Origin of the sequence: Bacillus sp. UMB0893, from assembly GCF_002858905.1 — a bacterium.
Classification (GTDB): domain Bacteria; phylum Bacillota; class Bacilli; order Bacillales; family Bacillaceae; genus Bacillus_P.
The window spans coordinates 631094-688342 of record NZ_PKLB01000001.1; the positions used below are offsets into that span (position 1 = coordinate 631094).

The window sequence follows — 57249 nt, forward strand, 5'->3', positions numbered from 1 at the left end:
TGATAGGAGTGAGACAAGTTATGTCTAAAACAAATAAAAACAAAGCAGATCAAAAAAACAAAAAAGGTTTCGATTCAAGTAAAATTGACTCCGAATTCAGCGGAGAAATTGGGAGCGCAGCCGCAAATCTTGCACATAAAGAAAAAGCGAAAAAAGAAAAAGAAGCAAAGAACTTTGGAGAATATAAAGATTAATGAGGGGCCGGGGATAACCCGGCTTTTTTCATTTTTTTAGGCTCTGTTAAATAAAAATGGCGAAACCTGTATCCAAGTATAAACGTCAATTGAAATGAGGGGGGAAATGTTTGAACAGGTTAGCATTTATTCCAATACTGCTGCTTTTAGCAATAGCTTTGACTAGCTGTAATTTATTTGATTCTAATAATGCTTTGCCGGTTGAGATGGTAGCATTTAATAGCCTTACGGATGAAGAAAAGGATGTAATTCCTGTAAGCCCTAAAGATTCAAACGTAAAGATAGTGGCTGTGAATGGTGAAATAAAATCTTTAATTGATAACAACTATGATGAAGAAGAAGTTTACTCCGTAACATTTAATCATACCGAAACTAATTCTTCTGGAAATCTTGTAGTTTTTATGGCTTTGGATAAAAAAACAGTTGTTGGCAAGAGTTTTAACGGTAAATAAATATTCTTCAACTTTAGGCTTCCAGAAAGAAGACGAAAATTGGGAAACCATTGGAGTGCAAGGGTTTCCCAATTATCAACATCAGCATTCAAAACAGCCTTTTTTTACATAACACTACGTTCTAATCAATTTGAAGAAATTAACTTTTTATGTAAAAAAAGAAGGTTTAAAGAGGAATTTTGCATGAACAAATCGAAGATTGATAAATGGAGCTGGAAATAGATCATTTATTAGAGAATTGATCTAGCCTTTTATTGAGAAAAAGGGAACATATAAGGGGGGCAGTGCATGAAGCAGGAGACTGAAAGCGAATATCAGGTATTGCAGCATGCTGATCTATTCGCCGTTTTGAACGAGAACGGCAGGTTTCAATTTATATCGTTAAACAGTAAAGATCATTTAGGCTTTTCATGTTCAGAAATGATTGGAACTTCCCTGAAAGACTATGTGCATAAAGATGATTTATTTCTAGTTGAGGGCTACTTTTATAATGACCATCATCTGTATCCATGCACGTTTCGTTTCCAGCATAAGAATGGCACATTTATATGGCTTGAAGCAACAAGTGATTTTATTAAACCCACCTCACTATCAACCGAAACCCAGATCATTATCAAAATAAAACGAATTGAGCCTTACGAACAGGAACATGATTCTAAACCTGTTCAACGAAATAACCCTATCTTAATAGATGAATCTGATGAAATCAATCGACATGCGGGTGAATTACTGTCACAAATGCCCTGTCCATTATTCATTTCCCAAAAAGGACAAATGTGCTATGTGAACCAAGCTTTGATTGATTTGCTTGGCGGCAAATCAAAAGAAGATTTGCTTGGGAAAGAAGTGTTCGACATTATCGATCAGGATTATCATGATATTGTGAAAAACCGCATTCAAAGAATGCAGAAAGGCTCATATGTTGGCTTAATTGAGCAAACTTGGAGAAGGCTGGATGGGACGCCTATTGAAGTTGAGATAAAGGCTTCTCCGATTACATATCAAAATAAGCCAGCAGAACTGGTTGCCTTAATCGACATTTCCTCCAGAAAAAAATTTCAAAAAATCCTGCAAAAAAGCAGAGAGCGTTACCAGCTGCTTATCCAAAATTCTATCGATACAATTGCAGTCATTCACCGTGATAAATGGGTTTTTATGAATGAATCAGGGGTTAGGCTGTTTGATGCAGATAATTTTCCTGATATGCTCGGAAAAAATATATTCAGTTCCCTTGACATTGAATACCACAGTCAAGTAAAAGAAAAGCTTGAAAAAATCGTTCAGCTGAAGTCAGATGCTGAAGTGACACAACAATCATGGCGTACGTTCAAAGACAAAACCATTTACACAGAAATGGTGAGTATTCCAACTACTTACTTCGGTGAGCCTGCAGTTCAAGTCATCTTACGAGATATTTCGGACCGGAAAAAAGCCGAAGAATTAATGCTCCGTTCTGAAAAACTTTCTGTTGCAGGGCAGCTAGCAGCAGGAATTGCCCATGAAATTCGAAATCCTCTTACTGCCATTAAAGGATTTTTGCAGCTAATGTATTCTGAATCGAATGGAAATGCAAACTATTATGAAATTGTTTTTACAGAATTAAATAGAATCGAGCTGATTTTGAGTGAATTGCTTATGCTTGCAAAACCTCAGGAAACTGTTTTTAAGACAACGAATTTATACACCTTAATTCAAGAAGTGGGTACTTTGCTTGAAACACAGGCAAATATGAACAATGTTTTGATTGAGCAGCATCATCAGGAAAGTAAAATTGAGCTAAATTGTGACCAAAATCAAATCAAACAGGTATTTATTAATCTGATGAAAAATGCAATTGATGCGATGCCGATAGGAGGGAAAGTGACTCTATCCTCATATAAAGAGGATCATTCAATCTTTGTCACCGTAAAAGACGAAGGAGAAGGCATTCCTCCCGAAGCCCTCAAGAAAATTGGAGAACCCTTTTTTACTACAAAAGAAAAGGGCACAGGTCTTGGGTTAATGATTACATATAAAATTATTGAAAATCATAATGGAACATTGTCCATTGAGAGTGAACCTGGAAAAGGCACGACATTTACTATAAAATTTCCTGCTTATAATGAACATAAAAAATAACCAGCAAATACTAAGTTCTCACTGGTTATTTTTATTTTGTTCAAAATTTAATCATTCGAGTATCATTATCCACGCTCTAATAAGTAGTTATATGTTTTTCCATTCTATTTAGCCCTTCCTCAAGCTGCTTAAAGCTGCATGCATAGGATATTCTGACATATCCTTCGCCGTACGATGAAAAGGCGCTTCCCGGGACGACAGCTACGCCACCATCTTTTGCCAGGGAATAGGCAAAGTCAAAGGAAGAAATATTTAATTTCTTGATGCTTGGGAAAATATAAAATGAACCATCAGGCTTTACTGTTGGAAGACCCATTTTTGTTAATCTTTCATAAACATAATTCATGCGCTTTTCGTACTCTGTTTTCATAGGAAATGCGTCATTGATTCCTTCGTTCAATGCAGCGAGTGCCGCTTTTTGAGAAATAGATGAAGCACAGGATACATTGTATTGGTGTACTTTTAATAAATGCTTCGCAATTTGCGCAGGAGCAAACAAAAGACCGATTCTAAATCCTGTCATACTATGTGATTTCGATAGTCCATTTATAACGATCGTTTGATCGCGCAAGTGTTTTGCAATCGATTCATGCTTGCCGTTAAAAACAAGCTCGCTGTAAATTTCATCTGATAATACAAAGAGATCTCGCCCTCTAATGAGATCTGCGATTTTTTTTATCTCTTCCGCATCTAATGTAACACCAGTAGGATTAGATGGATACGGAAGAATGATACAGCGTGTCTTTTCAGTGATGTGCTGCTTTATAAGATCTGCTGTTAAACGAAAATCATGTTCTGATGTATTAATATGAACAGGTACTGCACCGCACAGGGAAATAATAGGCTCATACCCTGGATAAACAGGACCAGGCAATATGACTTCACTGCCCACATCTAAAATGGCACGAAACGAAATATCAATGGCCTGACTGGCCCCTGTTGTAACGATAATTTCACTTTCGGGGTGATAGTCCAGTTCATACTTCTTTTTTAAAAAGTGAGCAGCGGCTTTCCGCAGTTCAAGGTATCCGGCATTATGCGTATACGTCGTGAAATTTTCTTGAATGGCTTCAATTGCCGCATTCTTCACATGAGCGGGCGTCAAAAAGTCAGGCTGCCCAATTGTCAGTGAAATCGTGTCATCGAATGCTGCAACCATGTTAAAGAATTGACGAATTCCTGAGATTTCAATATTTTTTACGTTCTTATTAATAAGATGTTCCATCATTGTTCATCCTTTATTCTTATATGTAATCATGCATTATCATTATTGTACCATCTTACAAGGACTGATATCATCCTTTCTTATCCGTTTGAGAACATAGAAAGCAGGGTAAAGAAGAAAAATAATCTCATATACATAAGAAAGATGTGACATAATGATTCGTACACTCGCAGTTCAATCATCTGGTGAAGTGATTTATGATTTACCATTAAAAGAATTAAAGAAACCTGATATTAAATGGTACTGGGTTGATTTTCAAGATCCGACAGCTGAAGAAACGAAACTCTTAGGCAAGTTTTTCAGATTTCATCCTTTAGCTATAGAAGATTGTGTGGAATTTGGCCAAAGACCGAAAATAGATGCCTATGATTCCTATTTATTTGTTGTCCTGCACTCTATTCAGCAAAAGACACTTGATGCTGAGGAAGTTGATCTTTTTGTTGCAAAGAATTATGTTGTGACATTTCATAAAAAAGCCATTCGTGATTTAAATAACTTATGGTTTAAATTGAAAAAGGATTCAGTTTTGCAAGAAGGAGGACCATCTTTGCTGATGTATCAGCTGATGGATCAGCTCGTCGATGAGTATTTTTCACCTGTTTACAAGCTTGAGGACTTATTAAATGAAATTGAAGAAAACACAAAAGATTTAACGATCAGTGAACTGATGGAAGGTGTATTTGATATTCGTTCAGATTTGTACAAACTAAGAAGAACAATCATACCGATGAGGGATTTATTATACCGGATGATCAGCTCGAGCAGTTTAAAAGCATACATTAAAGATGAAATTTATTTTCAGGATATTTATGATCATCTCTTAAAACTCGTAGAAATGGTAGATGCGAATCGCGAGCTTACGGCAGATATTCGGGACAGCTACTTATCCATCAGTTCTGATCGCATGAACAGGGTCATGATGACTCTTACTGTTATTTCATCTATTTTTCTTCCCCTTACATTTATTGCAGGGCTTTATGGCATGAACTTTCAATACATGCCTGAACTGACTGGCAAGTATAATTATTTTGTCGTAGTCGGAATTATGATTTTGATAGCAGCTGGGATGATTTATTTCTTTGGGGAAATGGGATGGTTCAGATATCACAAGGGAACAAAACTATAATACAGCGGTCATATTTGAACCTCTTTATTCGAATTCTATTGATGATGAATTCCAAAATGCGGGGTGTTCTAAGTGGAAATTAATGAGGATTTGCTGACAGATCAAGAAATTCAGATCATTAAAAAATTAAAATATGAGATGTTTTTCGCTATTTCCTATGAACATCTTTCTTTTTATAAAAATGAAATTAATTCGATTATGAAACAAGCTGCAAGGAGAAATTCTTTTCTGCTTAAGTCAAAAGAAAGAATGAGCTGCCTATAGGCAGCTATTTTTTTTGGACAAAAATGGCAAGGGAAAGAGTATAATTGAAACAAAGAATAATTAGGTGGGATGAGATTGAAACGAATCGCGGTAATTGGACAGTCAGGTCAAATACCTGAAGAAATTCAATTAATATGTGAAGAAGTAGGACTCGAAATTGCATCACGAAATGCTGTTTTGCTTACAGGCGGGGGAAGCGGAGTTATGGAGGCTGTTTCAAAAGGTGCAAAACAGGCCGGCGGATTGGTGATTGGTATTCTTGCAGGTGATGAGACTCACGTTGCTAATGACTATTTGGATGTTCCGATCACAACAGGCATGTCATTTGACTACCGCAGCTTAATCCTGATTCATTCATCAGATGCCATCATCATGATACGCGGAGGCAATGGAACTTTGGGAGAGCTATCTGCGGCGTACATGAATAAAAAGCCGGTAGTCGTTATAGAAACTTCTGGAGGATGGGCTGCCAAAATAAAAGAAGTGGCATTTGAAGGAGCTTATCTCGATGAAAGACGGACAGTTGAAATTCATTATGCGAATACAGCAAAAATGGCTGTTGACAGAGCGTTTTTAAGAATAGAACATCCACTGGATGAATCTAAAAACTCAGGCTTAATAGGGGATTAATTAAAAAGAATCAAACCTCCGATAAGGTTTGATACTTTTTATTAAAGACACTTTTCGTAAAGTTTGTTGCTTTTAGAAAAAATGGTTAAAACCTTTAGTGGCTTTAGCGGAAGGCAAGTGGCTGCAGCGGAAATCCACGGGTTATATTTATCACCGCCCAACTCCTCGGTCAGAACAAATCCGCAGGAAAAGTCAAACCCGGACTTTTCTGCCGGATTCTTATCTGTCTGTCGGAGCTAACCGGACGGTTCCGCTTTTCGGTATTGTCTAGCTCCACCGCCCAACTCCTCGGCCAGAACAAATCCGCAGGAAAAGTCAAACCCGGACTTTTCTGCCGGATTCTTAACTGTCTGTCGGAGCTAACCGGGCGGTTCCGCTTTTCTTGGTCCTTTAGGAAATTAAAAAAGTTATAATAGGTTGTGGATAATGAAATAAGGTTATCTACGTCCAGCTCCGGCGCCTAGCTCACTGTGAAAAAGACAATTGCCCAAAGAAGGCAAAAAGCGCCTTCTTTGGGCAATTCCTATTTTCTTCGCGAGCTGAACAAGGCGCCTGCGCTTTTGCTCTCAACGACAAGAGAATGACGCGATCCGCCGGGTGTCGATGCCGAAGTAGTCCCATCTGAATTGACGTGGTCTCCATCTGTAGCCTGCTACAGAGGTCCTGCCAACAAATGTGGGGAAAAACCAAAAACTATTTCCGTTGTTTAACCAAATATACGTATATCGGAACAAACAGCCGCTAATGGCTCCCGGATCTACTGCATAAAGGGATGCTTGCTGCGGAATTTGACTTGGCGGGGGCACGGTAGGTACCTGCCCCTGTCCTTGTCCGCCTCCGAAACCTGGCGGCGGTCCACTTGGAGGTCCGAATCCTCCGCCAGGTCCACTTCCAGAACCAGGAAATCCTTGACGATAATATGGATACATATTCACATTCACTCTCCTCATTAGCCTACATCAACACAATATGCATCATTTGTAAGGAGAGTGAATAAAAGAAATGCAGTGATTGGAGAAAATGATCATAATCATCGATTAGCCTGATGAAAGGAGCGGTAAGCGATCATAAAATCGAAAGCAATGAAATCTCTGATTGACTTCATGCACAGTTTCGATGAAAAGATCAATAATCGCATTCAAGTCGTTTGGTTCGAATAATCTAATTTTCATCTGCACCACCGATCGTTTTTAATTTTTCTGCCCGGGCGTCAGCGATTAAGTCCTTTAGCCATTTTTGTTCAGCTTCTCCGTGAAGAATGGTTGCCTTTGATTAAATGAAAAACAGCTTTTATAGTAGCCTAATATACTGGAAAGTTCGTTTACTCTTTTTCCTGACAGCAATACTCTTTTTTCAAGAATGTCTGCTGCTTCTTGAGGATTTCCGTGCAATGCAAAGGCAACGCCTGTAAAGAGGGGATGATATAGGTTTGATTCACTGGATAGCTCATCCAGGATCAGCTTATGAAACTGTTTCTTTCCAGACTCAGTGATTCGATAAATTATTTTATCTGGTCTGTTAGAATCCTTAATTACATCAGCTATTTCGATGTAATCGTTCTTGTGAAGCTGTTCAACAGCGCATAATAAAGCGAGCCTTTTTCAGCTTTATAAAATGATCCATATGTCTTTGTTCCATCGTTTGTTTCATTTCGTATGGATGTGCATCCCGTTCCATTAAAAGACCGAGAATGACTAATTTCATGGACATTGTTTACTTCACTTTGAAGCAAGCTGTTTCATAATCCAAACAGGCTTACTAAATTATATAGTCTAGTTTGACCATTTATAATGAATTATATTTGGGTTACTGAATGAATAAGAAGGGAATCTAATAAAAAGAATCACTTATATTGATAGTTCTTTTCATTTTTTAGCGAATCCTGTAAAATGGAGTTTTTGCAAACTATTTTCCTTGATGGAGGAAACAATGTGTTATCTATAATAAAACCGTTGCTTGTTAATATTACAATCCTGTTTTCCTTAACCTTTAATGCCAATCTTTTCTTCCCTTTTAATTCGAAGCAAAAAGCTTCGGTGAAACAAAGGGTCATATACGGATTGATCAGTGCTTTCGGTGCATTGCTATGCATGGCTTATCCAATTGAAACGCTTGGTGAAACATATTTTGATTTAAGGATGGTTTTTGTCCTTATCGTAACGTTATACTCGGGATGGTTATCAGGCGGAATTGTTATTATTGTAACATGTCTGGCCAGATATTTGATTGGGGGAGCTTTTTTTCCAGTTGGGATTGTCATTACATTGGGAGCTTATTTAATCGGCTTGCTTTTCAGAAGGTACTTTATTCAATCGGAAGTAAGATATCTAAGCGGGTCTATTGTTGTTGGCGCTTATTTCCTAATTTATATTTTAATTATCTATACGAACATCAATTTCCTTGAATTTAATTTTTACTTAGTTTACTTTCTGGCATTTTATTTATCCTACTTATCGATGATATTTATTATTGAGAGTTTAATTAAAACAAATAAGCAATTCGATGAAATGCTGTATGTAGATAAATTAAGGACAATTGGACAAATGGCTGCTTCCATTGCTCATGAAATCAGAAATCCGATTACAACTGTACGGGGGTTCATCCAATACATTCAGCAGGATACGAAAGATGAGAATCTGAAAAAATTTGCACCGCTCATTTTAGATGAATTGGATCGGACTAATAAAATTATTACCGACTATTTAAAACTGAACAAGCCGTACAATCACGAATTGACCAAAATTGATATCGATCAAGTTCTCAAAGACAGCATTGAATTACTAAAGCCGCTTGGGTTTTATTCAAATGTAACACTGCTTTATCATAGCGAGGATAAAAGTGCTGTTTACGGTGACATTCAGCTATTAAAGCAATCTCTAATGAATGTAATCAAAAACGGCATTGAATCAATGGAACACGGTGGAGAAATTCATATTTCCAAAAAAACGAATTATTTGAATGGCACAGTAGTAATTGAGATCGTTGATTCTGGCAAGGGAATGACAGAGGAGGAACTGGAAAACCTGGGACTCCCATTCTATACAACTAAATCAAAAGGAACAGGACTTGGTTCAATGATTACGAATCGTCTTATTCGTGAAATGGATGGAACAGTTGCATATAAGAGTAAAATTGGAAAAGGAACTTCAGTCATGATCACTCTTCATTTGGTTCAATAAGGATTTCTGTCAAGCTTTTGATATTCAATCAAGACAAAGAAAACCGCTCAGCACTTGCGAGCGGTTTTCTTTTTTATATCTTATGAGTAATGAAATTCGCGAGGAACAAGAGTGCAATAATGTAAAGAGGAATTGCAACTTCCTTAGAGCGCTTCATTACTAATTTTAAAAGGGGATAAGCGATAAATCCAAATGCCATACCATCAACGATGCTGTATGTCAGCGGTATAAGCGCGATGATCAGAAATGCCGGAAAGCTCTCCGTGAAATCCTTCAAATCAATGTTCTGGATATTTTGAATCATTAAACCGCCTATTAATATCAAAATCGGTGCGATCGCACTGTCTGGTATCATTTTAATATAAGGCAAAAAGAACAAAGAGCTTAAAAAAAGCAAGCCGGTTGTAATTGCTGTTAAGCCAGTTCTTCCTCCTGCAGAAATGCCGGCTGCCGTTTCGACTGTGCTGACAGTAGGGCTGGTGCCAAATAATCCTGCGGTAATCGCAGAAATCGCATTTGCACGAAGTGAACCTTTATACCTGTCAGGTCTTTGAATCATGTTAACGTGTCCATGAACAAGTCCGATATTTTCAAAAACAATAACCATTGTCAATGAAAACGTAGCTGTCCAAAAGGCAAGATCCGCTATTTTTTCGAACGACATTGCACCTAATACATCAAAATATACATCAAGTGAAAAGCCAGAAGATCCTCCTGCAGAGCTGTTAATCAAACCAAAGCCTGCAGAAATGGCCGTACCAAGCAAAATGCTGATCAGAAAATTGCCGGGAATGTTTCGAGCAAACAGCGTAATGGTAATGAGCAAAGTTATCAGTGTAACGATTACGTGCGGGTCTGTAAAGTCACCCAGTTTAACAAATGTCGTTTCGCTGGAAGTCACAATGCCGCCTTTTTGAAGACCGATAAACGTTAAAAAGATACCGATTCCTACTGTTATGGCTTCTTTTAATGAATTCGGTATGGATGCACTGATAATGCCCGACAGCTTTGTAAATGCAACGATGGCAAAAAGAATGCCAGAAACAAAAACACCAGCTAGCCCTTCTTGCCAAGAAAGCCCCATAGATCCGCAAATTGTATACGTAAATAGTGCATTAACACCCATTCCAGGAACCAGGATGATTGGAGTGTTACCGATAAAGCCCATCAAGATACATCCTGCAAACGAAGTTAACACGGTAGCGATTATTCCAGCTTCAATCGGAATTCCCGCATCAGCTAAAATGGCTCCATTTACGACAACAATGTACACGATTGTAAAAAAGGAAACGATACCTGCAAGCAGTTCTTTTTTGACGGTAGTGTCATGCTGCTCAAGCTGAAAGTACTTATGCAATTTTTAAAACCTTCCTTAGTAAAGTAACCCTCGACCCAACCCGTACAATCGGCATCAGCCGATTCACATATAGCATTATATCAAGTCAGAACACTTTATGCATTATCTTTATTTGTTCTTTTTTTGCAGGGCAGAATGAATGGCACATATGTTAAATATTTGTAAATAAGAAAGGAGTTTAGCCTTAGGTAAAGAATTTTTATAGGAACACAAATTAAAAGGTATGGGGGAACTCGTATGGCTCAATTAGAACAGCGTCCTGATGCGATTAAAAAGCAGCAAAGAGCATGGCATCTTTATTTTTCCCTGCCCATCCTATCTTGGGCTTTATACGATTTTGCAAATACGATCTTTTCATCTAACATAACAACCATCTTTTTTCCTTTTTATTTGCAGGAAGTAATCGGCGAAAACGAACGGTTAGATCAAATTGCCAGTACATTTATATCCTATGCTAATGCTGCAGCAAGTTTTTTATTAGTTTTGTTTTCACCTCTGTTTGGCGTCATGATTGACAGAACTGGCAGAAAAAAACGATTCATTATTCCATTTACACTGATTACTGTTAGTTGCACTATTTTAATGGGTATCTTCGCCATGACGAGTTTTTCTCAAACCTTTTTTGGACTCCCATTAGCATTAGTATTCGTCATTTTGCTATTTATCATTGCCAAGTTTTTTTACCATTCCAGTTTGATTTTTTATGATTCAATGATTTCTGACTTAGGTACGAAAAAAGAAATTCCCTTAATTTCAGGTTATGGAGTAGCGGTTGGATACATTGGAACACTTGTTGGATTAACGGTTTATCCATTTATTGGAGAATCAGGATACCATCATGCTTTTATTCCGACTGCACTGATGTTTCTTGTTTTTTCAATTCCATTGTTTCTATTTAGCAAAGAGCAGCCGGCAGCACTAAACAAGGTCCAGGAAAAAACGTCGTTTTTCAGCGGTTACAAAGAAATTTATCAGACTTTTAAAGAAATGCGGGCGTACCGTGCCGCCTTTTTGTTCATGATGGCTTATTTCTTTTTAAATGATGCGATTGCAACTGCAATCACGATGATGGCTATTTATTCTAAAGCAATCGTGGGATTTACATCCGGAGAATTTATCCTTCTTTATTTAGTGTCTACAGTAGCAAGTATTGCCGGTTCTTTCGCTTTCGGATATATTACCAAGTCAATAGGAACGAAAAGGAGCATCACTCTGGTTGGAATCGTTCTGCTCGTTGCACTTGCTTTTGCAACATTTGCGGTTAATCCATTTATGTTCTGGATTGCTGGAAGTCTGTTTGGTGTATCTCTTGGTTCGATGTGGGTTACTTCCCGGACATTTATTGTAGAGCTTACACCTCCAGATAAACGGGGCCAGTTCTTTGGTTTGTTCGCTTTTTCAGGAAAAGTGTCATCTATTATAGGTCCGCTTTTGTACGGAACAATTACGCTTGTTTTAGCTGATTACGGTGATTTGGCAAGCAGAATTGCGATTGGGTCGTTAATGATCCTGGCACTCATCGGGTTAATCGTTCATACTTTTGTACCGGCGGAAGATAGAAAGTAGCTTCTCTTGTTCTCTCATTCATCATATATAAGAGAGAACAATGAAGGGTGTGATTTGTTATGGCAAGAAAACGGTGGGGAGTGGATTCTGCAGCGCCGGCAGATGCAGCCCTTCTAAAATGTGTAGAAACCAGCTATGGTTTTCCATCATATTGGGGAAGATACCTTACAGAAACTCAAGGAAGCGTACTAACTTAAAAAGAAATCCAATTTTTACAATCAAAGGAAATAAAAATTCTGCCTATATATAACGTTTTTTTGCAGGCAATAAGCTATGAAAATGGACGGACAGCCGCGAGAAATGCAGCGTTTCATGCCAGAAAGCTTTCCATTCCTAATGGAGTAGCCATTTTTGCTAATATTGGAAACTTTTTTGAAGCAGATGCAGGCTGGATTACTGGCTGGGTGGAATCATTAATTCCCAGCGGATATCGTGCAGGTATTTATAATGATCCGGAAAAGGGGCCGTTTCCAGAAGCATATTGCCAAGCGGTTAAACAAAATAAAGAGATCGCTGTGCAAAGCATTCTCTGGAGTGCAAAACCTGAAACAGGGATCAGCACCGCAAGAAAAGCACCTGCTTATCGGCCGGCACATCCAAATTGCAAATCCAATGTATGGATCTGGAAATATGGAAGAGATGCGAAGAAATGCAGCATTAATACAAATCTTTGTGATGAACGTTTATTAGCTTATTTATTTTAGCATGTAAGCTTAGGATGATTCTAAGCTTTTTAAATTGCCTTTTACTTTATAAAAAACGAGACAAACCGATAATAACAGTATACATGTGTTATTTTGAGGAGGAAGCTTACAATGCAGCAAACAGACATCTTATTAGAAAGCGGTACGAACGAAATAGAGATCGTCGAATTTTTAGTTGCGGGACTAAAATTCGGCATTAATGTGATAAAAGTAAAAGAGATTATTCAGCTTCAAAATGTAACAAAAGTACCCCATGCTCACCCAAATGTAGAAGGGATTACAGAGCTGCGAGGAGAAGTTCTCCCGGTTGTAGATGTAGCTCAGGCATTGGGACTTGAACAAAGTCAAAATCCAAAAGCTGATAAATTTATCGTAACAGAGTTTAATAAACAGAAAATTATTTTTCATGTTCATAGTGTGACGCAGATTCACCGAATTTCTTGGAGCTTAATTGAAAAACCTTCAAGTCTATACCAAGGTTTGGAGAGTCACATAACCGGTGTTGTTAAATGGAAGGGTGAGATGATTCTATTGCCTGACTTTGAAAGAATAATGGTTGAATTGAATCCTGAATCCGGCATTCACATTGATCAAGTGAAAAAAATGGGAAACCGTGAACGTTCCACAAAGAAACTTGTCATTGCAGAAGATTCTCCTTTACTTCGAGGGCTTCTCCATGATACCTTGCAAGAAGCAGGCTTTGTAAATCTCGAGTTCTTTGAAAACGGGAAAGATGCCTTAGACTATCTCAATTCCTTGACATCTCAAGGCAAAGAAATTGAAAAAGAGGTACAGCTTGTCATCACAGACATTGAAATGCCTCAAATGGACGGCCATCATTTAACAAAACGAATCAAAGAAAACAGTAAGCTTGGAGGTTTACCCGTTATTATCTTCTCATCCCTTATTACGAATGATTTAAAACATAAAGGACAAAAAGTAGGGGCGGACGCTCAAGTAAGCAAACCTGAAATCACGGAACTTGTTAAGTTGATCGATCAATATATTCTATAAATTGCAGGTGTAATAACATGTCTCTAATTGACCATGCGAAACGTTTTGCGGAATCTGCACATGAAGGTCAGGTACGAAGGCTATCTGGGGCTCCTTACTTCACACATGTTGAAAATACTGCTCTCATCCTCTTTAAAGCAGGATTCAGGGATGAGGTTGTGTCAGCAGGGTACTTGCATGATACCGTTGAAGATACAGAAACAAGCATACATCAAATTCTTTCTCTATTTGGAGATGAGGTTGCTTCACTTGTCAAGTTCAACACGGAGGACAAATCCTTATCATGGGAGGAGCGCAAGCAGAAAACGATTCTGTCAGCTGTTGATGCGACAATTGAAGAAAAAGCCATTATAGCAGCAGACAAACTGGATAACATTAAAAGTCTTCATAAGGAATACTTGAAGCATGGAGATGACATTTGGAGAATGTTCAACAGAGGAAAAGAGCAGCAAGAGTGGTATAATAGGACACTTTCTGTGAACCTTTTTAAAAATCTTAAATCAGAAGAAGTACCAAGTTATTTTTTTGTCTACAAGCGAATGGTCCAGGAATTATTTTCGAAATAAAAAGGCTCTTTTCGTAGTCTTTGTAACATTAGCCAATCATTAATAATCTTGGATTTTTTACAGTATTTTGGCGTCCAATAAATCCTGTATCGACCGAGAACTTGGTTTGTGTGCAATAATCCGCAATGCAACAATCAATGCGAACACAGCCAAATAAAAAGAAAAGAGCCTTTTGGCTCTTTTCTTTTTATTCATAATGAAAGATGTTAATAGCTTTCACCCAATTTTTTAAAAACAGGTTTTTTATATGTAGGAGAAGGTTTTTTAGGAGCTGAACCATTGGCTGCTGTGTCTTTTAGTCCAACATATTGCTGCAGCAATGCTTTTGATTTTGCTAATGACAAATGTATTTTTGGATTGCGATATGTTTGATTCAGTGAACCGAGATGTGGGAGATTTTCGAAGTCATCTTTAGTGGGAGGCATATGAAAATAATATTCTCCTGCAGAGACAAGTACATCTGATTGCTGTTTGCTGTTTTTAGGATTATTCGAAAAATGAAGTCCTACTTTTTTAGCTTTTCCCTCTGTTAACAGTTTGTGCAGTGCACGTTTTTTTAACGTATACAAAAACTTTGGATCTGGTGCTGTTTTAGCATGACGATTGACTATGTAAATCGCCTTTGCAATATTTTCAGTTGTAGGTTTTAAAGGCTGGGTTCGATTATGATCGTCCATTCTTTCTCTCCTTTGCATTATAATTTGTGCTTATTATAAATTATACTTTTTCGTCTGTAAAATGCAACTAGAACAAAAAGCATGCCGCATAAGTACGGATAGTAATTGCTTTTGCATTCACTCTATTGAAGAAAAAAGAAAGCTGAACCATACTGCATTAAGCCTTATCCATATTTCGTCTCATCTTGATCGTCATTCTTCATTACGTTTAGAAATAAATCGGCAAATACTGGATCCCATTGAGTTCCTTTTCCTTCTTCAATTATGTCCAATGCTTTTTTGACAGGCATTCCTGTTCTGTAGGGTCGGTCTGATGTCATAGCATCTATGCATCTGCAACTGCCATAATTCTTCCGAATAAGGGAATATCCTCACCTTTCAGCCCCTCAGGGTAACCATGCCCATCAAAGCGTTCATGGTGATATTTCACACCAGGGATCAGAGGTTCCATCATTTCTTTAGGCTGAACATTCGATAGGATATCAGCACCTATAACGGGGTGCTTTTTAATTTCTTCAAACTCAGCATGGGTTAGTCGTTCCTCTTTCAGCAAGATGCTGTCTCTGATTCCAATTTTTCCAATATCATGAAGAAGTGCGGACTTACGGAGGGTATCAAGGCTATCAGCGTATAAGCCTGCTGCTCTTCCAATCATAATCGAATATTCTGCTACACGGACTGAATGCCCAGCAGTATAATGGTCTCTTGCATCCAGTGTGACAGCAAGCGTTGTATAAAGACTTTCTAATAACTGATTATTGATTTGATCTCTTTCACGCAGACCGCGGATCATTTTGTTAAAGCCTGCAATTAATTTAGAAAATTCATCAGAATATACATCATTTCTGTATTGTAGCCGCCCTTGTTCAACCTCCAGCATGCCTTCCTGCAGCTTTTCAATCGGCCCAGATATGTTTTTAAACAATAAAAATGCTCCTAAAACTGCGAAAAGAACGGATACTATTAATATTAATAAGGCCCATCTCCAGTATTCAGATAATAAGGGTATTGAATTTTCCTGAAAACGAATTTGTGTAGCCAAGGTGAATAAAAGAAGAGGAAACACCCCGATATAGATGGCGCTATAAAGAACTTTCTGCTGGATTGATATATGGATTTTTGCCTCTGCCGTTAAATCAGCTCCATGGAACATAAGCGCTTTGTTTCGAAGTTTAATCAATATTGGATTGACCGCTCCTGACGTTAAGAAAAACTCGATGATGCCGTGCATGCCTGCGATTAATATGGCTCCTAATGTCGCGATGAAAGTGTAGTAAAGCGGCAAATTAACAAATCCGCCTGAGATAAAAAGATAAGTCAGCATAATTGCAGGTACGGAAAGGCCAAACAGGTGAGGGCCGAAAATTCGGTACACTGTCAGTATCGGAAAACGGTGAATTTGCCTGAAAGCTTTCTCAATAGCATCCATGGAAATATCACCATCTTTAAAAACCCGTTTAATTGGGTAAATCTGTTTTCTGAAAACAAGCCATTCACAAATACCCATACAAACGATTGAGAAGCTTAAAATAATGAGCAAAATCAATATTTCAGCGATTGTAATGGTCAGTGTGGAAAACATGAATAAAGCTCCGATGCCAAATACAGCGATGAAAGAGCCAATGCAATAATTGAACACCAGTTTTTTTAAGAAATTTTTATATATTTATCGAATACACAACCTTTAGACTCGCTTTTTTTGGAAACTTTCTATTTTTATCGGCTGAAACTTCAAATTTTTAATAAAAAAATACAAAAAAAGACAGCATGGCTGCTGTCAGAGTTAAAAAGACGCTTCTGCTTTTCTATTTACAGCGCTGATTTAACTTGTCCTTTTTGATTTGCAGTATGGCGATTCCGGTTCTGCTGAGCGTATTCAAGTTCCTTGCTGAGTTTTGGGAGTGTAAGAGCATAAAACAAAAACACAAGAAGAATAACGGTTGCCATTCCGTAGTACAAATACTCGACCTTGCTGATTACTTTTGGGAAAAGAACTGCGATCATTCCGAGTGTCAATGATTGTGCAAACATCATCATCGGATCAATCCAGCCGCTGACTCTTCCCATGAGCTTTGGATGGACAATTTTCGGCATCCATCCGCCGATTGCAATGTTGATTGGTCCAATGCATGTCCCAATAATAAAGACAGTTGTTAAAAAGATCCACATTTGATCTGTAAAACCTAATATAAAAATAAGTATGCTGCTTAATAGAATCGGATAAATCATCAGCTGATGCGGTTTGAATTTTGATGAGATCAAAGTTCCAATTCCGCTTCCGACCAGAAGGCCGATACCAAGAGAAATGGCGAAGAATGAAGCGTATTTCTCATAGTGATCAGGCGACAGCTCATACTTCATTGTAAACATTGGCAAAATAGCAAATGCTCCGTTTACGAAACCAAAAACAAAAAAACCAAAAACCAGTGATGCTAATAGCTTGTTTTTGACGATATAGAGAATGCCATCTTTGAAGTCCCTGTATGAGGCTTCAAAACTGAAATCTTTCCATTTGATTCTTCCGTTTGGGAGTCTGGCCTCCATTGGAATTTTGCATTTGCGAATCAAAATGGCAGAGATAATAAAACTGAAAAAGTCAACAGCTACAGCACCCTGAAGTCCAATTGTCTTATAAGCCAATGCTCCAAGTCCTACACCAAAAACCATAAAAATACTGAATAGCATTTGATTTAGGCCTGCCGCTTGAGCATATTGCTCTTTATTTAAGATACCCTGCACAAGACTGGCCTCTGCCGGATAGAAGAATTTCGTAACAGCGCTCCGCAGGAACAACAAGAAAAAGACAAGCGGAATAGAGTTTAAAAATAAAGAGCCGAAAAGCAGAACAGTAAGAATGGCTCTGACCCAATCGCAATTCTCTGCAACTTTCTTTCTATCAAATCTGTCAGCTACAACCCCGACTAAAAAGAATACAAACAATGTCGGCAATGAATACATAAGCTCTGCCATTGTTGCAAAAGACGGCTGATGGCTGAATCGATCAAGCAAATAAAAAGCAAAAGCCATATTTCCAATCGTCGTGCCCATTTGAGAAGCGAGTGCAGCAAAAAAGAGCTTCACAAAGTTTTTGTTTTTAAAGATTTTCATAAGCAGCTCCTTATTCTGCAGGATATCGATTACAGTAGTTATTATAATAGAAAATCCAACTATTTAATATGAAGTCTTTGTAAAAAAATTACTTGTTCATTAGACTGGACGAATGAATACGCGTGTTCCATTCGGTACAATCGAGCCAAGCTCAAGTACATCACGATTTTGCATTCTTATACATCCTTTTGATACAGCTTTTCCGATTGAACTTGGGTCGTTTGTCCCATGAATGCCATAATGGATTTTTGATAAACTCAGCCATAGGACACCGAAAGGACCGCCAGGATTTGGCTGTCTGTTCACAATCACAAAATTGCCTATTGGTGTTGAGGTCACTATTTTCCCGACTGCAATTGGATAAACTTTCATTACTTGTCCGTTGTTCAGCAGAGTTAATTTTCTTTGCCTAACGGAAATATTAATTGTATATGGGATTGATGCTGGATCGGGCAGTCCCGGAATCACAATGGATTGTCCCGGGAAAATTAGGTTAGGATTTGTAATCTGGTTTGCTTTTGCAAGAACTGCTGTACTAGTCCGATAATCAAGCGCAATGCTGTTTAGAGTCTCTCCGGGCCTGACAATATGAATCATGCTATCACCGCTTTTAAATTGATATTTAAAATTTGTCTTACAGCTTATGATGAGACAGATTGTCTGTTGCAAAAGCGTGAATAAGCATCATCCCACTATGAGGGCTGTGGTATAATTTTTTTGTGAAATCAAGGGAGTGGACACAATTGATTAAAGAAAAATATGCAATTATCGATATCGGTTCAAATACAATGAGACTCGTGATTTACCAGCGGGATAAAAGTCAGCGGCTAAAAGAAATTGAGAATGTGAAAGTTTCAGCCAGGCTCCGCAATTATCTTAATGATGACTCTTTCTTAAATGACGAAGGAATAAAGGTTTTAGTTTCAGCTCTTCATAGTTTTCAGGAAGTTACCAGGCATCATGACCTGAAAAAAGTGAAATGTGTGGCAACGGCAACAATCAGACAAGCAGAAAACAAAGAGTTCATACTTCAGACAGTTGAAGCAAAAACAGATTTTTCAATTCGTATTCTATCTGAATATGAGGAAGCATATTATGGTTTTTTAGCAGTTGTGAACTCAACTCAAATAGAAAGCGGAATTACAATTGATATTGGCGGCGGCAGCACAGAAATTACATACTTTGAAAACAGAAAATTAATTCATTATCACAGTTTTCCATTTGGTGCTCTTTCACTTAAAAAACAGTTTGTCAAAAACGAAATACCTGCAGAAAAGGAAATAAATCAGTTAAAGGAATTCCTTGATGCGAAATTCCGTTCGCTTCCGTGGATTGTAAACAGGAATCTTCCAATTGTAGCAATAGGCGGAAGTGCCAGAAACATTGTGCAAATTCATCAGGCAATGCAGGAATATCCGCTTGCAGGTGTGCACCAATACGAAATGAATCATCAAAATTTGACAGATGTACAGCAATTCTTATCTTCTTTAACTCTTCATGAACTGCAAAGAGTTGAAGGATTATCCAAGGATCGTGCAGATATCATCATCCCCACTGCCCAGGTTTTTCATACTTTGTATGAAATTGTTGATGCAGATAACTTCATCCTTAGCAGAAAAGGCCTTAGAGATGGTGTGTTTTATGAGGATTTAACAAGGGGAACAGGACTGGCGATCTTTCCTAATGTAATCGAAGAAAGCTTTCATGAATTGCTGAGCGATTATGATATCGATTTAAATCATGTCATTCATGTTACTAAGCTTGCGCTGAAAATATATCGTGATCTTGCTGAAGAGGGACTGCTCTCCTATTCGAAGGAAGATATATTGCTGCTTAGAAGGGGAGCTTTTGTTTTCAATCTTGGGCAGTACATTGACTCAGAATCAAGCAGCCAGCATACATTTTATTTAATAGCAAATCGTACAATTGATGGACTCCTTCATAAAGAACGTTTGCAGCTTGCACTGATCGCTTCATTTAAAAGCAAATCTTCTTATAAGCAGTACGCGGATCCATATAAACACTGGTTTTCAAAAGTAGAACAGCGAAACATGATGATGCTTGGGGCTATAATAAAGCTCGCATATAGTTTAAATGCCACGAAAAGAGAAATAATTAAATCAGTTGACATAAGAACAGAAAATGATTTTGTGAAATGTGATGTGGTTTGCGAGGGAAATTGGAAACCAGAGGAATATCAGGCAGAAAAGCAAAAGAAGAACCTTGAAAAGATCTTGAAGAAGAACATCATTTTTAAATTTTATGAAAAAGAAGAGTGAATTTCTCTTCTTTTTTCAAGTAGCAGAAAAGGATAGATATTTTCGCAATTATGTTTAGCTCCTTTGTATGAACTTTTCTAGTATTCATTTACATAAACATCACATAAAATTTACAATAAATTTACATCCGCGTCTATAACAAGTGCTATCATAACAGATGAATCAAAATGACTAATTTAAAGGGTGACTTTTACATGAGCAAAGTAAACATCGGCCAACCAATGCTTGGGAACCCTCTATATTACAATAACCGGGAATTAAGCTGGCTTGCTTTTAATAAAAGAGTATTGGAAGAAGCCATTGATGAGCGAAATCCGCTGCTTGAACGACTGAAATTTCTTGCTATTTTCAGTTCGAATTTGGATGAGTTTTTTATGGTTAGAGTCGCAGGACTTAAAGATCAGGTGAAAGCAGGCTTCAATAAGCCTGAAAATAAAGCTGGGCTGACACCTAAACAGCAGCTTTCACAGATTGCAGATTTGAATCATGAGCTTGTAGACCTGCAATCTCATACGTTCAATGAGCTGATCATGCCTGCACTAAAAAAAGAAGGTATTCAATTTTTAAACGTTGATGATTTATCTTCTCTTCAAAAAAAAATAGTTGAAAAATACTTCGATGAACATATTTTTCCTGTATTAACCCCTATGGCAGTGGATGCATACCGGCCTTTTCCGATGCTTCTCAATAAAAGCCTCAATCTTGTAATAAAATTAGAAGATGTAAAAGAATCGATTGAATATCGGACAAAAACAGCTATTGTGCAGGTCCCAGCTGTACTAGAACGTTTCATTTCGATTTCCGAAAGTATTCAAGGGAATGAATATGTACTTTTAGAAGATATTATCGGACATTATATTTATAAGCTGTTTCATGGATATGACGTTGTGTCTGTCACGCCTTTTCGAATTACGCGCAATGCTGACATGACCATTCATGAAGAAGGCGCCAGGGATTTACTGAAGGAAATTGAAAAGGAACTTAAAAAGAGAAAATGGGGAGCAGCAGTCCGTCTTGAAGTCCGGAAAGATTTTTATGACTCTCAAATCATGACATATCTGCTGGAAGAACTGGAAATTCATGAAGGTGATGTTTATGAAATTGACGGCCCGCTCGATTTGACCTTTTTGTTTGGATTTTATAAAGAATTCACTGCAAGCTTTGAACATCTTACATATGAAACATTCATACCTCAGCCTCCAAAGGATCTTTCTTCTGAAGATGATATTTTTGAAGTTGCCGGGCAGCAGGATCTATTTTTGCATCATCCATATGAATCATTTGAACCAGTCATCGATTTTGTTCTGGATGCAGCAGATGATCCTGATGTGTTGGCTATCAAGCAAACACTTTACAGGGTCAGCGGGGGTTCTCCGATTATCGAAGCCCTTAAACGTGCAGCAGAAAAAGGCAAGCAAGTCACAGTCCTAGTGGAACTGAAAGCCCGATTTGATGAAGAAAATAATGTTCAGTGGGCGAAAGAACTTGAAAAAGCGGGCTGTCATGTTATATATGGGATGACATACTTAAAAACACACAGCAAAATCACACTCGTGGTCAGACGCAAAAACAATCGCATTGAGCGGTTTGTTCATCTCGGAACAGGAAATTATAATGACCAGACCGCTAAGATTTATACAGACATGAGCTTAATTACTTCAAATCAAAAGTACGGAATTGACGCAACGAATTTCTTTAATTATTTAAGCGGCTATACCGAAAAACCGGAATTTCACCATATTTCTGTTGCGCCCTTTGATATCCGCAGCGATTTTTTAAAGCTGGTAGATCAAGAAATTGCTTTCAACCGTCAGCATGGAAATGGAAGAATCATTGCTAAAATGAACTCCCTCACAGATAAAGCAATCATTATGAAATTTTATGAAGCATCAAATGCAGGTGTGAAGATTGATTTAATCGTAAGGGGAACATGCTGCTTAAGACCTGGCATTAAAGGCGTGAGCGAGAATATTAAAGTGAGAAGCATTGTGGGAAGATTTCTCGAACACAGCAGAATCTATTATTTTCATCATAATGGCGAAGAAAAAATGTATCTCTCATCTGCTGACATGATGACTAGAAACATGGAAAAGCGAGTTGAAATTCTGTTTCCAATCTTTGATGGCAGCATTAAATCCAGAATCTCGAACATATTCTCGATCATGCTGACAGACAATGTGAAAGCGCGCGAACAAGATCCGTCAGGCAAGTACGATTATGTAACCAGATCTGCAGATGAATCTGAAATAGACAGTCAGGCCATTCTATCACAGCTGTCATACCGGGTATCTGAAGACGAAGAATGAGATGAAAAGAGTGCTAATATGGCACTCTTTTTTGTATTTAATTAAGGAAAATGGCGGATTGTACGTAAATAGATGATAATAAGAATATGAGGGATTGCGCACTATACCTTATGCAGATTGAAGCCCTATTTCTTGCGCAGGAAGGTTTTTGCGGACTCAATGTTCCTGATTGAAACCCTTTTTTCAGCGTAGGAGTGTTTTTGCGGACTCAATGCTCCTGATTGAAACCCTTTTTTCAGCAGAGGAATGTTTTTAAGGACTCAATGCTCCTGATTGAAACCCCTTTTTCAGCATAGGAGTGTTTTTGCGGACTCAATGCTCCTGATTGAAACCTTTTTTTCAGCGTATGAGGGTTTTTAAGGACTCAATGAGCCCGATTGAAGCCCTTTTTCAGCGTAGGAGTGTTTTTGCGGACTCAATGCTCCTGATTGAAACCCTTTTTTCAGCGTAGGAGTGTTTGCGGACTGAACGTGCAATGATCGCTTCTTGTAGTAAGACTCCTTCATGTCTGTTAAAAGGGTTTCGTGCTGGATTACAAGTACTAAATAAGATTGTGGAGCTCAAATGTATTAGAATAGGACCTTAATTTGATTGATAGGATAAGGATTTAAGAGATTTTCCATTTTGAAAACACCTTTTCATTCAAGCCTGTTCTAAAAACTGGAGGTAATGTTTTGAATACAATAAAAAATGGTTTGCTGGCAGCTGCTGGAGGAAGTGCAGGTGCTTATTTGCGCTATGTAATCACACTTCAAACCCAGACAATATATGGAACTTTCATTGTTAATATGCTGGGAAGTTTTTTGCTCGGTTTCCTATCAGCTTATTTTCTTGAAAAATATAAACAAAGAATGCAGCTCATTCTGGGTACTGGTTTTTGCGGGGGATTTACTACAATGTCTACTTTTGCAGGTGAAATAAATAAGCTGAATTTAACATCCGGCGGGAAATACCTTTTTGTCTCTTTAACGCTCGGTATTGTTTTGGCATGGACCGGCTTTGTCTCCGGCAGTCAATTGGCTGTAAGAAAGGAGGAAGGGGAATGATCGCGGTTATTATAGGGGGGGCGATAGGCACTTTTTTTCGCTTTGTGTTTGGAGAATGGCTGAAAGAGACAACGGTAAACGCGCCTTTTCCAATGGCAATCATAATCATTAATATTTCCGGATCTTTTGGTCTTGGCTTAACAGTTTCTATCATTAGTCCGGACTCATCAGTCTGCCTTTTCTTAGCAACTGGCTTTTTTGGAGCATTTACTACTTTTTCTGCTTTTAGTATGGAAGCGTTTGATCTTATAAAAAAACGCGCCTTTATGAAAGCCGGATTATACTTGTTTCTTACTGCAGCAGGCACGGTTATAGCATTTTGGACAGGACGTCATCTTTAAATGGTTTTTAAAGAACCTCGTGTGATACTATAAAGAAAAAGAAGATAAAACTAGGATGAGGGTTTTATGCATAAATTGAAAAAAGCAATCAGTGAAGACTTTCAAACAGAGAAAAACATTGAACAAATCGAATCAATCATATTTACAATTATTCTTGAACATATAAAAGATCTCGTTTTTTTAATGAAGGCAGATAAAGAGTATGGTGTCAGGTATTTGTTCGTAAATGATGAAGGTGTAAAGCATGCTGGTTTAAAGGACGATTATGTAGGGAAGACGCTCTTTGATGTAATTGAAAAAAGTGTTGCCGATCATTTACTTGAAATGTACATGGTTGTGATGAAAACGAAGCAGCCATTTTCGTATCAGGACAAGGTTCGATTGATAGACGGCTCCTTCATTTACGGTGAATCCGTACTTACTCCAATTACAAACGATGAAGGTGAAGTCATTTATATTATTTCTGTGACGAGGGATATTTCAGAACGAATGTCTGAAAAGCAAAAATTAATTGAAAGCCAGCAGCGGTACAAGTCGCTCTTTGATAATAATAATGATGCTATTTTTTCACTAGATTTAGACGGCATCATTTTGGCGGTTAATCCAGCTGCAATTGAGATGACGCGCACGTTTGCTTATTCCTTAATTGGCACATGCATCCTGGACTTGTTTGAAAATGACCGTATCAGGATTGCTTCTATGTTTTCTCAGGCGGTGAATGGCAAGGCGATTGAAGATGAAATGAAATTATTGATATCCAATCAAAATGAACTTTATATTCAATTTAAAACGATTCCCATCATTTTGAATAATAACATACAGGGAATCTACTTGATTGCAAAGGACATTACAGAACAGAAACACCATCATTCGCTCATTCAGCATATGGCTTTTCACGACTCCCTGACAGGGCTTATGAATCGGACTGCATTAAAGAAAGATTTAAAAGCCTTATTAAATGATAAAAAGCATGATCATCTTGCTCTTATGTACATTGATCTTGATCGATTTAAAATGCTGAACGACACAATGGGGCATTCTGTTGGTGATTTGCTGCTGAAGGAAGTGAGCAATCGTCTTCAGTCGCTTGAAATTGATTCTTATCAAGTATACAGACAGGGAGGGGATGAGTTCATACTTCTGTTTCCTGGTATAAATCGAATAAAGGCTGAGGAACATGCACAGCAAATTTTGGATTTGTTTGGAGAACCTTTTCATTTAAATGAACTCGTGTATTTTATTAGTCCCAGCATTGGGCAGCATCTACCCTGAGCATGGAACAGAAGAGGATCAGCTGATTACAAATGCTGATACTGCGTTATACGATGTTAAACATAGAGGCCGCGGACGCTATCAGAGCTATCACCCTCAAATGAATCAAAATTCAAGCGAGCTCTTAGCCATCGAAACCGGGTTAAGACAAGCACTTGAAAATGGTGAATTTTCGCTTTCCTATCAGCCTCAAATCGATTTGAAAAACAATCAGACTATAAGTTTTGAGGCTCTTCTAAGATGGCATCACAGCCTAATGGGCTCTGTCCCGCCCGGCACATTTATACCTGTTGCAGAAGAGTCCGGTTTGATGATTCCAATAGGGGAATGGATTATTGAGGAAGTGTGCAAACAGCTTTCAAAATGGAATCAAAAGGGCTACACAAATACTAAGATCGCGATTAATTTGTCTCCAAAGCAATTTCAGCAGTTCTATCTTGTAGAAATGATACAAGCACTGTTTAAGACGTATCAAATTAAGCCAAATCAAATTGAATTTGAAATTACTGAAGGATCATTGCAAAATCCGGAAGAAGCATTTGGTACAATTTCCAGGCTGAAGAAACTTGGGGTAAGCATTTCAATCGATGATTTCGGTACTGGTTTTTCATCTTTGCGTTATTTAAAACAATTTCCGATTGATTCATTGAAGATTGATCAATCCTTCATAAAAGATGTGTTAACAGATGAAAAAGATGGTGCCATTATAACAACAATTATACATCTTGCGGAAAGTCTGTCACTTGAAGTCATAGCAGAAGGCATTGAAACGGAAGAGCAATATTCCTATTTACAAGCATTAAAATGCCAAAAAGGTCAGGGATTTTACTTTTCAAAGCCGCTGCTCCCGGAAGAGATTGAACAAAATTATATGAATCGTTAAAGAGAGAGGCGCTGGAATGCTCGACCGGCTGCCTCTCTTTATTTTATAAGTTATAAAAGAGCATAAAGTTTGCGCTTTAATGGCAAGCGTAAGTGCCTAACTCCTCGGTTAGAACGGATCTGCCAGTAAAGTCAAAACCGGACTTTTCTGTCAGTGCCTTTTCTGCCTGTCTGCGCTGACCATGGCGCTTGCGCTTTTCTTCGTTAATGTAAATAAAGTGATCTCAGGCACTGAAAAAAAACGAAAGGGAAGTCTTGTCGTCCCAAGTCCCCGATTGACATACAGTTTCATACGATCAACCTCATATAATCCCTCTGTGTAGACAGCTGCAAATGGAGGAGTGATAAGCGGACCGTAAAAAGGAAGCTGAACCTGGCCTCCATGACTGTGGCCAGATAGCTGCAGGTCAACGGGAAATGCTTTGGCATTTAAAGCTGCATCAGGTTCGTGAGCCATTAAAATCGTGTAGAGTTCATCCTTTGCTTCTTTTAATGTTTGTCCGAAATCCGGCCGTCCAAGCATCATATCGTCCAGTCCTGTAAGAAGAATGGCCGATCCATCAATTAGCTGAATTTTTACCCCTGTGTTTTTGAGCAGCTTAAACTCTGATTCTTTCATGATATTTTCATAAATGTCGGTTCCATAGCCACCGTGATCATGATTTCCGTAAATCGCATATTTTCCAAGAGGTGCTTTCAGTTTTTTGAGAATGGGAGCTATTTGGTGCAAATACCCATATTGATTTGGTTTATCGACTAGATCTCCAGTAAAAAGAATGAGATCGGGAGACAGCTGATTTATTTTAGTTGCAATTTTTTCAAGCTGACTAATCGGATAATATTCGCTTAAATGTGTATCACTGAATTGCACTATTTTTGTTCCTGAAAAGGATTGGGGCAATTTGCTGCTTTCAATCGGAATAGATTCCGTTCTAATTAATTTCGGTTCTATATATCGAGCGTATCCATAGCCGCCAAAGACAGCAAGCAAACTGCCGGTAATTGTTCCAATTAAACCTTTCAGGAAGGCTCTTCTCGATACTTTATTTGTCAACCCAGCCTCACTCCTTTAAAGGTTTAATTACAATTTATTATAGCATGGACACATCAAGTTCTTTCTTCTATCTTTACCTGCATTTTTGAATTCCCTAATAGATCTTTAAATAATATTTGAAATAGTTAGAAAATAGACGAGTTATATGATAAAATATGAATGGTCATTCATTTTGGGGGTGTTTTTTTGATGAAAGATAAAGTATTTATTGTAACAGGCGGTTCAAGCGGGATGGGGAAAGCAATGGCAGAGAAATTTGCCAGTCAGGGTGCTAATGTAGTCATTACTGGCAGAACAATGGAAAAATTAGAGGCTGCCAAAGCAGAGATGGAAGGATATGAAGGGAAAATCCTTCCGTTTCAAATGGACGTCCGCGTTCCGGAAATGACAGAAGAATTAATGAAAAAAACGGATGAAGCATTCGGTCGCATCGACGGGCTTGTCAATAACGCGGCAGGTAACTTTATCTGCCCTGCAGAACAACTATCTGTCAATGGGTGGAACTCGGTCATCAATATCGTATTGAATGGCTCATTTTATTGCAGTTCAGCAGCAGGTAAGTATTGGATCGAAAAGCACCAAAAGGGAGCCATTCTAAATATGGTTGCTACATATGCATGGGGAGCGGGAGCGGGTGTCATTCACTCTGCAGCTGCAAAAGCGGGTGTGCTGTCGATGACTAGAACACTTGCGGTTGAATGGGGCAAAAAATATGGAATTCGTGTGAATGCCATAGCTCCGGGACCAATTGAAAGAACAGGCGGTGCAGACAAGTTATGGACGTCAGAAGAAGCGGCGAAAAGAACACTGAATAGTGTACCGCTGGGACGTTTAGGAACACCAGAAGAAATTGCATCCCTCGCATCGTTTTTATTATCAGATGATGCAGCATATATTAATGGTGAATGTATTACGATGGACGGCGGACAATGGCTTAACCAGCACCCGTTTTAACTTGCAAATAGATGGATTCTTCTGTTTTCTTTCAGGAGAATCCATTTTCATTTAGCGAACGATCTATTCATATGTGGTATAATCATACAAAAAATAGAGAGAGAAAGTGGTGAAGGGCATATGGATCCGTTAGATGTAATGACAAACTTAGAGCACGTTAAACCTTTCTATCAAGCCATTTTCAGCGCAGATGAGCAAAAAGTAATCGGGTATGAGGTGCTCGGGAGAATTCAAATGGAGCGGGAATTGAAAAGCCTGGGCCCATTTTTCAAAGATGAATCAATTCCGGATGAATACCGGATAGAAGCAGATAATTACATCTTACATATGGCACTGGAAGCCTTCCTATTAAATGATGAAGATACCCTTATTTTCATAAATCGAGATGCAAACTTATTAATGTTAGATCATGGGGAAAGTTTGCTTGAGATCTTGTTTGAATGGAAAGAAAAGGGGGGGGATCTTGAGCGGATCGTGATCGAAATAACCGAGCATACTTTTATGGGAGATGTCACGCAGCTGACTCATGTGTTTACTTACTACCGGACTTATGGAATCAAAATAGCAGTTGATAATGTCGGGAAAGGGAGCAGCAATCTTGATCGAATTGGGATGCTGATGCCCAATATTCTAAAAATCGATCTTCAGCCCCTCAGATTAACCTCGCCCCTTCAAACCTATCATGATGTGCTTTATTCCATTTCTCTTCTCGCAAGAAAAATCGGGGCTACCATTCTATATGAAGAGATTGAGGTGAGCTTTCAGCTGCAATACGCCTGGAAAAATGGAGGCCGATATTTTCAGGGTGACTATTTGCAGCTTCCTGGAGAGCGGTTTATTGAAAGGTATACACTAAAAGAGAAAATGATTGAGGAATTTCACAAATTTATTCAATTCGAGAAAAAAAAGCTTGAGAATTTTTATGAAATTTCTGAGGTGTTTCATCAAAAAATTCATCTTTTAGTTACGAAAGAAAAAAAGCTTGGCAACTCTTTTAATGAGCTGATCACACAGCTTGCTGAAGACTTGTCTGATTGTTGCTTTCGCATATATATATGTGATGCCGACGGATTTCAGCAATCAGGAAATGTTTTGAAAGCAAATGGGGAATGGAAGTTTCAGCCTGACTATTTTATGAAGAATTGGAGCTGGCGACCATACTTTCTTGAAAATATTATGAAAATGCAAATAAGAAAAAAAGGGTTTTTCAGTGATTTATACAGTGACATCGAAACTGGAGAAACAATCCGTACCTTTTCCTATCCAATAGATCAGCATCACTACTTATTCTTAGATCTTCCATACTCATACCTGTATGAAAATGAAGGGCTATTGTAATAATTGGCTGTGTTAGCAAAGGCTGATGTTGTTTCCCATTTAGACAAAAATGAACGTCTATTATTAGGGAATCGTGTTCTTTTTTAATAAAATTCCCTTCAATAAACGGTTCATCACACTAAATATGATTGAAATGCATCAATGATTTGGAAATGAGACTAATAATTTAGCGCCGATGTGTCATTCTAATAAGAAAAGCGGAAGCCCCTCGGTCAGCCTGCTGTAAAAATAGGTATTTCACAGGGAAGCTGATTTTGCCAGCTCTTAAGGAATAAGTAATTTTCACTGCGGGTTAGGTGTTTGCGCTGACGATTTAAGGAGTGAAACGATGGATAAATTCACATTGGCACTGGCTATTCTAGCAGTTATGATTGCTGCAGGTGGGCTGCTATATACAATCAATGTTGGCAGACTTGTCGATGCCAGGAAAAGTGAAATAGATACGCCCATAAATGAAAAAATACAAAGGCATCCTTATCTTCGGAATCCAGTTTTTCTTGCCTGCATGATTGCAGCAGCTTTTATTTCAATCTACATTTTTTATTTAGCCTATACGAGAACATGGTGAAAACAGCGGCAATTGCTGCTGTTTTTTGTGTGTTTTAAGTCCGATTGTTATTCGCCTGAATTATAGGATTAATCTTTTTTAATAAGGGTAATAAATAATATAAGAGAAATTGTCAGAATATGATGTTATTTTGCGAATGAAAGTTTATTGGAAGAAGTTTCTAGTTTGATAAGATAAAGGGACTAATAATAATTGGGAGGAAATAATAATGAAACTGTTTTCCAGCATATTTGCCGCACTCATTCTGTTTTTTGCTTTTGGACAAGCTGGTCATGCAGAAGCCGCGATAGGAAAACAAGAGGCTGTTGACATTGTACAGAACGCAGCCGAGGCACAGCTTGCTTTAACAGAAACAGAACGTTCCTTTGAGGAGATTGAGAAAACATTATCGCCATACTTTACAGATGAGTTTATTAGTGAATATATGAAAGAAAATGTTCAAAAAGGGGAGAATGAATACATCGTTTATGGCAGTGATTTTACTTCTTACGGTATCCCTTTCTTCAATTACAATGAAAAAATGGAGTTTGGGAGAGAAAACAGCACCCTGAAGCTTTATCAATTTTTCGAAGGGGAAGATGAAGGTCCAGTCAGTTATGAAGACCATTATGAAGCAGTAGAATTTAAGGAAGAGGACGGGGGCTATAAAATCTCCTCAATAGAATATGCAGACGAAGAGCCGAAAATTGAAGCTGTTCATACTGAAAAAAATACAGGAGATTCTCCGATCAGTATCAGTATGCTTTTCTCAAAAACAATCTCAGAAAATGCGGGGAGCGGAATGGAATATCCTGAAGCATTAATGAACAAGAAGGAATTAGTATTTGATTTAAGCTTATGGACATCTTACTTTAAAGCAAAAAACTTTTTAACAGCATATTTCCAGTCTGACGATCATGCAAATAATGTTGCTTTTGAAAATGAGTAAAACACAGGGAAAAGGTGCTCTGTGTTTTTTCTTGTCGTTAACGAAAAGGTTGTAGATCATGAAGTTAAGGAATCTGAGAACAGCACCGATTCTTATCTGCTTGCCGGAGTGGGCGTTGGCCCCTTCGCTTTTGTTAATCAACTGGAAGTCATTACAGGAGTCGACCTTGGCAAAATGCTGCCAATACCGAATTTAGACAACAAAAAATTTGATGCTGCGCGAAAATTTGAAGATCAGGGAATTCATTTGCGATTATATACATTCAGTGATACAGATTATCGGGATATCGATAAAATATGGAAAGGTCCTCACCCGATTGATGGAAAGCCTCTCAAAGTATTCGACGGAATGCCTGCGGGAGCGCCTGTTCCTGATTTAGAAGAAGTGCCAGAGGAATTTGCCCAGGTATTTCGAAAGAAGATTTTGATGAAATTGCGGTAAGACTGCTTCGATCTGCAGGCATATAAAAAGCTGGCCGTTCTAATGGCCAGCTTTTGTTTTATGCAAGATTGAGCAATTTCTCGAGCTTTTGAAGATCAAATCCAGCTACGATTTCCCCGTCTACAGAAACAGTCGGAGTAGAATAGGATTTGAACTCCTGAATCATTTTATTTCTGGCTTGATGATCTTTTGATACATCATAAACGGTGTAAACGATTTTGTTGTGGTCTAAAAATTGTTTAACAATCTGACATGGCGGGCAGTCAGGCTGCGTGTATACGTCAACTCGTTTTTTCTGGGACATAAAGACTCCTTTACGTACTGGATTTCATTCTCTTTATACAAGTATCCACAAGACCCATCGCACAAACAGATAAATCTAATTCCAGTATGTCATAGACACGATGCGTTCGCGGGACACCTTTTTCATCTAAGTATGCAGACACTGATTTATGAAGCTCCAGTTTAACATGTTCTGCTGCATTTTCTAAAGAAAAAGGCTTAGATTTTGAAATTCCCTTTTCAGCTGATTCTAAAAAGACAGGCAGCCATTTTCTCATTGCATCAATTGCTTTTTGAGGATGAAGACTGACTCCGAAATGGCTGAAGTTCACAGAATTTAAATGCAAGCTTTCGTAAAATGCTGCTGACCTCTCCATTGCTTCAGGGTTAAATTGATTAGGAGAAGTAGACGGCAAATAAAACTCTATTCCATCAGGCAAAAGCTCCTGATAAAAAATTCCAAGTGTATCTCCAGTGAACATCCCGTTTCTTTTATGATCGAATATACTGAAATGATGATTTGCATGCCCCGGTGAATCATAAAAGGTCAGAAGGGAATCTGGACCGATACGGAGTGTATCTTCGTGATTTTTTATAAGAATGCGATTCTCTGGAACAGGTACAATCGGAGAAAAAAGCTCATCAAATTTATCTCCATAAACAGCTTTTGCTCCAGCAATTAAGCGAGATGGATTAATTAAATGTTTTGCTCCTTTTGGATGCACGACAATCTTCGCATTCGGACAGCTTTCAAGCAGCAAACCCGCGCCGCCAGCGTGGTCAAGGTGAATATGTGTGACGATAATATTGGCTATTTCATCTAGATTCACACCTAGTTCATCCAGCCCTTTTTTAATATGTATGATAGAAGGACTTGATGAAGGCTCAAAGAGTGTGATATCCTCTTCAAGTAATACATAAGAACTTGTCCGACCCGTCATCCCTAAATCATGGCTATCAATGATTGCAAAACGTTCATCAATTTTGGTTACAAGCGACATTTATTAACCCCCTTGTGATCTTTAAAAAATTGGTTTCTCCCATCAGTACCATTTTAAGTTTGCTTTGTAATAAAGTAAAGAATAGGAACCGAATATTCTGATTATATACGCTATTAAAATGGATGGATAGAATAAATAAGGACGCACAAACTAGAGGCGAAGGCGGACCTCAAGTTGACTCACTCTGTTGGAGGTGATACTAATGTCACAGCTTTTAGGTATCATTACTAGACTTCAAAGTCTGCAAGAAAACGCGACTTCAAATGAACCCAACCAGCGCTTCTTTGAAGTTGAGGGTGAAAAACGTTGCAGTGTTAAATACTTTGATAAAACCGATACGTTCGAATTAGAAGTATTTCAAAAGGATGAAAAGCCTCAATCTTATCAATTTGATAATATCGATATGATCGCAATTGAAATTTTTGATTTGCTCCAATAATAGGAGGGAACTGATTGAATACGAAACCAAGCGTCATTTGTCCGAATTGTCATGAGTCTAAGCCGCTTGATGAGGTGCTGACCGCTCAGTCTAATCAAAATGTCATTTATTCGTGTTCCAACTGCAATTATCATATGCGTAATATTCAAACGAAAAAAGGTTAAGCAGCCAAGACTATTGGCTGTTTTTTTTATTGAGAAAATGAAAATCTTGGCTAGGCCTAAGTTCCAAAAAGCTTATAGTGAGGTACTAAAAAACTCCTCCGAGGTGCTAAAATATGTATGGTCCCCCACCCAATATATTAGCAATCTCATCTGAATGGTTACCAGGCGAAATTCAGGTACCCAATCGAATGATGCCCTAGAAACCGGAAAAAGCGAAATCTAGGTACCTATTCGAGCTGGATAAGGCTTTCAGCCGCAGAGAAAACCACCTGTTATCACGGTGGTTTATATTTGTTTGTTAAGAATAGTCATAATAAAGAATAAATTCCTGCATTTATTAATTCGTGCAGATTTATAGAAAAATTTTTATAAAATCGGAAACTTTTATGAATTTGAGAGCGTCTTATATGGGAATGATGAATTTCGAGTGAAAAAGGAGAGGGTGCGATTCTAGTAAAAGGCATCATGTGGTTTTCTTTATAAAAAGGATGTGCTCCTATGCAAACAGCATTCTACTGTTTAAATAATCCGGAGTGAGGAAAAAATATACTATAAACTTTACGTCATTTTTACTCAACACTCCCGGCAATTAAACATATAATATGTTGTTTCCGTATTTTTTACAAAAAAAAGGAGCTGTCTTATGACTGATCACTATACCTTTTATAATGTGTCTGAAGGAAACATGTCATTTGGAGCTGTCATAGAAAGAATAAAAACTTTCATTTCAAATGATCCCAGATCTGAGTACACACTGTCTATTGGAACAGATTCGCATGTTCATCAGAATGATACAAAATTCATTACAGCCATACACGTACATCGAATTGGTAAAGGAGCATGGGGCTGTTTGAAAAACATGACCATTTCAAGACCGATTAAAAGTCTTCATGAAAAAATATCAATGGAAACAACACTAAGTCAGGAATTGGCCTATACATTCACATCAAGCTATTTAACAGAAATTGCTGAAATCCTGATTCCTTACTCAGACGAAGGAGCAGATTTGATATTTGAAATTCACTTAGATATCGGCAGAAAAGGTCTTACGAAAGACTTAATACAGGAGATGACTGGAAGAATACAGTCAATGGGTATTGAAGCGAAAATAAAGCCTGATTCTTACACAGCATTCAGCTATGCCAATCGATTCACTAAGTAAGGATTGTGTCGGATTTTGCGTTTGACGCCGAGAATGAAAATTGATTATGCTAAATCATAAGGGGGCAATAAAAATGAATTCAGCAGTTGAAATACTTTCTTCAGATGATCAAAGGTTTTTAGTGGAACTATTATTAAAACAACAGTACGCATTAGAACTGATCAGCAGTGAGATTTATGAAATTGAAAGTGGTACAAAGCAAACAGATCACGCCACGTATCAGAAACTGGTGAGTTTGTATGATAGAATCAGGTTTGAACTATAGAGATTACATATACCATGATACTCAGGAGCATCAGAGTATCTTTTTTTATGGTCTTAAAGCGGGGATCTCAACATGTAATTGATGACTTTGTGTTAAAATATAATGGAGACGTTTCAATTGGGGCAAATAGGGGTAATAATGTTCGGTCTGAACTTTTTTAGAGAGGAAGAACAGTGTGATTAGTATACATAAAAAAGAATTATTAAGTGATTTAACAATAGAGGAATATATGATTCCTGCAGATAAGGTTGCGCATGTTCAGCTTGGAAACAACCTTGAGCACGCTCTGCTTGTTTTGACAAAGACGGGGTATACAGCAGTGCCTGTACTGGATCCATATTATAAGCTGCATGGACTGCTTGGAACGAATATGATGATGGATGCCATATTAGGCTTGCAGCGAATTGAATTTGAAAAGTTAGAGCATATGAAAGTTGAAGAAGCGATGAATTCTGATATTCCCAGTCTATATATAAATGATCCGCTTTCAAAAGGGCTGGACCTTGTGATTGACCATTCATTTGTCTGTGTAGTCGATCATGAAGGGATCTTTGAAGGTATTTTGACTAGACGTGCGATTTTAAAAAAATTGAAAAAACAAATGACAAGTAAATGATAAAAAAATGGTTTAAGAAGGAGGGGCATAAGACTCCTTCTTTTGTTGTTTGTTAAAAGGGGAAGAAATACAATGGTTCAGGCTGTTTTAGAAAGAGAACAAATGAATAAAGGACCTTCAGGCATGAAGCGGCCCTTTGTATTAGCAGCCGTCATGCTTGCTATGTTTATGGCAGCGATAGAGGCAACGATCGTTTCTACAGCCATGCCTGCAATTGTTGGCGAACTTGGGGGTTTTTCTCTGTACAGCTGGGTTTTTTCTTCTTATCTGCTGATGAACGCAGTGACAGTCTTAATATATGGTAAGCTGTCTGATTTGTTTGGGAGAAAGCCGGTTTTAATTTTTGGAATTGCAGTGTTTTTATTAGGTTCAATTCTATGCGGATTAACAAGTTCAATGGAGTGGCTGATTGCTGCCAGATTTGTGCAGGGACTTGGGGCAGGAGCTGTTATGCCAATTGCATCAACTATTGTCGGTGATATTTACTCAAAAGAAGAAAGGGCTAAAATTCAAGGGTATTTATCAAGTGTATGGGGCATTTCAGCCATCATGGGTCCTGCTTTGGGAGGATTGCTGGTCCAATTTGTCAGCTGGCGGTTTGTCTTTTGGATTAACATTCCGCTAGGAATCCTGGCAATTGCAGGTTTGATGCGCTTTCTTCATGAAAATGTAGAGAAGAAAAAGCATTCGATTGATTATAAAGGTGCTTTTTTATTATTTGTATCTATTAGTACAGCAATGATTGTCCTGGTTGATGGCGGGATAAGATGGGAATGGTACTCTTCGCCAATCTTCATTTTGGCTGCTGCTGCCACTCTTTCTTTTGTCTTATTTATTCGACAGGAAAAACGGGCCTTAGAGCCTATGATGCCATTTGGAATTTGGAGAGAAAAGAGTATCTTTATCGCTAATATGACCTCTTTAACGACAGGCGTCATGCTTATTGGCATTTCTTCTTTTCTGCCGGCATATGTACAAGCTGTGATGAAGCAAACTCCTATTGTAGCTGGCTTCACTCTGACCGCTATGTCTATAGGGTGGCCCATTGCAGCAACTGTTTCCGGCAGATTGTTGTTAAAGATTGGATTTAGGACAACTTCTGTCATTGGTGGAGCTGCTTTGATTGCAGGAAGTGTCATTTTTTTCACACTCACACAGGATGATGGTCCTTTATGGGCAGCGTTTGGATCGTTTATTGTTGGAATAGGCATGGGAATGACAACTACGTCATTTATCGTTTCCATACAAAGTACGGTCAGCTGGGAGCAGAGAGGAGCAGCAACAGCAGCAAACATGTTTATGAGAACGTTGGGGAACACGATCGGCGCTGCTCTTCTAGGAGGAATTTTAAATACGAGGCTGCAGAAATACTTCAATGAACAAGGAATCAGTGAATCAGTCAATTTGGATTCGGTTAATCAGCTGTTAAGCTCTGATGCAGCCTCAAAGCTTTCAAAACAGTCCGTTCAAGCTCTTCAGAATGGCCTCACACATTCTCTTCATAGTGTTTATGCGGTTGTTTTCGCTTTTGCTGTCATTAGTTTTCTAATGATTATGCAACTGCCAAAAGAAAAAAAGCGTAAGGAATAAAGACCTTACGCTTTTTCAAACTGAAGCAATTCAATTCGGTTTCCAAATGGATCAAAAAAAGAAAAACGGTTTAATCCAGGGATAGCTGTTTCCTCTTGAATCCTAATGTGATTCTTTGCCAAAAGAAACCGGGCCGCCTCCAGATCTTCAACTTGAAAGGCAGGATGACGCTTGCTATTGGCATGTTCCATGTTTTCAAGGCCGATATGAAGCTCTACGTTAGCCGCTTTGCACCAAAATCCGCCATTTTTCAAAAGTGAAGCGGGTTTTTTTATTTCCTCGAATCCAAGCATTTCTAAATAAAATTCACGTGCCTTTTCCTCTGCTTCATGCGGCACACATAATTGAATATGGTGAAGACTTAATATTGACAGATCCAAAATAGGCACCTCCTAAAAAATAAGATTATAAAATAATTGAAGTATCAATAGAACAGTAATAAAGCGTATGATCATCGAGGCGTGCTTCATACTCATCCGTTTTGCAACTCTTACAGCCATTTGTGCACCAATAATACTTCCTGCTGCCAGGCTTATTGCGATGCTCCAGTCCATCATTCCTGCTATGGCATACATGGTAAATGCGCCCGAACAGCTTATGAATGTCTGAAATCTTGTAAAGGCAACGGATTTGATATACGAAAATCCGTTGTGGAGGAATGTGTACATTAAAAGTGTTCCTTGACCTGGTCCAAACATCCCGTCATAAGCGCCAATCCCAAAGACGAGAGGATAGATTCTTTTCTTTAGTTTACTTTCCCTTTCACCGAGTGCTTTTGGTTTCTTGATAAAGTTTAAAACTAGAGCAAAGACCAGCAGAAACAGAGCGATTAAGGTCATGGTCCCTTCATTAATCCTGCTTGTGAAGTAGGCCCCAGCCATTCCTCCAGATAATGTAAAAGGAATTGTATAAAGGACTTCGTTAAAATGAACATCCCGTTTTTTTAATAAAACTAAAAAACTTGAGAAAGAACTGAGCGTGTTTGCAAACTTATTAGAGGAGATGATGGTGTGAATAGGAAGTCCATACAGCATCATCAGAGGCATATTGATCATACCGCCGCTGCCTGCCAAGGTGCCGACAAAGGTCGCAGAAATCCCAATAAAAAATAACGGCCATTCCATATAAGCATTACCTGCTTTCATGGGGTATTTTGAAAACATTTCTCTTAATTAGTATAATCTTCCTTTTATGATAATGAAATTATGAAAAAATTAGCTTATAATATAAGAAAAACTTATCAAGGAGAAAGACATGCAATTAACAGAATTAAGGATGCTCGTTGTCCTTTCAGAAGAAATGAATATGAGAAAAGCATCGGAGCGGCTGTTTGTTTCACAGCCAGCTCTTTCACAAAGGCTGCAGTCAATCGAGAAATCTTGGGGCTTTCAGCTCTTTATTCGTTCTCAAAAGGGATTGACGCTGACACCCTCAGGGGAAAAAATTGTTGCATTTGCCCGGGAAGTAACGAAGAAAGAAGAAAAGCTCAGAGAGGAAATTTCAGAGCTTGAAGGTGAGGTTCATGGCACACTTAAAATTGCAGTTGCGTCGATTATCGGCCAGCACTGGCTGCCAAATATTTTAAAGCAATATGTGAATAAATACCCGCATGCAAAAATTTCGCTTATTACCGGCTGGAGCAGCGAAATATTAAAAAGTATGTATGAAGACCATGTGCATGTTGGAATAATCAGAGGCAATCCGGAGTGGAAAGGTGTTAAGCAGCATTTGCTGACGGATTCTCTTTTTTTAGTCGATACTGAAATTCAAAATGTGGAGGAGTTGGCTGAAACGGAAAGGCCGTTCATTCAATTCAAAAGCGATTCTTCCTACTATCAGGAAATCCAGGATTGGTGGCATAAGCATTTTCAAGGCAGTCCTAAACGGACAATTGTTGTTGATCAAATCGAAACGTGCAAACAAATGGCCTATAATGGAATCGGCTATGCCATCCTGCCATCTGTTACTTTGCTCGATGATGAGAGGGATATCTATAAAATTCCCTTGCTGAATGAGCACGGAGAACCTATCGTACGGGATACGTGGCTGCTTGGGTTTGAGTCTTCTTTTAAGCTTAAGCAAGTACAGGCATTCCTTGAGGTAGTAAAAGAAAATAGTGAATAATTCCTGAGCAGCTGCAAGGTGTGGCTGCTTTTTCTTTTTGATAAACATCATTGACAATGAGAATCAATATCAATTATAGTGTACTTATGAAAATGAAAATCATTATCAATTAAAGAGGTGAATCAATTGGAAAAAACTCTTATCATATATGCAAGCATGTCAGGAAACACAGAAGATATCGCAAAATTGATTGGAAATTCGCTTGTGGAAAATGCGATTGAAGTTACATATAAAGAAATTGAATATTGTTCAATAGAGGAATTATTGCAATATGACCGAATTCTTGTTGGCAGCTATACGTGGGGAGATGGAGATCTTCCTTACGAAGCAGAGGATTTCTACGATGAACTGGAGGGTGCGGATCTTACAGGTAAAAAGATTGGCTGCTTTGGATCTGGAGATCACGCCTATCCGAAATTTTGCGAAGCTGTAGCCTTATTTAATGAGAGATGCGTGAGTACTGGTGCCTCAGTCTATTCGGAAATGCTCAAAATAGAAGGTTCTCCTGAAACCGAAGAGGATATTAATGAATGTACTCAGTTTGCTGCTGCCTTTGCTGGATGGTGTGCTCTAGAAGAAAGGGTGAAAACCAATGTTTCATAGAGGGGCGACTGCCGTTGAAAAATTTACAGACAGCGGATATTTTGTTGCGATAAAGGGTGAAGGTCTTTATTTCTATGATGGAAATGATCATTGGGAAGAGCCTTTAATTCTTGATAAAACGATCCGCAGTTTAAAAATGCTTGGAACCTATTTATTCGGAGTTGGGGAAGAAGGTTTTATTTTCCGCCTAAATACTGAAGATTTTACAAGTTTGACAGCGCACTTGCCAACAACAGCTGCCATCTGGTCGATCACAGGAAACGATAGTGGCCATGCAGTCATACATGGAAAACATACAATTTATCAATCAAGCGATTACGGCAGATCATGGACAGGCTACAAGCCATTTAAAAATCTGGCTTCAAAACCTGTCATTCGCTCTTTATGTCTTCATGGGGACCAGCTATATATCGGTACACAAATTCATGCTGAGAACGGAGGCCTGTGGAAATATGATTGCAGCAAAGGTTCAGTCACCAGAGTTAAAAAGGAAACTCATTCGATGATCTCGTCAATTGCTGTCGATAAAAATAGAAATCTGCTTATTTGCAAAGGTTCTTCCAAAGGAGCATCTGGAAGTATTGAAATGGCAAACTTGGAAGACCGGAGTATGACATTTTGGTCCTCCTGCCAAACGATATTCAGTGAGGAAGCTTTCTTAGATATTTTCTGTAATGAAACCGTTATCTATGCTTCCTCAAGCCAGGACAAATATGGATATTCAAGAATTTATACCTTAAACGCAGATACGATGGATCTTTTTCCGGCAGAAACGCTGAAAGGTCATGCATTTCGCGTAGCAGGCACAGGCAGTACTTTTTTTGCTGCAGGATTGTATGAAAGTAAACAGCGGGATCTACATGCTTTTTCTGATCTTGTTCATTAAGAAAGGGAGCTGAGGTTAATGGGGAAAACAGCGATTATTTATGCCAGCATGTCTGGAAACACAGAAGCCATAGCTGACTTAATTGAAAAGGGATTGACTTCAGCTGGAGCTGAGGCCGAAAAGTTTGAGACAATGGATATTGATGGCTCAATTTTCACAAAATACGATCACTTTCTAATCGGGGCTTATACGTGGGGAGATGGCGAATTGCCGGATGAAATGCTGGATTTTTATGATGAGATGGATGAATATGACTTATCAGATAAAACCATTGCGCTGTTTGGATCTGGTGATACGGCATATGAGGTTTTCTGCGGAGCTGTTGATCTTCTCGCTGAAAAAATAAAAGATAACAACGGAGTTCTTGTAATGGACAGTCTTAAGATTGAATGTTTTCCAGATGGAGAGCAAGAAGATGAGTGTTTGGAATTTGGACGTCAGTTTGCAGGGGTTGTGAAAACTGCTATTCTCTGATTTCTTTCTTTAAATTGTGCAGTCAATCTGCTTGTCAACATACTCTTCCTTTGATACAGTAATGAAGTACATAGCCTGAAGGAGGAATACATATGAAAACGATGGATGCAAATGAGATTATTTCATTTATTCAAAATAGCACAAAGTCGACACCAGTGAAAGTATATGTTAAAGGCGATTTAGAAGGAATTGATTTTGGAACTACTTCAAAAACGTTTTTAAATGGAAACAGCGGTGTCGTATTCGGTGAATGGGCTGAAATTCAGCAGGCAATAAATAATAATGAGGCGAAAATCGAAGACTTTATTGTTGAGAATGACCGCCGCAATTCTGCTATTCCTTTATTGGACATGAAAGGAATTAAAGCACGCATCGAGCCAGGCGCAATCATTCGTGATCAAGTTGAAATTGGCGACAATGCTGTTATCATGATGGGAGCTTCTATTAATATCGGTTCTGTTATTGGCGAAGGCACAATGATTGATATGAATGTCGTTCTTGGCGGACGCGCAACGGTCGGCAAAAACTGCCACATTGGAGCGGGATCTGTTCTTGCGGGAGTCATTGAACCGCCTTCAGCTAAACCGGTTGTCATTGAAGACGATGTAGTGATTGGAGCAAATGCTGTTGTCCTTGAAGGCGTGACTGTCGGAAAAGGTGCTGTAGTGGCTGCTGGAGCGATTGTAATTGATGATGTTGCTCCTTATACAGTTGTAGCAGGTACACCTGCACGCAAAATTAAAGATATCGATGAAAAAACAAAATCAAAAACAGAAATCAAACAAGAATTAAGACAACTTTAATTTTTTAGTTTTTGTTTTACGGCGTGGGTGGCTATCATCCACGCCTTCTCTATAGGTGTCAGGGGGAAAAATGATGATTCAATTTCAAGGATTAATAAATATCAGAAGAGATCTCCATCGTATTCCGGAGCTTGGATTTCAAGAGTATAAAACTCAAGAGTATCTCTTGAATTATCTAGCTTCTCTGCCAGGTGAAAGACTGGAAGTTAAGACATGGAAAACAGGGATTTTCGTTAAAGTCAAAGGTCTTAATCCTTTGAAAACAATTGCTTACCGTGCAGATATGGATGGACTTCCAATTGTTGAGGAAACAGATTATTCGTTTCAATCTGAGCATCAAGACCGCATGCATGCCTGCGGCCATGACTTTCATATGACAATTGCTCTTGGTGTTCTAAGTTACTTTGTTCATAATCCTGTGCGGGATGACCTGCTTTTTCTTTTTCAGCCGGCTGAAGAAGGACCTGGGGGTGCTGAGCCAATGCTCCGCAGTGACATTATGAAAGAATGGAAGCCGGATTTAATTACTGCACTTCATATTGCACCTGAATATCCAGCAGGGACGATTGCAACTCGTCCTGGACTGCTTTTTGCCAATACGTCTGAGCTGTTTATTGATTTGAAAGGCAAGGGAGGACATGCTGCCTATCCTCATACAACCCAGGACATGATTGTTGCTGCCGCTTCATTGGTTACACAGCTGCAGTCTGTTGTAGCAAGAAACGTAGATCCTTTAGACAGTGCAGTCATCACGTTTGGCAAGATCACTGGAGGGACCGTACAGAACATTATTGCTGAAAATGCAAGACTAGAAGGGACAATCAGAACGCTGTCTGTTGAATCGATGGCAAAAGTGAAAGAACGGATTGAAGCATTGGTGAACGGTCTTGAAATCGGCTATGCATGCAAAGCGGTAATTGACTACGGTTCTATGTATCACCAAGTGTACAATCATCATGAATTGACTGAAGAATTTATGGACTTCACTAAAGCGAATACAGGTACAGAAGTTGTTTTATGCCGTGAAGCTATGACAGGAGAAGATTTCGGCTATATGCTGGATGAAATTCCTGGGTTTATGTTCTGGCTCGGGGTTGAATCGCCTTATGGCCTGCATCATTCAAAGCTTCAGCCTAAAGAAGAAGCCATTGGAACTGCAGTGGACCTTCTATGCAAATATTTTCTCTATAAAGCCAACTGAATCATAGAATAAAGGTCACCTTCATGAGACACATTAGTGATAGGAGGTGGATGAAATGCCGAAAATTGGTGTTGAAGAATCATTATCTGACGTATCAGCTGCTTTACAGGAAAAAGGCTATGAAGTTGTGCAGTTGCGAAACGAAGAAGACGCAAAAAGCTGTGACTTCTGCATCATTACGGGTCAGGATTCCAACATAATGGGGATCAGTGATGCTGTTACTTCGGGTTCTGTTTTTAGTGCAAGCGGGTATACAGCCGATGAAATTTGTCAGCAAGTAGAAAGCAGGCTTCAATGACGGAGGAAAAGCTGCCACAAGTTGTGGCAGCTTTTTATATGCTCTCCTTAGTTTTGAACTTCATTCGCCTTCTTTTCTATAAAAACCTGATGAGGGAATGGGATTTCAATTCCGTTCGCATCTAATGTCTCTTTTAATACTTTCCGAAGGTTTCTCTCAACACCCCACTGCATCATGTTTTCGGTTTTGGCAATAATGCGGATGACAACATCTGATGCACCAAGGCCTTGAACACCGATGACACTTGGACCTTCTAGAATTGCAGGATCCTCTGATGCAATTCGGTCGCATGCTTCCTGCATGACGGCAATTGCATCGTCAATGTTATCATCGTATGATATTCCGATATCGACCAGAGCTCTCATATTTCCGCGAGAATGGTTGCTTAGGCTGATTATCTCCCGGTTAGGAACATAATTAAGCGTACCATCAAAGCTTCTTATTTGGGTTGTTCTTAAACCAACTTGCTCAACAATTCCAGAATAGCCTGCAGTTGTCACATAATCTTCAACATCAAGCTGCTTTTCCAGCAGCAAAAAGAAGCCCGTTACAACATCACTCACTAATCCCTGTGCTCCAAAGCCTATCGCTAAACCTACTACTCCAGCACCAGCAAGCAGTGCAGTTGCATCGTATTCAAAGACCTCAAATACCATGACGACAAAAATAAAGATCAGAATATATGAGAATAGATTTAATGTTAAGCTTTGCAGTGTTCGTGAACGGCCGAGAGAAATGGATTGCCGTTCTTGTACACGAGTAAACGTTTTTTCTACCAGTTTCGTCCCGATTGCCCTTACAACAATAAAAGCAATGAGAATTCCAATGAGCTTCAGGGCAATAATTCCCGCATTCGTTAAGATGCCGGCCCAATTGATTTTATATAACAACTCCATACAAAACATCCTTCCTATGTAAGCTTTTTGAAGCTAATTATTTGGTTACCCTATGCTCAGCATGTTAAACTTAAATTGTTGAATTACATTTTGCAGAAATTTGATGATTGATTTTTTGCAGTTAAGGGAATAACAAGTGATGTATTCAAATGAATATAGAAAACTCTATTTTAAATTAATTATTATTTAACATTGACTAAAAAAATAGATTGCTCTATAATAGTAAACGTTAAATAATTGAGTCGCCACTTGAGAAAATCTGAGATTATTCTCAATTAAAGCTGATATCGATTTCAGATATCAAAATACATTTGGAGGGATACATAATGGCAGAACGCATGGTAGGAAAACAAGCTCCACGTTTCGAAATGGATGCTGTAATGGCAAATAAAGAGTTTGGCAAAGTAAGTCTTGAAGAAAATATGAAAAATGATAAATGGACAGTGTTATTCTTCTATCCAATGGATTTCACGTTTGTATGTCCAACTGAAATTACATCAATGTCAGACCGCTTTGATGAATTTGAAGATTTAGATGCAGAAGTAATCGGTGTTTCAACTGATACAATCCACACTCACTTAGCTTGGATAAACACAGACCGCAAAGAAAATGGTCTTGGCGATTTGAAATTTCCTCTTGCAGCGGATACAAATCATGTGGTTTCACGTGAATATGGTGTATTAATTGAAGAAGAAGGTGTCGCACTACGCGGACTATTCATCATCAATCCAGACGGCGAATTACAGTATACAGTTGTAAACCATAACAACATTGGCCGCGATGTAGATGAAACATTACGTGTTCTTCAAGCATTGCAAACTGGCGGACTTTGCCCGGCAAACTGGAAGCCAGGACAAGCAACTCTATAATTTTTAAGTGTAAAGGAAGGGTCTAACTTTGTGTTAGGCCTTTTTTGAAACAACTATTGGAGGGAAATGTAATGAAACTACGTGAACAAATGCCAGAATTAAATGGCGCTGTAGAATGGCTGAACGGTCAGCTGACGAAAGAAGAATTGATTGGAGAAAAACCAACCCTTATTCATTTTTGGTCAGTCAGCTGCCATCTTTGTAAAGAAGCTATGCCGCAAGTAAATGAATTTCGTGATCAATATCAGGATAAATTGAATGTAGTAGCTGTTCATATGCCTCGATCTGAAGATGATCTTAACTTAGAGGACATTAAAAAAGTGGCTGCTGAGCATGACATCACACAGCCGATCTTCGTAGACAGCGAGCACAAGCTGACAGATGCATTTGAAAATCAATATGTTCCTGCATACTATGTTTTTGATAAAACTGGAGCACTTCGTCACTTCCAAGCTGGCGGAAGCGGAATGAAAATGCTTGAAAAACGCGTGAATCGTGTGTTAGCTGAAACAGAAAACGCAGAAGCATAAATAGATGAAACACCTCCCAATGTGCTGGAGGTGTTTTTTGAATGATTTATAATACTTGACACCTCAATGGATCTCAATGCGGTTCCGCTGATCATTGTCCAGCTCCACCGCCTAACCCCTCGGCCAGAAAAACTCCGCCAGTAAAAGCAAAACCGGCTTTTTCCGGCGAATCCTTATCTGTCTGCCGGGGTTAAACAGGCGATTCCGCTTTTCTGTATTGTCAATGGAAAAAGTTGATTTTGTTATTCATTCAATGTATAATAAAAAAGTTAGTTCATAATAGTATACCCTTCTACCAAGAAATAATAGAGATGTACATTCTATTTATCCTTTTAGGATAATCTGGTTTTTTAAGTTCAAATCCTTTGATTTTTGTTAGCTCAATTCAAGCTGGCGCGGTCATCGGAGCCGCAAGGACGAAAGAGAGGTAGGGCTTTCGTTGCTTTGTGTTTACAGTTAAATAAATGAATAACCAATAGATATTGTCAGGCTATCAAATCTTTTTAAGATGAATTCATATGGGGTTTAGCATTCACATGTTATAAAGACTATCTATTCCTCTAATTGATACTCTTTATAATATGTGAATATTTTATTTACCATGTTGTAAATAGTAGGACATATTAAAAAATTTTTGGAGGTTTTCTCATGCAAGCGACTGGAAAAGTAAAATGGTTTAATTCAGAAAAAGGCTTTGGATTTATCGAAGTTGAAGGCGGAAACGATGTATTCGTTCACTTCAGCGCGATCACTGGCGAAGGGTACAAAACGTTAGAAGAAGGTCAAGAAGTTGAATTCAACATCGTTGAAGGAAACCGCGGACCTCAAGCTGAGAACGTTGTAAAATTATAATGAGCTAAAAGCTGTCATATGGCAGCTTTTTTATTTTTGTGAAAATAGAAAATCCCAGGCTGGATCTAGATCACAAAAAGCATTCAGCCTGGTACTAATTGCAACAAATATCTTAGCAGTCCATCCTAATGGTGCCCTAGAAATCGGAAAAAGTGAATTCTAGGTACTCATACGAACCGAATGGTACCCTGGAAATCGGAAAAAGTGAATTCTAGGTACTCATACAAGCCGAATGGTGCCCTGGAAATCGGAAAAAGTGAATTCCAGGTACTCATACGAGGCGAATGTGCCTTAGTAATTGGAAAAAGTGAATTATAGGTACTTAATACGAGCCGAATGGTACCCTGGAAATCGGAAAAAGTGAATTTTAGGTACACATACGAGGCGAATGGTGCCCTGGAAATCGGAAAAAGTGAATTCTAGGTACACATACGAGGCGAATGGTACCTTAGTAATTGGAAAAAGTGAATTCTAGGTACTCATACGAGGCAAATGGTGCCCTGGAAATCGGAAAAAGTGAACTCTAGGTACTCATACGAGCCGAATGGTGCCTTAGTAAATGGAAAAAGTAAAATCAAAGTAGGCCATCCATCCGAATGTAATCATATATCGATTGCAGAAGGCATTTGAGGTAAGGCCATTAGTACAAGCGGGAAACCATTCTGTGGCCATTGAGGGAATGGTCGGTAATGAAGGCTTTCAGCAAAAGGGGAAACCACCCATTTTTATTATCATGGGTGGGTTTTTTATTCATTAAAATGAAATCGCTTACCATTAAAACCCCCTAAAATGTCATTGACACCCTAATCTCAATCCTGTATCTTGTTCAAGTATGTGTTAAAAATATAGGAGGTTCATCATGAACAATCAGAATGTACAGCAAGTAAAAATGACAACCGCAGATCCTTCAGCACTAGGGCTTTTTGGACTTGCAATGGTCACACTCGTTGCGTCTTCTCAAAAGTTAGGGTTAACTGAAGGTCTTTCATTTATTTTACCGTGGGCTATCTTTTTAGGAGGATTTGCTCAGTTGTTTGCATGCATCAATGATGCGAAGCATAACAACACATTTGGAACGACAGCTTTCGGTGCATTTGGGCTTTTTTGGCTTGGCGTAGGAGCTTCATGGCTCATTCAATTGGGTGTATTTGGTGAAGAGCTTGCAGCGAGTGTTGATCCAAAGCAGCTTGGCTTTGCTTTTGTCGGATATTTAATCTTTAGTCTTTTCATGACAATTGGTGCTATGGAAACTCATAAAGTGTTATTCTTTATTTTCGTTCTTATTGATTTCTTATTTATAGGTTTGTCATTGAGCTCTTTCGGCATTATGCACGAAGCGACACATATGCTTGCAGCAGTGTCTGAAATGCTTATTGCACTCTTATCATTTTATGGTTCAGCCGCAGCAGTGCTGAATGCTCACTTTGGACGAGTTTTCTTGCCGATTGGAAAACCTTTTGGCATCTTTAAAAAATAAGCCGAAGACCTCTTTACTTAAAAGAGGTCTTCATTTTGTTTTTTAAGGAATGTGGTATACGATAGATAAGAATCTAATACATAGGAGAGATAATATGAATTCATTTTCAGTAGAGTTTCATAAAGAAGATCAAACAGATGCAATGACGGTCCAAAAACTGAGTGAAGAGGATTTTCATACCGCTACAGAAGGCGGTACGCGTCATTTATTCGAGCTTGATACAAATGTTGGCTTTTTCGTGTTTTTTGATGCGGAGGATAAAGCAGGGAAAGAGTGGTATCTCATCCTCCATTATGAGGAAGAACAAGAAGATCCAAGTGCCTGCTATTCGTTTGAGCTAAAGGATTTTTATCAATTCACTGCTCTTTATTTAAATGATCTTGAGTTTAATGAAGAAACAAATGAAGAAGAAGAAGAATACGGTCCAGTTCATCATTTAGCCCATCTTCTGTTTCATATCGTGGAAGAGGGAAAAAAAGTTCAGGAATAAAAAAAGGAGCAGGCGAAGTTGCCTGCTTATCTTAATTCTCCGCTAAATAATGCTCCTGACAAAAATCTTTAATCATGACTTCTTCCTCTTCATCTAATTCAAAATCAAGAAAAGCATTCGATTCTTTTTCCATTAGATGATAGACAGATATTCTGCCCCCGCTGTCATCCACCTGATAAATGACTTTTAATAAAAGGCCTTTTTCTGTATATAATTCATCGTCTTCATCCACATCAAGATCTAAAAAGAACTCGTAGCGATTCCCTGCTAATATCCCAAATGGATCATGCAATTTTTCAACTGTATAAGCGGTAATGTTCAATATGTATCAGTCCTATCTCGATTATTTCTCTTTTCCTGTCCATACCTATCCTAACGAAAAAGATGATATAACACAACTTTTACGTGTACACAGGTGCTATTAATCGCTCTACTTCTTCGCTTGGGAGAGGCTTGCTGAATACATATCCTTGAATATGGTCGCAATTCATGGTTCGTAATTTCTCTTTTTGCTGTTCTGTTTCTACTCCTTCTGCGATTACGGTCATTCCTAGGCGATGAGCGACTTCAATTAATGCTTTTACAATGGTGAATTCGTCTTCATCATAATCAATATCGCTAATAAAAGATCGATCTATTTTTAAGATATCGACTGGCAGTTTTTTTAAATAGTGAAGGGATGAGTAACCTGTGCCAAAGTCATCCAATGCAAGTTTAATCTTTAATTCCTTTAAAGTGTTCAGTTTTCGCAATACTTGATCAGCGTGGAGCATAGCTGCACTTTCCGTTATCTCAAGCTTTAAAAACTCGGGATCCAGCCTGCTCTCTTGAAGAGCATTTAAAATAGAAGGAATTAGATCTTCATGCAAAAATTGCCTCATTGATATGTTTACTGACATCATTAGATGATTTAGACCTTTATCGTGCCATTCTTTTGCTTGTTTACAAGCTGTATTTAAACCCATTCTCCAAGCTTGATGATTTGACCCGTTTCCTCTGCAATTGGAATGAATTCTGCTGGGGAAACAAATCCGAGTGTTGGATGATTCCAGCGAATGAGAGCTTCTGTTCCAATAACACGGCCAGTTTTCAAGTTTACCTGTCGCTGATAATACAGCACAAGCTGATTCCGTTCAATCGCTTGTCTAAGTTCGTTCTCCATTTCAATTTTTGTCATCATTCGATTGGTAATTGATGTGTTATAGAATTGATAATTGTTTTTTCCTCTTTCTTTTGCATCATACATGGCAATATCTGCATTCTTTATAAGTGTTTGTACATCATCTGCATCGGTTGGAAACAGGCTGATCCCTATGCTTGCGGTCAGGTAAAATTCATTACCGCGCACCAGATAAGGATTTGATAAAGTCTCAATAAGAAGTTGAGCAAATCCCTCAATCTCTGTTTGGGTTTTAAAAGCAGGAACCAGAATGATAAACTCATCTCCGCCAAGCATGCTGATGATACAATTTTTCCTGGTTTTTCAAGCAGACGGCTGGAAACCTCGGTTAATAGATAATCACCAGCTTCATGACCAAGTGTGTCATTCACGATTTTAAAACGATCCAAATCGATAAAGAGAACAGCCATAGTTGAATCGTCGTCAACTTCATTGATTTCCGATTTAGATGCTGCATGAAATAGGTGGGGTTAAAAAGATTTGTTAACGGATCATAATGAGCTAAATACTGAAGATTTTCCTTGTTTTCAACAATCTCATGAAACATTTTTTTTAGTTTTATTTCGGTTTCTTTGAAATTATGAACAATATGTGCAGCTTCGTTTATAGCGGCATCAGGCCAGTTAATTTTCTCATTCAAAAATATCTTATCAGGGAGGTTCGTTGTCAGCTGCCCAATTTTCATTAATGAAGCCTGCATCCAGCGACTGATAATAAGAGAGATGAAAAAGGCGATTGCTGAGAAAAGATAAGCATATGAAAACATAGAGATGTATTTTTGGTAAAGTTCATTCTTGTAATCGGCAACAGGAACGGATACGCGAAGCTTCCAAGGGAAATCTGAAACAATTGAAACTTCTTTGCTGTATGACATTTCAGTCCATTCCTGCAATGTTGAAAACGATTCATTTTTCTTAGGATTGAAAAGTTCGTCACTTGAAATCTCATTGTTTGGCCGTGCAAAAGCAGCTCCTGTCTTATTTGCTGGCTGATTCGATATGATGACTTTGTTTTGCCTATCAATTAAAGTAATGGCCGTATTCTTCATGCTGTTTTCCTGAATAATGGATAAAAAGGAATAAGGTCTAATCACTCCAACAACATATCCATAAAACGCCTTATTCTTTTCGACTGGTACCGACAATGAAACAAGATATTCAGAATGAGGAGCATCTGATAGATAAATATCGGTAAGTCTTGTTTCACGGATAAGCGAATAGAAACTCCTGGATGAGGCTTAAAGTCTCTGAATATATTTCTGAATCTTACTGCCTGAATCTGATTGTATTTGTCTGATACATAGAGCACTTTAAAACTGGGAAAAGCATGCTGAATAAAGATTAAGTCATTTTTCACATTAACAAGAGCATTACCGTCCGTGTACTTTATCCTGTCAGCTACTCAAACTGATGGACTTATATGCTGGCTGTAAAGGGAATTCAGCTGAAATACAGATGAGTTTTTTGTATCATCGATCTGTTTTTGGATGTCTTTTTTTACATCGTTCAAATCACTTTGACCGACGTAAATTAAAGAACCTAAAAGCGGAAATAAGAAAAACAGCATCATCAGATTGAAAAGAATTTCCTGCAGGAAACTTTTCTTTTTGTTTTGGATTGCAGAATGGCTTCGATTAATATGATCAGGATATTTGCAATGAGTACATTAAATAACATGTTAACGCCTTGTTTAAGCATGATAAGCAGTGTATTCATCAGATCCAGGTTCAAAAAGAAGCTGCTGAATACATATGAAAGCGGCATGCAGATCATAAACCATGACAAAAGTCATGACCCATCTATTATAAGTCCAAATTCATCAAAGAAATGTAAAGTTTTGAGTAAGCTGGTTCCTTTCACTGATGTAATATTATCTTCCATAAAGTTGATGATATTTTACATTATGCAACTGAAATACAAGAAACCTTTTAACAAAATGTACAATGTAAACCGAAAGAATAGAAAGTAAAATAGATACAAAGTTTGAATTTTTAATATTTTGAATATTATATATTTTATTGAGGACAACTATTGAAAGTTTGGTTCTTAAAAGGAGGCTGTCGCATGTCAGATAAAGTTGTCATTGGGTTAATTCAGGCAAGCAATGATGTGGATGGAAATGAACCAGTCGAGGTTCATAAAGAAAAAGCAATTAAAAAGCATATTGGTCTTGTGAAGGAAGCGAGTAAAAAAGGTGCTCAAATTATCTGTCTTCAGGAAATTTTTTATGGACCCTATTTTTGTACAGAACAAAATACAAAATGGTATAACGCAGCAGAAGAAATTCCGAACGGGCCTACTACAAAGCGATTTCAGGATTTGGCAAGAGAACTTGGCACCGTTATTGTTTTGCCGATCTATGAACGCGAGGGTATTGCCACTTATTATAATACTGCTGCAGTCATCGATGCAGACGGTGCATATTTGGGCAAATACAGAAAACACCATATTCCGCATGTAGGTGTAGGGAAAGAAGGCGGCGGTTTCTGGGAAAAATTTTATTTTAAACCAGGAAACCTAGGGTACCCGGTGTTTGATACAGCTTTCGCAAAAATTGGGGTTTATATCTGTTATGACCGCCACTTTCCTGAAGGTGCAAGATTACTTGGGCTGAATGGAGCTGAAATTGTCTTTAATCCATCAGCTACCGTAGCAGGTCTCTCAGAGTATCTATGGAAACTTGAACAGCCTGCACATGCTGTTGCTAATGGATACTACATCGGCGCCATCAACCGGGTAGGATATGAAGGTCCTTGGAACATGGGGGAATTTTACGGACAATCCTACCTTGCAGATCCTAGAGGGAGCTTTGTCGCAACAGGCAGCCGTGATAATGACGAGGTCGTCATCGGCGAAATGGATAAGAAATTGATTCGCGAAGTCCGCGATACGTGGCAATTTTATCGTGATCGCCGTCCGGAAACCTATCAGGAGATGACAGCACTTTTACCTTAAAAGCTCTAAAAGGAGGTTTTTTTCTTGGCTCGGGATATTTCTTATCAAGATATAGAAAGCAATTTTTTAGAAGTTGAATCTGCATTATCAAACCGGGAAGCCTTTGAGGAATCGAACCGCTGCTTATATTGCTACGATGCCCCGTGTATTCAGGCATGTCCGACCGGAATTGATATCCCCTCTTTTATTAAGAAAATTGCATCCGGAAATTTAAAAGGAAGCGCAAAAACCATTATGTCAGCAAATCCGGTAGGTGCAAGCTGTTCAAGGGTATGTCCCACAGAGGAGCTGTGTGAGGGTGCCTGTGTTTTAAACTCATCAACAAAACCTATCATGATTGGCAATTTGCAGCGATATGCGACAGATTGGGCCATTAAAAATGAACAGGTTCTATTTAAAGCCGGTGATAAGAACGGGAAATCAGTGGCAATCGTCGGAGGCGGTCCTGCTGGATTATCGGCCGCCAGGGAGCTAGCGCTTTTGGGGTATAGTGTAACGATTTTTGAAGCTGAAAAACATGCAGGCGGCTTAAATACGTATGGCATTGTCTCCTTCAGACTTCCACAAGCAATTTCGTTTTGGGAAGTCCAGCAAGTGAAAAACTTAGATGTAGAAATTCGTACGAATACAAGAGTCGGTCAGGATATCATGGCTTCTGAATTAATAGAGAGATATGACGCTGTTGTCCTTGCTATTGGGATGTCTTCAGTGCCGAAGCTCGGTATCGAAGGCGAAGATGCTAATGGGGTCTACGATGCAATTGATTTTGTAAAAGAAACGAAGTCTTCAAAGACAAGAGAGCTGGTTGGTAAGAAAGCAGTTGTAATTGGTGCAGGGAACACAGCGATAGATGCTGCAACTTGCTCTGTCAGGCTCGGTGCAGAGGACGTCAGCATTCTCTATCGCAGAACGAAGGCAGAAATGACAGCATACGATTTTGAATATGAATTTGCAAAACAAGAAGGAGTAGGGTTCAAATGGCTGACTGCTCCAAAGCGGATTGTAACAAATCAGGATAACAGAGTAATAGGGATTGAATGCCTTAAAATGGAACTGATTGCCGGAGCAGAAGGACAGCGTCCCCGTCCTGTTCCAATTCAAGGCTCTGAATTTATCATCGAAACAGACGCTGTGATTCGTGCAATCGGCCAATCCAGATATCTAAATTTAATCGAAGAATTTGGAATTGATCATCTTGACGGGGTAGTCAGAATATCTGAGGAATCCTATCAAACCTCCAATGAGAAAATATTTGCCTGCGGGGATGTGATTTTTGGCAAGGGTCAGGGAGAAGCGATGGTCGTTTCTGCAGCTCAGCAAGGAAAGCTGACGGCCTATGAGATTCATAGAAAGATTTCTTATGAAGAGTTAAAGCTTGCTTAATTTATGAATTCATAGATTTCGTGCCTTGAAGTTTACTCTGATGCTGCAAGTAAGCGGTTCGAGATGATCAAGGCAGTTTTCGCATTTCTATAGTCCAGCTGCAGCGCCTAGCTCCACGGTCAGAACGGCTCTGCCAGTAAAGGCAAAACCGGCCTTTTCTGTCAGATCCTTTTCTGCCATGCCTGAGCTGACCAAGGCGCTTCCGCATTTCTATTGTCCAGCTCCACCGCCTAACCCTTCGGTCAGAACGGCTCCGCCAATGAAGTCAAAACCGGACTTCATCGTCGGATCCTTATCTGCCTGTCAGGGCTAAACAGGCGCTTCCGCATTTCTATTTGTCCAGCTGCAGCGCCTAGCTCCTCGGTCAGAACGGCTCTGCCAGTAAAGGCAAAACCGGCCTTTTCTGTCAGATCCTTTTCTGCCTCTCGGAGCTGACCAAGGCGCTTCCGCATTTCTATTTAGGAGGTTTGATCATGGCAGACTTGAAAATTGATTTTGCAGGGATAAAGTCACCAAACCCTTTTTGGCTCGCTTCCGCCCCCCCTACGAACTCTGGCTATCAGGTTCAGAGAGCGTTTGAAGCAGGCTGGGGAGGGGCTGTTTGGAAGACGCTTGGAGATCCGATTTTAAATGTTTCTTCCCGCTTTGCGGCAGTAAGTTTTAATGGACAGCGCGTTGCGGGATTTAACAATATTGAATTGATTACCGATCGCCCTCTTGAGGTAAATTTAAAAGAAATTTATGAAACGAAAAAAAGATTTCCGAACCATGCTATTATCGCGTCGCTAATGGTAGAGCCGAAACAAGAGAAATGGCATGAAATTGTAAAGCGTGTTGAAGATGTTGGCGTTGATGGACTTGAGCTGAATTTTGGCTGTCCGCATGGTATGGCCGAGCGGGGCATGGGAGCAGCGTCCGGCCAGGTGCCAGACTTAGTTGAAAGGCAAACATACTGGGCAAAAGAAGGGGCAAAAACGCCTGTCATTGTCAAACTCACTCCTAATATTACAGATATCACAGTAACAGCAGAGGCAGCCGTTCAAGGCGGAGCTGATGCAATCTCAATGATCAATACGATCAATAGCCTTGCAGGAGTAGATATTGACACGTGGAATACCATTCCTCACGTTGCGGGAAAAGGGGCTCACGGAGGATATTGCGGTCCTGCAGTTAAGCCAATTGCATTGAACATGGTCGCTGAATGCGCGAGAAATCCGCGCATTAACGTTCCAATTTCTGGGATCGGAGGAATTTCAAACTGGAGAGACACGGTTGAATTCATGCTGATGGGTGCAATGGGCGTGCAAGTTTGTACAGCAGCGATGCACCATGGATTTAGAATTGTGGAAGATATGATTGAAGGATTATCCAATTATTTGGATGATAAGGGTTTATCATCTGTAATGGATATTGTCGGCAAATCTGTCCCAAGGTACTCAGATTGGGGAGAGCTTGATTTAAACTATAAAATCGTGGCGAATATCAATACAGAAGTTTGCATCAATTGCAACAAATGCCACATTGCCTGCGAAGATACATCACACCAATGCATCGATATGCTGAAGGATGAAAGGGGACACTCGTATTTAAAAGTTCGTGAAGAGGATTGTGTCGGCTGCAATCTTTGTTCAATTGTATGCCCTGTTGACGGTGCGATTGATATGGTGGAGCTTGTAAATGAACTTCCGCCGATGACATGGAACGAAAGGCAGGCTGTGATTGGAGCGCTTAGAACCTCTAGTGAGGATTTTGTGAAGTAAAGGGAGGCAGGCTAAATGAAAAAATTGATTAAAAATGGAACTATCGTTACTGCTGCGGATACTTATAAAGCAGATATTCTAGTGGACGGAGAACAAATCGCAGTGATTGGAAGCAATTTGTCAGAAGAAGGGGCAGAAATCATTGATGCCAATGGCTGCTATGTTTTTCCAGGTGGAATTGATCCTCATACACATCTTGATATGCCATTTGGCGGAACTGTGACAAAGGATGATTTTGAAAGCGGGACAATGGCCGCTGCTTTTGGAGGAACGACAACGGTTATTGATTTTTGTCTCACTGAGAAAGGAAAGCCATTAAAGGACGCAATCCAAACGTGGCATGAAAAGTCGAAGGATAAAGCCGTAATCGATTACAGCTTTCATTTGATGATTTCTGAAATAAATGATGATGTGCTTGAAGAACTGCCCACTGTGATAAATGAAGAGGGTATCTCATCATTTAAGGTCTTTATGGCATATAAAAACGTATTCCAGGCTGATGACGAAACCCTATTCCGCACACTTTTGACTGCTAAAGAACTAGGCGGTCTTGTCATGGTTCATGCTGAAAATGGAGATGTCATTGATTATCTTACAAAAAAAGCACTTGCAGATGGAAAAACAGATCCCATTTATCATGCTTTAACACGTCCTCCTGAGGTTGAAGGTGAAGCAACCGGAAGAGCTGCCCAATTAACAGGACTTGCAAATTCACAGTTATACGTAGTGCACGTATCATGTGCCGATGCTGTTGAAAAAATTGCCGAAGCAAGAAGCAAGGGTTTTGATGTATGGGGGGAAACCTGTCCTCAATACTTGGTGCTTGATCAAACGTATTTGGAAAAGCCTGATTTTGAAGGGGCAAAATATGTATGGTCACCGCCTCTTCGCGATAAAAAGCATCAGGATGTCTTGTGGAATGCACTTAAAACAGGAGTGCTGCAAACCCTTGGATCAGACCAATGTTCCTTTGACTTTAAAGGACAAAAGGATCTTGGAAAAGGAGATTTCACAAAAATCCCTAATGGCGGTCCAATCATAGAAGACCGATTGAGCATCTTATTTTCAGAAGGTGTCAATAAAGGAAGAATCTCGCTTAACCAATTTGTTGACATGACAAGTACAAAAACTGCGAAGTTATTCGGATTGTATCCTAAAAAAGGGACAATTGCAGTAGGGTCTGATGCAGATTTGGTTCTTTTTGATCCAGCTGCAGAGAGAACAATTTCTGCTGAAACTCACCACATGGCGGTTGATTATAATGCGTTTGAAGGAATTAAGGTCACTGGAGAGCCAGTTTCCGTTTTATCCCGGGGTGAATTTGTCGTGCGTGACAAGCAATTTATTGGCCGCGCAGGAAG

62 protein-coding genes and 3 pseudogenes (1 of these 65 running past the window's edge) are annotated in these 57249 nt (G+C 38.9%); 44 read left to right on the forward strand and 21 right to left on the reverse strand.

From position 1 onward, the window contains the following. The first annotated feature begins 20 nt into the window (after positions 1 to 20). The 3 genes from CYJ36_RS23520 (at position 21) to CYJ36_RS03230 (ending at position 2764) form a co-directional block, all read left to right on the forward strand. Complete coding sequence (locus CYJ36_RS23520; RefSeq protein ID WP_180850040.1) at positions 21 to 194, forward strand: hypothetical protein; 174 nt, start codon at positions 21 to 23, stop codon at positions 192 to 194. 110 nt (positions 195 to 304) lie between these two features. Continuing rightward, positions 305 to 646, forward strand: a complete 342-nt coding sequence (locus CYJ36_RS03225) for a hypothetical protein (RefSeq protein WP_101564730.1) — start codon at positions 305 to 307, stop codon at positions 644 to 646. Between the two features lie 288 nt (positions 647 to 934). Then, on the forward strand, positions 935 to 2764 hold the full coding sequence (locus tag CYJ36_RS03230) for a PAS domain S-box protein (RefSeq protein ID WP_101564732.1): 1830 nt from the start codon (positions 935 to 937) through the stop codon (positions 2762 to 2764). A gap of 76 nt (positions 2765 to 2840) precedes the next feature. Here the strand turns inward: CYJ36_RS03230 and CYJ36_RS03235 are convergent, their stop codons facing one another. Next, a complete protein-coding gene (locus tag CYJ36_RS03235) occupies positions 2841 to 3989 on the reverse strand; it encodes an aminotransferase A (protein WP_101564733.1) in 1149 nt (382 codons plus the stop codon). 154 nt (positions 3990 to 4143) lie between these two features. On the opposite strand from CYJ36_RS03235, the gene corA reads away from it, so the two are divergent. From corA to CYJ36_RS03250, 3 genes are all read left to right on the forward strand, one after another. Then, positions 4144 to 5115 carry a magnesium/cobalt transporter CorA gene (gene corA / locus CYJ36_RS03240; RefSeq protein ID WP_101564735.1) on the forward strand — a complete coding sequence of 324 codons (972 nt, stop codon included), beginning with the start codon at positions 4144 to 4146 and terminating at the stop codon, positions 5113 to 5115. A gap of 72 nt (positions 5116 to 5187) precedes the next feature. Then, positions 5188 to 5379, forward strand: coding sequence for a hypothetical protein (locus CYJ36_RS03245; RefSeq protein ID WP_101564737.1), 192 nt, complete (start codon positions 5188 to 5190; stop codon positions 5377 to 5379). 69 nt (positions 5380 to 5448) lie between these two features. Beyond that, entirely contained in the window at positions 5449 to 6009 is a 561-nt protein-coding gene (locus CYJ36_RS03250; protein WP_257962380.1) for a TIGR00725 family protein, read from the forward strand. Positions 6010 to 6575: 566 nt separating this feature from the next. Here the strand turns inward: CYJ36_RS03250 and CYJ36_RS03255 are convergent. From CYJ36_RS03255 to CYJ36_RS23525, 3 genes are all read right to left on the reverse strand, one after another. Further along, positions 6576 to 6938: a transporter gene (locus tag CYJ36_RS03255; RefSeq protein WP_224773436.1), complete on the reverse strand. Its 363-nt coding sequence runs from the start codon at positions 6936 to 6938 to the stop codon at positions 6576 to 6578. Between the two features lie 108 nt (positions 6939 to 7046). Further along, a complete protein-coding gene (locus CYJ36_RS24265) occupies positions 7047 to 7181 on the reverse strand; it encodes a hypothetical protein (protein ID WP_257962381.1) in 135 nt (44 codons plus the stop codon). A gap of 400 nt (positions 7182 to 7581) precedes the next feature. Beyond that, the gene (locus tag CYJ36_RS23525; protein WP_180850042.1) at positions 7582 to 7719 is read right to left on the reverse strand and encodes a hypothetical protein; all 138 of its coding nucleotides are present in this window, start codon (positions 7717 to 7719) and stop codon (positions 7582 to 7584) included. Between the two features lie 221 nt (positions 7720 to 7940). On the opposite strand from CYJ36_RS23525, the gene CYJ36_RS03260 reads away from it, so the two are divergent. After that, positions 7941 to 9188: an ATP-binding protein gene (locus tag CYJ36_RS03260; RefSeq protein ID WP_101564749.1), complete on the forward strand. Its 1248-nt coding sequence runs from the start codon at positions 7941 to 7943 to the stop codon at positions 9186 to 9188. A 73-nt stretch (positions 9189 to 9261) separates the two neighbouring features. On the opposite strand, the gene CYJ36_RS03265 is transcribed toward CYJ36_RS03260, so the two are convergent. Beyond that, a complete protein-coding gene (locus tag CYJ36_RS03265) occupies positions 9262 to 10545 on the reverse strand; it encodes an NCS2 family permease (RefSeq protein ID WP_101564751.1) in 1284 nt (427 codons plus the stop codon). Between the two features lie 237 nt (positions 10546 to 10782). On the opposite strand from CYJ36_RS03265, the gene CYJ36_RS03270 reads away from it, so the two are divergent. The 4 genes and pseudogenes from CYJ36_RS03270 to CYJ36_RS03285 all read left to right on the forward strand — a co-directional run bounded on the left by CYJ36_RS03270 (position 10783) and on the right by CYJ36_RS03285 (position 14395). After that, complete coding sequence (locus CYJ36_RS03270; protein ID WP_101564752.1) at positions 10783 to 12111, forward strand: MFS transporter; 1329 nt, start codon at positions 10783 to 10785, stop codon at positions 12109 to 12111. A gap of 59 nt (positions 12112 to 12170) precedes the next feature. Continuing rightward, a pseudogene (locus CYJ36_RS03275) lies at positions 12171 to 12815 on the forward strand (glycoside hydrolase domain-containing protein). Between the two features lie 111 nt (positions 12816 to 12926). Next, the gene (locus CYJ36_RS03280; RefSeq protein ID WP_101564754.1) at positions 12927 to 13829 is read left to right on the forward strand and encodes a chemotaxis protein; all 903 of its coding nucleotides are present in this window, start codon (positions 12927 to 12929) and stop codon (positions 13827 to 13829) included. Between the two features lie 17 nt (positions 13830 to 13846). Then, entirely contained in the window at positions 13847 to 14395 is a 549-nt protein-coding gene (locus CYJ36_RS03285) for an HD domain-containing protein (RefSeq protein WP_101564756.1), read from the forward strand. A gap of 206 nt (positions 14396 to 14601) precedes the next feature. Here CYJ36_RS03285 and CYJ36_RS03290 read toward each other — a convergent pair whose 3' ends face one another. The 5 genes from CYJ36_RS03290 to CYJ36_RS03305 all read right to left on the reverse strand — a co-directional run bounded on the left by CYJ36_RS03290 (position 14602) and on the right by CYJ36_RS03305 (position 18777). After that, positions 14602 to 15072 carry a YkyB family protein gene (locus CYJ36_RS03290; protein WP_101564758.1) on the reverse strand — a complete coding sequence of 157 codons (471 nt, stop codon included), beginning with the start codon at positions 15070 to 15072 and terminating at the stop codon, positions 14602 to 14604. Positions 15073 to 15236: 164 nt separating this feature from the next. Continuing rightward, positions 15237 to 15362: a hypothetical protein gene (locus CYJ36_RS24625; protein ID WP_308315258.1), complete on the reverse strand. Its 126-nt coding sequence runs from the start codon at positions 15360 to 15362 to the stop codon at positions 15237 to 15239. Positions 15363 to 15397: 35 nt separating this feature from the next. Then, a complete protein-coding gene (locus CYJ36_RS03295) occupies positions 15398 to 16711 on the reverse strand; it encodes an HD domain-containing phosphohydrolase (RefSeq protein WP_308315259.1) in 1314 nt (437 codons plus the stop codon). Between the two features lie 170 nt (positions 16712 to 16881). Continuing rightward, the gene (locus CYJ36_RS03300) at positions 16882 to 18180 is read right to left on the reverse strand and encodes an MFS transporter (protein WP_101564760.1); all 1299 of its coding nucleotides are present in this window, start codon (positions 18178 to 18180) and stop codon (positions 16882 to 16884) included. A 99-nt stretch (positions 18181 to 18279) separates the two neighbouring features. After that, entirely contained in the window at positions 18280 to 18777 is a 498-nt protein-coding gene (locus CYJ36_RS03305; protein WP_101564763.1) for a L,D-transpeptidase family protein, read from the reverse strand. 146 nt (positions 18778 to 18923) lie between these two features. On the opposite strand from CYJ36_RS03305, the gene ppx reads away from it, so the two are divergent. From ppx to CYJ36_RS03335, 6 genes are all read left to right on the forward strand, one after another. Beyond that, the gene (gene ppx, locus CYJ36_RS03310; RefSeq protein WP_101564764.1) at positions 18924 to 20459 is read left to right on the forward strand and encodes an exopolyphosphatase; all 1536 of its coding nucleotides are present in this window, start codon (positions 18924 to 18926) and stop codon (positions 20457 to 20459) included. Between the two features lie 194 nt (positions 20460 to 20653). Then, positions 20654 to 22765 (forward strand): RNA degradosome polyphosphate kinase, encoded by a 2112-nt coding sequence (locus tag CYJ36_RS03315; protein ID WP_142382670.1) that lies wholly within the window; start codon positions 20654 to 20656, stop codon positions 22763 to 22765. A 674-nt stretch (positions 22766 to 23439) separates the two neighbouring features. Then, positions 23440 to 23811 (forward strand): fluoride efflux transporter FluC, encoded by a 372-nt coding sequence (locus CYJ36_RS03320; RefSeq protein ID WP_180850046.1) that lies wholly within the window; start codon positions 23440 to 23442, stop codon positions 23809 to 23811. Next, complete coding sequence (gene crcB, locus CYJ36_RS03325) at positions 23808 to 24152, forward strand: fluoride efflux transporter CrcB (RefSeq protein ID WP_180850048.1); 345 nt, start codon at positions 23808 to 23810, stop codon at positions 24150 to 24152. Before CYJ36_RS03320 ends, crcB begins: the two co-directional genes overlap by 4 nt. Positions 24153 to 24218: 66 nt before the next feature. After that, the gene (locus tag CYJ36_RS03330) at positions 24219 to 25424 is read left to right on the forward strand and encodes a diguanylate cyclase domain-containing protein (protein WP_101564769.1); all 1206 of its coding nucleotides are present in this window, start codon (positions 24219 to 24221) and stop codon (positions 25422 to 25424) included. Further along, positions 25375 to 26307 (forward strand): putative bifunctional diguanylate cyclase/phosphodiesterase, encoded by a 933-nt coding sequence (locus CYJ36_RS03335; protein ID WP_101564772.1) that lies wholly within the window; start codon positions 25375 to 25377, stop codon positions 26305 to 26307. Before CYJ36_RS03330 ends, CYJ36_RS03335 begins: the two co-directional genes overlap by 50 nt. A gap of 150 nt (positions 26308 to 26457) precedes the next feature. On the opposite strand, the gene CYJ36_RS03340 is transcribed toward CYJ36_RS03335, so the two are convergent. Continuing rightward, positions 26458 to 27360, reverse strand: a complete 903-nt coding sequence (locus tag CYJ36_RS03340) for a metallophosphoesterase (protein ID WP_101564774.1) — start codon at positions 27358 to 27360, stop codon at positions 26458 to 26460. Between the two features lie 189 nt (positions 27361 to 27549). Between CYJ36_RS03340 and fadH the strand changes: the two genes are divergently transcribed. The 5 genes and pseudogenes from fadH to CYJ36_RS03365 form a co-directional block, all read left to right on the forward strand. Further along, complete coding sequence (fadH, locus tag CYJ36_RS03345; RefSeq protein ID WP_101564776.1) at positions 27550 to 28314, forward strand: 2,4-dienoyl-CoA reductase; 765 nt, start codon at positions 27550 to 27552, stop codon at positions 28312 to 28314. A gap of 120 nt (positions 28315 to 28434) precedes the next feature. Next, a complete protein-coding gene (locus tag CYJ36_RS03350; RefSeq protein ID WP_101564778.1) occupies positions 28435 to 29652 on the forward strand; it encodes an EAL-associated domain-containing protein in 1218 nt (405 codons plus the stop codon). Positions 29653 to 29980: 328 nt separating this feature from the next. Beyond that, positions 29981 to 30220 carry a hypothetical protein gene (locus CYJ36_RS03355; RefSeq protein WP_224773308.1) on the forward strand — a complete coding sequence of 80 codons (240 nt, stop codon included), beginning with the start codon at positions 29981 to 29983 and terminating at the stop codon, positions 30218 to 30220. A gap of 208 nt (positions 30221 to 30428) precedes the next feature. After that, complete coding sequence (locus CYJ36_RS03360; RefSeq protein ID WP_101564780.1) at positions 30429 to 31148, forward strand: DUF3993 domain-containing protein; 720 nt, start codon at positions 30429 to 30431, stop codon at positions 31146 to 31148. A 93-nt stretch (positions 31149 to 31241) separates the two neighbouring features. Then, positions 31242 to 31615, forward strand: a pseudogene (locus CYJ36_RS03365) (manganese catalase family protein); the annotation flags it as partial. 32 nt (positions 31616 to 31647) lie between these two features. Here the strand turns inward: CYJ36_RS03365 and CYJ36_RS03370 are convergent. Then, entirely contained in the window at positions 31648 to 31893 is a 246-nt protein-coding gene (locus tag CYJ36_RS03370) for a glutaredoxin family protein (RefSeq protein ID WP_101564781.1), read from the reverse strand. Between the two features lie 10 nt (positions 31894 to 31903). Further along, on the reverse strand, positions 31904 to 32872 hold the full coding sequence (locus tag CYJ36_RS03375; RefSeq protein WP_101564783.1) for an MBL fold metallo-hydrolase: 969 nt from the start codon (positions 32870 to 32872) through the stop codon (positions 31904 to 31906). 202 nt (positions 32873 to 33074) lie between these two features. Here CYJ36_RS03375 and CYJ36_RS03380 point away from each other — a divergent pair, with 202 nt between their 5' ends. The 6 genes from CYJ36_RS03380 (at position 33075) to CYJ36_RS03400 (ending at position 37108) form a co-directional block, all read left to right on the forward strand. Continuing rightward, positions 33075 to 33311 carry a YkuJ family protein gene (locus CYJ36_RS03380; protein ID WP_101564785.1) on the forward strand — a complete coding sequence of 79 codons (237 nt, stop codon included), beginning with the start codon at positions 33075 to 33077 and terminating at the stop codon, positions 33309 to 33311. Between the two features lie 14 nt (positions 33312 to 33325). Further along, complete coding sequence (locus CYJ36_RS23530; RefSeq protein WP_180850050.1) at positions 33326 to 33475, forward strand: hypothetical protein; 150 nt, start codon at positions 33326 to 33328, stop codon at positions 33473 to 33475. Between the two features lie 643 nt (positions 33476 to 34118). Then, complete coding sequence (locus CYJ36_RS03385) at positions 34119 to 34637, forward strand: ribonuclease H-like YkuK family protein (protein ID WP_101564787.1); 519 nt, start codon at positions 34119 to 34121, stop codon at positions 34635 to 34637. A 73-nt stretch (positions 34638 to 34710) separates the two neighbouring features. Then, on the forward strand, positions 34711 to 34902 hold the full coding sequence (gene abbA / locus CYJ36_RS03390) for an antirepressor AbbA (RefSeq protein WP_101564789.1): 192 nt from the start codon (positions 34711 to 34713) through the stop codon (positions 34900 to 34902). Between the two features lie 175 nt (positions 34903 to 35077). Beyond that, on the forward strand, positions 35078 to 35518 hold the full coding sequence (cbpB, locus tag CYJ36_RS03395) for a cyclic-di-AMP-binding protein CbpB (protein WP_257962382.1): 441 nt from the start codon (positions 35078 to 35080) through the stop codon (positions 35516 to 35518). 72 nt (positions 35519 to 35590) lie between these two features. Then, entirely contained in the window at positions 35591 to 37108 is a 1518-nt protein-coding gene (locus tag CYJ36_RS03400) for an MDR family MFS transporter (RefSeq protein WP_101564791.1), read from the forward strand. A 5-nt stretch (positions 37109 to 37113) separates the two neighbouring features. On the opposite strand, the gene CYJ36_RS03405 is transcribed toward CYJ36_RS03400, so the two are convergent. Then, positions 37114 to 37488 (reverse strand): VOC family protein, encoded by a 375-nt coding sequence (locus CYJ36_RS03405; RefSeq protein ID WP_101564794.1) that lies wholly within the window; start codon positions 37486 to 37488, stop codon positions 37114 to 37116. 12 nt (positions 37489 to 37500) lie between these two features. Beyond that, on the reverse strand, positions 37501 to 38253 hold the full coding sequence (locus tag CYJ36_RS03410; RefSeq protein ID WP_257962383.1) for a sulfite exporter TauE/SafE family protein: 753 nt from the start codon (positions 38251 to 38253) through the stop codon (positions 37501 to 37503). Positions 38254 to 38362: 109 nt separating this feature from the next. Between CYJ36_RS03410 and CYJ36_RS03415 the strand changes: the two genes are divergently transcribed. The 7 genes from CYJ36_RS03415 to CYJ36_RS03445 all read left to right on the forward strand — a co-directional run bounded on the left by CYJ36_RS03415 (position 38363) and on the right by CYJ36_RS03445 (position 43497). Then, complete coding sequence (locus CYJ36_RS03415) at positions 38363 to 39232, forward strand: LysR family transcriptional regulator (protein ID WP_101564796.1); 870 nt, start codon at positions 38363 to 38365, stop codon at positions 39230 to 39232. Between the two features lie 126 nt (positions 39233 to 39358). Continuing rightward, positions 39359 to 39835, forward strand: coding sequence for a flavodoxin (locus CYJ36_RS03420; RefSeq protein ID WP_101564797.1), 477 nt, complete (start codon positions 39359 to 39361; stop codon positions 39833 to 39835). Next, positions 39825 to 40721: a hypothetical protein gene (locus CYJ36_RS03425; protein ID WP_101564800.1), complete on the forward strand. Its 897-nt coding sequence runs from the start codon at positions 39825 to 39827 to the stop codon at positions 40719 to 40721. Before CYJ36_RS03420 ends, CYJ36_RS03425 begins: the two co-directional genes overlap by 11 nt. An 18-nt stretch (positions 40722 to 40739) precedes the next feature. Continuing rightward, positions 40740 to 41195, forward strand: coding sequence for a flavodoxin (locus tag CYJ36_RS03430; RefSeq protein WP_101564802.1), 456 nt, complete (start codon positions 40740 to 40742; stop codon positions 41193 to 41195). A gap of 92 nt (positions 41196 to 41287) precedes the next feature. Next, positions 41288 to 41998 (forward strand): 2,3,4,5-tetrahydropyridine-2,6-dicarboxylate N-acetyltransferase, encoded by a 711-nt coding sequence (dapD, locus tag CYJ36_RS03435; RefSeq protein WP_101564805.1) that lies wholly within the window; start codon positions 41288 to 41290, stop codon positions 41996 to 41998. 73 nt (positions 41999 to 42071) lie between these two features. After that, positions 42072 to 43199: an N-acetyldiaminopimelate deacetylase gene (locus CYJ36_RS03440; RefSeq protein WP_101564807.1), complete on the forward strand. Its 1128-nt coding sequence runs from the start codon at positions 42072 to 42074 to the stop codon at positions 43197 to 43199. 55 nt (positions 43200 to 43254) lie between these two features. Further along, positions 43255 to 43497, forward strand: coding sequence for a YkuS family protein (locus CYJ36_RS03445; RefSeq protein WP_101564808.1), 243 nt, complete (start codon positions 43255 to 43257; stop codon positions 43495 to 43497). Between the two features lie 47 nt (positions 43498 to 43544). On the opposite strand, the gene CYJ36_RS03450 is transcribed toward CYJ36_RS03445, so the two are convergent. Beyond that, on the reverse strand, positions 43545 to 44393 hold the full coding sequence (locus CYJ36_RS03450; RefSeq protein WP_180850052.1) for a mechanosensitive ion channel family protein: 849 nt from the start codon (positions 44391 to 44393) through the stop codon (positions 43545 to 43547). 326 nt (positions 44394 to 44719) lie between these two features. Here CYJ36_RS03450 and CYJ36_RS03455 point away from each other — a divergent pair, with 326 nt between their 5' ends. The 5 genes from CYJ36_RS03455 (at position 44720) to CYJ36_RS03475 (ending at position 48611) form a co-directional block, all read left to right on the forward strand. Next, the gene (locus tag CYJ36_RS03455) at positions 44720 to 45262 is read left to right on the forward strand and encodes a peroxiredoxin (RefSeq protein WP_101564812.1); all 543 of its coding nucleotides are present in this window, start codon (positions 44720 to 44722) and stop codon (positions 45260 to 45262) included. A 71-nt stretch (positions 45263 to 45333) separates the two neighbouring features. Further along, positions 45334 to 45792 (forward strand): TlpA family protein disulfide reductase, encoded by a 459-nt coding sequence (locus tag CYJ36_RS03460; RefSeq protein ID WP_101564815.1) that lies wholly within the window; start codon positions 45334 to 45336, stop codon positions 45790 to 45792. A 648-nt stretch (positions 45793 to 46440) separates the two neighbouring features. Next, complete coding sequence (gene cspD, locus CYJ36_RS03465) at positions 46441 to 46644, forward strand: cold-shock protein CspD (protein WP_070878053.1); 204 nt, start codon at positions 46441 to 46443, stop codon at positions 46642 to 46644. 859 nt (positions 46645 to 47503) lie between these two features. Then, a complete protein-coding gene (locus CYJ36_RS03470) occupies positions 47504 to 48121 on the forward strand; it encodes an acetate uptake transporter (RefSeq protein WP_101564817.1) in 618 nt (205 codons plus the stop codon). A 94-nt stretch (positions 48122 to 48215) separates the two neighbouring features. Beyond that, complete coding sequence (locus CYJ36_RS03475) at positions 48216 to 48611, forward strand: cytosolic protein (RefSeq protein WP_101564819.1); 396 nt, start codon at positions 48216 to 48218, stop codon at positions 48609 to 48611. Between the two features lie 31 nt (positions 48612 to 48642). Here the strand turns inward: CYJ36_RS03475 and CYJ36_RS03480 are convergent, their stop codons facing one another. From CYJ36_RS03480 to CYJ36_RS03500, 5 genes and pseudogenes are all read right to left on the reverse strand, one after another. Further along, positions 48643 to 48933 carry a DUF6509 family protein gene (locus tag CYJ36_RS03480; protein WP_101564821.1) on the reverse strand — a complete coding sequence of 97 codons (291 nt, stop codon included), beginning with the start codon at positions 48931 to 48933 and terminating at the stop codon, positions 48643 to 48645. A 79-nt stretch (positions 48934 to 49012) separates the two neighbouring features. Then, a pseudogene (locus CYJ36_RS24745) lies at positions 49013 to 50046 on the reverse strand (putative bifunctional diguanylate cyclase/phosphodiesterase). Continuing rightward, positions 49935 to 50201, reverse strand: a complete 267-nt coding sequence (locus tag CYJ36_RS24750) for a diguanylate cyclase (RefSeq protein WP_101564823.1) — start codon at positions 50199 to 50201, stop codon at positions 49935 to 49937. Before CYJ36_RS24750 ends, CYJ36_RS24745 begins: the two are co-directional and overlap by 112 nt. Beyond that, a complete protein-coding gene (locus CYJ36_RS03495) occupies positions 50159 to 50884 on the reverse strand; it encodes a hypothetical protein (RefSeq protein WP_219621061.1) in 726 nt (241 codons plus the stop codon). The genes CYJ36_RS24750 and CYJ36_RS03495 overlap by 43 nt, the downstream gene beginning before the upstream one ends. Before the next feature lie 475 nt (positions 50885 to 51359). Then, positions 51360 to 51563, reverse strand: coding sequence for a hypothetical protein (locus tag CYJ36_RS03500; protein ID WP_219621062.1), 204 nt, complete (start codon positions 51561 to 51563; stop codon positions 51360 to 51362). Positions 51564 to 51854: 291 nt separating this feature from the next. On the opposite strand from CYJ36_RS03500, the gene CYJ36_RS03505 reads away from it, so the two are divergent. The 4 genes from CYJ36_RS03505 to hydA form a co-directional block, all read left to right on the forward strand. Continuing rightward, on the forward strand, positions 51855 to 52745 hold the full coding sequence (locus CYJ36_RS03505; protein WP_101564829.1) for a nitrilase-related carbon-nitrogen hydrolase: 891 nt from the start codon (positions 51855 to 51857) through the stop codon (positions 52743 to 52745). Between the two features lie 24 nt (positions 52746 to 52769). Continuing rightward, positions 52770 to 54128, forward strand: coding sequence for an NAD(P)-dependent oxidoreductase (locus CYJ36_RS03510; protein ID WP_101564831.1), 1359 nt, complete (start codon positions 52770 to 52772; stop codon positions 54126 to 54128). Positions 54129 to 54601: 473 nt separating this feature from the next. Next, positions 54602 to 55888: an NAD-dependent dihydropyrimidine dehydrogenase subunit PreA gene (gene preA, locus CYJ36_RS03515; RefSeq protein WP_101564833.1), complete on the forward strand. Its 1287-nt coding sequence runs from the start codon at positions 54602 to 54604 to the stop codon at positions 55886 to 55888. A 15-nt stretch (positions 55889 to 55903) separates the two neighbouring features. Then, positions 55904 to 57249, forward strand: partial view of a dihydropyrimidinase gene (hydA, locus tag CYJ36_RS03520; RefSeq protein ID WP_101564835.1) — the 5' portion only. 73 nt of this gene lie beyond the right edge of the window; the window shows 1346 of its 1419 coding nt (coding positions 1–1346); the start codon lies at positions 55904 to 55906; the stop codon falls past the right edge of the window.

Bases quoted from the DNA above. Each gene is read 5' to 3' on its own strand.
- CYJ36_RS03385 (WP_101564787.1), top strand. From the start codon at position 34,119: ATGACTGATCACTATACCTTTTATAATGTGTCTGAAGGAAACATGTCA.
- CYJ36_RS03285 (WP_101564756.1), top strand. From the start codon at position 13,847: ATGTCTCTAATTGACCATGCGAAACGTTTTGCGGAATCTGCACATGAA.
- CYJ36_RS03500 (WP_219621062.1), bottom strand. From the start codon at position 51,563: ATGATCTGCATGCCGCTTTCATATGTATTCAGCAGCTTCTTTTTGAAC.
- CYJ36_RS03305 (WP_101564763.1), bottom strand. From the start codon at position 18,777: ATGATTCATATTGTCAGGCCCGGAGAGACTCTAAACAGCATTGCGCTT.
- CYJ36_RS24265 (WP_257962381.1), bottom strand. From the start codon at position 7,181: ATGAAAATTAGATTATTCGAACCAAACGACTTGAATGCGATTATTGAT.
- CYJ36_RS03360 (WP_101564780.1), top strand. From the start codon at position 30,429: ATGAAACTGTTTTCCAGCATATTTGCCGCACTCATTCTGTTTTTTGCT.
- CYJ36_RS23520 (WP_180850040.1), top strand. From the start codon at position 21: ATGTCTAAAACAAATAAAAACAAAGCAGATCAAAAAAACAAAAAAGGT.
- CYJ36_RS03355 (WP_224773308.1), top strand. From the start codon at position 29,981: ATGGATAAATTCACATTGGCACTGGCTATTCTAGCAGTTATGATTGCT.
- CYJ36_RS23525 (WP_180850042.1), bottom strand. From the start codon at position 7,719: ATGTCCATGAAATTAGTCATTCTCGGTCTTTTAATGGAACGGGATGCA.
- CYJ36_RS03505 (WP_101564829.1), top strand. From the start codon at position 51,855: ATGTCAGATAAAGTTGTCATTGGGTTAATTCAGGCAAGCAATGATGTG.
- dapD (WP_101564805.1), top strand. From the start codon at position 41,288: ATGAAAACGATGGATGCAAATGAGATTATTTCATTTATTCAAAATAGC.
- CYJ36_RS03400 (WP_101564791.1), top strand. From the start codon at position 35,591: ATGGTTCAGGCTGTTTTAGAAAGAGAACAAATGAATAAAGGACCTTCA.
- CYJ36_RS03315 (WP_142382670.1), top strand. From the start codon at position 20,654: ATGAGCAAAGTAAACATCGGCCAACCAATGCTTGGGAACCCTCTATAT.
- CYJ36_RS03460 (WP_101564815.1), top strand. From the start codon at position 45,334: ATGAAACTACGTGAACAAATGCCAGAATTAAATGGCGCTGTAGAATGG.
- CYJ36_RS03380 (WP_101564785.1), top strand. From the start codon at position 33,075: ATGTCACAGCTTTTAGGTATCATTACTAGACTTCAAAGTCTGCAAGAA.
- CYJ36_RS03440 (WP_101564807.1), top strand. From the start codon at position 42,072: ATGATTCAATTTCAAGGATTAATAAATATCAGAAGAGATCTCCATCGT.
- CYJ36_RS03470 (WP_101564817.1), top strand. From the start codon at position 47,504: ATGAACAATCAGAATGTACAGCAAGTAAAAATGACAACCGCAGATCCT.
- CYJ36_RS03330 (WP_101564769.1), top strand. From the start codon at position 24,219: ATGCATAAATTGAAAAAAGCAATCAGTGAAGACTTTCAAACAGAGAAA.
- crcB (WP_180850048.1), top strand. From the start codon at position 23,808: ATGATCGCGGTTATTATAGGGGGGGCGATAGGCACTTTTTTTCGCTTT.
- fadH (WP_101564776.1), top strand. From the start codon at position 27,550: ATGAAAGATAAAGTATTTATTGTAACAGGCGGTTCAAGCGGGATGGGG.
- CYJ36_RS03300 (WP_101564760.1), bottom strand. From the start codon at position 18,180: ATGAAAATCTTTAAAAACAAAAACTTTGTGAAGCTCTTTTTTGCTGCA.
- CYJ36_RS03415 (WP_101564796.1), top strand. From the start codon at position 38,363: ATGCAATTAACAGAATTAAGGATGCTCGTTGTCCTTTCAGAAGAAATG.
- CYJ36_RS03430 (WP_101564802.1), top strand. From the start codon at position 40,740: ATGGGGAAAACAGCGATTATTTATGCCAGCATGTCTGGAAACACAGAA.
- CYJ36_RS03410 (WP_257962383.1), bottom strand. From the start codon at position 38,253: ATGAAAGCAGGTAATGCTTATATGGAATGGCCGTTATTTTTTATTGGG.
- CYJ36_RS24750 (WP_101564823.1), bottom strand. From the start codon at position 50,201: ATGGCTGTTCTCTTTATCGATTTGGATCGTTTTAAAATCGTGAATGAC.
- CYJ36_RS03335 (WP_101564772.1), top strand. From the start codon at position 25,375: ATGAACTCGTGTATTTTATTAGTCCCAGCATTGGGCAGCATCTACCCT.
- cspD (WP_070878053.1), top strand. From the start codon at position 46,441: ATGCAAGCGACTGGAAAAGTAAAATGGTTTAATTCAGAAAAAGGCTTT.
- CYJ36_RS03290 (WP_101564758.1), bottom strand. From the start codon at position 15,072: ATGGACGATCATAATCGAACCCAGCCTTTAAAACCTACAACTGAAAAT.
- CYJ36_RS03235 (WP_101564733.1), bottom strand. From the start codon at position 3,989: ATGGAACATCTTATTAATAAGAACGTAAAAAATATTGAAATCTCAGGA.
- CYJ36_RS03255 (WP_224773436.1), bottom strand. From the start codon at position 6,938: ATGTATCCATATTATCGTCAAGGATTTCCTGGTTCTGGAAGTGGACCT.
- CYJ36_RS03455 (WP_101564812.1), top strand. From the start codon at position 44,720: ATGGCAGAACGCATGGTAGGAAAACAAGCTCCACGTTTCGAAATGGAT.
- CYJ36_RS03425 (WP_101564800.1), top strand. From the start codon at position 39,825: ATGTTTCATAGAGGGGCGACTGCCGTTGAAAAATTTACAGACAGCGGA.
- CYJ36_RS03475 (WP_101564819.1), top strand. From the start codon at position 48,216: ATGAATTCATTTTCAGTAGAGTTTCATAAAGAAGATCAAACAGATGCA.
- CYJ36_RS03280 (WP_101564754.1), top strand. From the start codon at position 12,927: ATGCAGCAAACAGACATCTTATTAGAAAGCGGTACGAACGAAATAGAG.
- preA (WP_101564833.1), top strand. From the start codon at position 54,602: ATGGCAGACTTGAAAATTGATTTTGCAGGGATAAAGTCACCAAACCCT.
- CYJ36_RS03250 (WP_257962380.1), top strand. From the start codon at position 5,449: ATGAGATTGAAACGAATCGCGGTAATTGGACAGTCAGGTCAAATACCT.
- CYJ36_RS03350 (WP_101564778.1), top strand. From the start codon at position 28,435: ATGGATCCGTTAGATGTAATGACAAACTTAGAGCACGTTAAACCTTTC.
- CYJ36_RS03450 (WP_180850052.1), bottom strand. From the start codon at position 44,393: ATGGAGTTGTTATATAAAATCAATTGGGCCGGCATCTTAACGAATGCG.
- CYJ36_RS03230 (WP_101564732.1), top strand. From the start codon at position 935: ATGAAGCAGGAGACTGAAAGCGAATATCAGGTATTGCAGCATGCTGAT.
- CYJ36_RS03270 (WP_101564752.1), top strand. From the start codon at position 10,783: ATGGCTCAATTAGAACAGCGTCCTGATGCGATTAAAAAGCAGCAAAGA.
- CYJ36_RS03375 (WP_101564783.1), bottom strand. From the start codon at position 32,872: ATGTCGCTTGTAACCAAAATTGATGAACGTTTTGCAATCATTGATAGC.
- corA (WP_101564735.1), top strand. From the start codon at position 4,144: ATGATTCGTACACTCGCAGTTCAATCATCTGGTGAAGTGATTTATGAT.
- CYJ36_RS24625 (WP_308315258.1), bottom strand. From the start codon at position 15,362: ATGCCTGTCAAAAAAGCATTGGACATAATTGAAGAAGGAAAAGGAACT.
- CYJ36_RS03370 (WP_101564781.1), bottom strand. From the start codon at position 31,893: ATGTCCCAGAAAAAACGAGTTGACGTATACACGCAGCCTGACTGCCCG.
- CYJ36_RS03445 (WP_101564808.1), top strand. From the start codon at position 43,255: ATGCCGAAAATTGGTGTTGAAGAATCATTATCTGACGTATCAGCTGCT.
- abbA (WP_101564789.1), top strand. From the start codon at position 34,711: ATGAATTCAGCAGTTGAAATACTTTCTTCAGATGATCAAAGGTTTTTA.